Raw genomic sequence first — 52,535 nt, forward strand, 5'->3', positions numbered from 1 at the left:
GGCACATGGGTGCCCGTGGTCGCGACGGCCTCGATCGCGGCGAACTTCGCCGGTTCGTTCCGGTAAACCTCGCGCGCGGCGATGTCGCCGACGAAGATCTGCAGCGGGGTGACCAGCGCCGCGACGGTCAGCGGGATCGCCAGGCCGAGCCGGTGGTAACGATCGCGGCGGCCGCGCAGCATCCCGGCGGCGTACACGCCGGCGACGACGAACCCGGCGACCATGTACGCGGCCAGCAGCATGTGGATGGCCTCGAACCCGAATGCCCCGTTGAAGATCACCTCCAGCGGGCGGACCTCCACGATCTTGCCGTCCCGCATGGTGAATCCGCCCGGCTGGTTCATCCACGCGTTCGCCGCGACCACCGACAGGGTGCCGCCGATCCCGGACAGCACCACCGGCACACCGGTCCAGAAGTGCGGCCACGGTCGCATCCGCTGCCACCCGAAGACGTAGATGGCGACGAAGATCGCTTCCAGGAAGAAGAACAGACCCTCGATCGCGAACGGGATGCCGAACGCCGCACCGTAGGTGCCCATCAGACGCGGCCAGAGCAGCCCGAGCTCGAACGACAGCACCGTCCCGGACACCGCGCCGACGGCGAACAGCACCGCCGCCACCTGCGACCAGCGGCGGGCCAGCAGCAGCGCGGTCTGGTCGTTCCGACGAATGCCCCGGGCGTTCGCGATCAGCATCAGGAAGGTGAAGGCCACCCCGAACGGCACCAGGATGATGTGGAAGCCGAGGGTGAAGGCCATCTGCTCGCGCGCCGGCAGCAGCTGCGCCGGATCGGCCGGCGCCAGACTGGCGCCGACCGTCAGCAGTGACAATCCGGGCACAGCCGATGTTAACCGGTCAGGGCGACCGGAAACGTACCGATCGGGTGAAGGGGCGGGCAGGGCGCAGGGTAACGGGCGCCGCCGCAGGCGGCCGCAGTGGCACCGACGGCAGTGACTAGTCAGCGACGTGGATGACGATCTTGCCGCGGCGTTTGGCCGTCTCGAGCGCCTCGTAACCTGAGCGGGTCTCAGTGAGTGGCAGCACGCGGTCCAGCACCGGCCTCAACCGGCCGTCATCGACGAGTTCGGCGATGGAACGCAACGCGTTCCGGTCGGGCTCGACGATGAAGTAGACGCCGCGGACGCCGTGCCGGGCTGCTTCCTGCTCATCGGGTGGGGTGACGAGGGTGACCAGGACACCGCCCGGTTTCAGGACCGACCAGGACCGCGACTGCGTGGCCCCTCCGACAAGGTCAACCACCACGTCCACGTCGCGTACGTGATCCTCGAAGCGGTCGTGCGCATAGTCGATGACCTGCTCGGCGCCCAGACCTTTGACGAATTCCAGGTCGGCCGCCGCCGCCGTGGCGCTGACGTGAGCACCGAGACCGGCGGCGAGTTGCACCACGTAGCTCCCCACGCCGCCGGCGCCGCCCTGCACCAGCACGTGCTGGCCGGCCTGCAGATCGGCATGGTCCACCAGTGCCTGCCAGGCACTCAGCGCGGCCAGGGGGAGTGCAGCGGCGTGGTCGTGGTCAATGGTGGCGGGTTTGGCCGTCACGACGGCCGCGGGCAGGGCGACGTACTCGGCGGCCGCACCGTCGCTGGTGAAAGGGATCAACCCGTAGACGGCCGTCCCCTCGGCGGGGCTGTCCACCCCCGCGCCGCGCGCCGCGACGACGCCGGAGAACTCGTGCGACGGGATGATCGGGGTGCGCTCAGGCCCTGACCCGTCCGAGCTGTGCGTCCACGTCTGCGGCCAGGTGAGTTCAGTGGGGGTCATGGACGCAGCCTTCACGGCCACCAACACCTCACCGGGCCCCGGCTCAGGCCGCGGCGCCTCCTCGTACACGAGTTGCTCCGGACCGCCTCTGGTGTGAGCCCTCACGGCGTGCATCGTGCTCATCCTGCTCCCTCCCGACGGCATTTCGGTCAGCCCGCCGGCCGTCCCTGGGGAGAAACTGCAGGCCGACTCCCGCATTATCTGGCGGTTCGGCAGCGCGCCTGTGGGACTTCCGTAACCCTTGCCCCTTCGGTTCAGAAGCGCCTGCATCGGGGCTCCCGGGCAGCAGCACGCGGCGGTCGTGTGGCGGAGACCGTCGACATCAACCGTCGCCGCCGACGCGCTCCGAGGCGTCGCCCGGAGTCGCGAGTCGCTCGCGGTTGGCTGCACGTTCCGCTGACGGGGGCGTCGCCGGCCACCGCAACCACCGCCGCCTCAGTGCTGCTGCTCTTCGCCATGCTGGATGGGCGCAACGCCGTGGGCAAGCCTTCGGCGCTGTTCACGCCCGACAGCGACCGATGCTTGGCTCCTATGATTCGCGGGTCTGCGGCGCGCCACCCGTGGTCTCAGCGCCGGCTCGTCTCAGCGCCGACTCGGCAGCAGCACGATCGGAGTAGCCGGGGTGTCGGGCGTCGATCAGATCGGCATAGGCGGTCGTTCGCGAGAGGTAGTCGACCACGAAGGGGCAGATTGCGGTGATTGTGCCCTCGCGGGCGCGGATCTCGTCAAGTACTCGCCGCACCATCGTGCCCGCCACGCCCTGATGTTGATGGCTCGACTCGACCTCGGTGTGCCGGAGGGCGTACCGGTTGGGCCTCAGATGGGTGTAGTAGAGCCAGCCGACTAGCTCGCCGTCGCGGAAGAGCTCAAAGCGGCCCTGAGCGAGGCTGTCGATCAACCTCTCGGCTACCTGTGCCTGTCCTTCACTGCTCATCGGCTTACCCTTCCGAGTGTAGTTTCGCCGCGCGATCAGGTCGGCCCGCGGGCTTGCTGCCGACCACGTGCAGCCGAATTCGCCGGTTGCCCTGGTGGACATCAGGAGTTCCTGTCGATCGCCTTGGCCAACTCACCATGCTGGCTGTTCCTGGCCGTGCCGATGTCCGGGTTGCGTGCAGCGAGGACAGTGAGCAGGGCGGCGACGAGGGCAAGTGCGCCGTATCCGAGGACGATCTGCGGTAGCGCGAAGGTGTTCGAGAGTTCCCCGGAGATGAGGCTCGGGAAGGCGGCGCCGCTGTAGCAGAGGACGTAGATCGCGCTGAAGATCGGTGCCCGGTCGGCCAGGGTGCTGCCGTGCAGCAGGCCGCGGGTGGCGGCGCTGATGGCGATGCCTTGACCGGCCCCGGCGACGACGGTTGCGGCGATGAACAACGCCAGCTTGCCGATGACGATCGCGGTGATGATGCCGATCCACCCGGCCAGGAAGATGACCATGCCGATACGTTGGGCCGCCGCGGATGTGAAACGGCCGCCGAGGGGAGCGCCGAGAACGCTGGGGGCCATGTAGGCGGCGAACACCAGTCCGAGGATGAGCGGGCTGTGAGTGTGGAGCTGATCGTCGACCAGCGCGGGCACGAAAGCCTGGTAGAAGGCCCCGGTCGCCCAGGTGGCCAGGAACACCGCTGCCGCGACGGGGAGCAGATGCCGGACCGGGGCCGGTACACGGACCTGCGGTAACAGTGATCGCCAAGCGCCCGGCGTCGGCTCTGCGGTTTCCGGGCTGATGACGATGAGTGCCGCGGACAGTACGAGGAGGCCGGCGCACACCAGGTAGATGAGGTCGCGTGGCCAGGGACCGAACTGGACCAGCGCGCCGGAGGCGATGGCACCGAGGGTGAGGCCGAGCATGGGTCCCTGGCTGGAGGCGACGGCGGCCAACCAGTGCGGTCTGGTGGGTGCGGCGTCGACGATGTAGGAGGTGAGGCTGCTGCTGGCCAGGCCGGCACCGACCCCCATCAGTAGCCGACCGGCCAGCAGGGTGCCGATGTCGTGCACGTTCAGCAGCAGCAGACAGCCCAGCAGGAGCAGGCCGAGGCTGGCGATCGCGGTGCGCCGCCGGCCCAGATGACTGGACAGTCGCCCCAGCACCAACAGTGCCGCGATCGTGCCGACGGCGGTGGTGACGACGGCCATCGAGATGCCGGCGTTGGTGAACCCGTCCTCAGCCCGGTAGACGTTGAACAGGGGGATCGGCGCGGCCGACGCGGCAAACGTGGCCACCAGGGAGACCACCGCAGATAAGAAGGCCAGCCGGTGCGTCCCGCCCCGGCGAGCCTGGTTGATCGCTGGTGCCATGTGCTGCATCGATACGTGCCTTCCTTGGTCTGAACCGGCCCCAGAGTTTCTGGAGGCCCACGTAGCTGACGTTGATCCAGGAGGGCTCGAATGCTGCCGCCGAGTCCTTATGGGCGAACGCGGATGACCGTCTTCCCCTTGGTCCGCTCGGTCGGGTTGAGTGCGGCGACGGCGTCGTCGAGGGCCGCCACGGTGCCGATGTTCGTCCGTACGCGTCCGTCCCGGACCCGGCGGGCGATCTCGCCCAGCTGGGCGCGGTCGGACACGACAACGAAGTCGATCGCCAGGCCGTCAGCGGGCCGCGCCTGCGGCGGTCCCGTGACGGTCACCAGCGTTCCTCCGGCTCGAACCAGACCCGTGGACCGCTTCTGGATGTCGCCGCCGATGACGTCGAAGACCAGATCGACTCCACCGACGTCTTCCAGGGTGTCGTTGTCGAGGTCGACGAACTCGTGCGCGCCGAAGTCGACTGCGGTCTGCCGGCCGCTGGCACGTCCGGTGCCGATGACGTAGGCGCCGGCCTGACGGGCGAGTTGCGTCGCCATCGAACCGACTGCGCCGGCCGCGCCGTGCACCAGGACGCTCTGACCCTCCAGGAGGTGGCCGTGCTCGAACAGCCCCTGCCACGCGGTCAGGCCCGCCATGACGACGCCAGCGCCGACCGTGAAGTCGACATCGCCGGGCAGCGGCGCGAGGTTGCGTGCCTCGACGACGACGTACTCCGCCAGTGTGCCGTCGCGAGTCCAGTCCGTCAGGCCGAACACCCGTTGTCCCACCGACAACCCCGTCGTTCCGTAGCTGAGAGCGGTGACTACCCCGGCCACCTCGTGGCCGGGAATCGAGGGCGTCCGGTCCCGGCCCAGGCGATCGATCCAGGTCGAGGGCCACTCCAGCTCATTCCCGGTGAACCCCGACGCATGAACGGCAACGACGACGTCGCCATAGTTCGCGCCCTCAAGACTGGCGAGCCTCGCCGTGTCCGGCTCGGGCCGCTCCACGAGCCTCATCCCCGCCGTTCCCGCGGCCCGGTCCGTCACCACGATGGCTTTCATCTGACTACCTCTCTGAGAAACAGTCCTCGTCCATCCGCGCCCTCACGGACGGACCCAGATGATCTTCTTGCCCCAGGCCTTCGGTCGCGTTGAAGGCGGTGACGACATCGTCGGGGGCTGCGACGAGCTCCGTGGCCACGCGACTGCGCCGGTAGGTGGGGTCCACCCAGGTCGTCAGCATCAGGGCAAGTGCGTGTGACCCTGGGTTGCTCCCGGGTGCTCGCGGTCAACGAGGTCGGCGTATTCGGGGTTGTGCTCGATGAAGGTGCGCACGATCGGGCACCTGATGGTGATCGTCTTGCCGTGCACACGCACGTGGTCCAGGACGCGTCGGATCAGCTCGGTGGCGATGCCCTGTTTGCGGAAATCGGGGATCACCGAGGTGGCCAGAAGCACGAGTCGGTCGTCTCCGGCGACGTTGTAGGTCAGCCCGGCAACCTCTCGATCCCCGACGATGGCGGCGTAGATGCCGAGTTCCTCGTCGTTGACGACTTGAAGGTCACACGCGGGGGCGTGGGGCTCGCCGCTCACCTCGTCGACGAGGACAGCCTGGTCCTGGTTGAGGGTGCCTTTCTCGTCGGAGTGCCCGACCTCGGCGGAGTGCGCGAATGCGTAGCGGGACGGCTCGGCAGCGTCGGTCATGGGGGATGCGCCGTCGTTGATGGTCATCAGATCACTCCCGGGTCGTGGCGGTAGTCGTAATCGCCCAGCCGCATGTCGTCGACGGGAGGCGAAGGCCATCGACGCACTTTTCGCTCCTGAGCCCTCACGAGCGAACGCGGATGATCGTCTTTCCCTTGGCCCGCTCGGTCGGGTTGAAGGCGGCAACAGCGTCGTCGAGGGCCGCGACGGTGCCGATGTTCGTCCGCAGCCGACCATCCCTGATCCGCTGGACGAGCTCACGCAGTTGCGCCCGATCGGCCTCGACAACGAAATCAACCGTGAGGCCGTCCGCCGGCTGCGCTTCGGGCGGGCCGGCAATGGTCACCAGCGTTCCTCCGGCTCGGACCAGGCCCGCAGAACGCTTCTGGATGTCGCCGCCGATCACGTCAAAAACCAGATCGACGCCGGCGACGTCTTCCAGGGTGTCGTTGTCGAGGTCGACGAACTCCTGCGCGCCGAAGTCGAGCGCGGTCTGGCGGTCGGCGGCACGTCCGGTGCCGACGACGTGGCCGCCGGCCTCTTTGGCGAGCTGGGTCACCATCGAGCCGACTCCACCGGCCGCACCATGTACGAGGACGCTCTGCCCCGCCTGGAAGCGGCCGTGCACGAACAGTCCCTGCCACGCGGTCAGCCCTGAGATCGGCAGGCTCGCGCCCACCGTGAAGTCGACATCGCCGGGCAGCGGCGCGAGGTTGCGCGCCTCGACGGCGGCGTACTCCGCCAGGGTGCCGTCGCGGTTCCAGTCCGTGAGGCCGAACACCCGCTGTCCCACCGACAGTCCCGTCGTGCCATACCCGAGAGCGCTGACCACTCCGGCCAGCTCGTGCCCAGGGATCGACGGCGTCCGGTCCCGGCCAAGCCGATCTGTCCAGGTCGAGGGCCACGTCAGCTCACCCGGAGTGGATCCCGACGCATGAACCTGAACAACGACGTCGTTCAGCGCCGGTTTCGGCTCAGGCCGCTCCACCAGCCTCATCCCGGCCGTTCCCGCTGCCTGGTCCGTCACCACGATCGCTTTCATGGGAACTGTCTCCTCAGTCATGTGTCTCTTCGGTGCAGATGCAGCAGGCAGGGAAAGCCCGTTGGGCATCTGATGCCAGGGGTTACCGGACGCAGCCGGCCGGTCCGGACAGCGCCGGCCTGCCACGTGCATCGATGGATGCGTGCCGCTCGCGACGGACACGAAGGATCGTCTTCCCAGTCGGACGGCCCGAACGTAGCCGCGTAAAAACTGGTCTGTCAAGTCCAGTTATGAAGCCAGGCGGATGCTACAGTCGAAGCGAAACAACCCAGTTCACGAGCTACGACTGCGACATCCGGCTGACCGCTTGCCTCCTGCCATCAGGACTCCGTAGTCCAATAAGCGGGGGAAGGGTCGAGGGATTATGACCGGCGCATAAGGCGCGTTTAACCTGATTCCTCAGCTTCGCGCAAGAAAGGGGCGGGAAGAGAGCTGTGCGCCAGCGGGCCCTGGCGAACGCCCGGTACGGCGAATACCGCACCCTGTTCAGCGGTGACACCATCGACAAGTAGGGAGACGACGTGACCACCGAAAAGGCGATCCTCGCCGGCGGCTGCTTCTGGGGGATGGAGGAGTTGTTCCGCCGTCAGCCCGGCGTCGTTTCCACGCGCGTCGGCTACAGCGGCGGCGACGTCCCGAACGCCACCTACCGCAACCACGGAACCCACGCGGAGTCCATCGAGGTCGTCTACGACACCGAGAAGACCGACTTCCGCGCGCTGCTCGAGTTCTTCTTCCAGATCCACGACCCCTCGACGAAGAACCGCCAGGGCAACGACATCGGCACCAGCTACCGCTCGGCGATCTTCTACACCAGTGACGAGCAGAAGCGGGTCGCCGAGGACACGATCGCCGACGTCGACGCCTCGGGCCTGTGGCCCGGCAAGGTCGTCACCGAGGTCACCCCGGCAGGCGACTTCTGGGAGGCTGAGCCCGAACACCAGAACTACCTGCAGACCTACCCCGACGGTTACACCTGCCACTTCCCCCGCCCCGGGTGGAAGCTGCCGAAGCGGGCGACGGCCTGACACCTCCGGCGCGCGGACCCCGGGTCCGCGCGCCGACCCGGGCCGAGGCATCAGTGACAGGATGAGCGGATGCCGTGCCGGGTCGCCGGAGTGGTGGCGCCGGCACGGCCAGGACCGAATAGTCCCGGAAGGCTCGCCCGCCGACGATCTCCGGGCCCTTGCGCCCGGTCAGCCAAGCCTCCCGCGCACGTGTTCGTCATTCACCATGCCGTGAACGCCGCATGCGCCGAATGGACTCCAAGGTTCCGTTTTCCAGGGGGTCATCTGGCTCGCTGGATACACTTCACCGATGAGCGACGAGCAGGTGGCTGCGCCGACGAATCGGCGGAGGATCAGCCAACGGGGCATCGCGACCCGAGAGCGGATCCTCGAGGCGGCGAACCGGCTGATGTTCGTGCGCGGAGTGAACGCGACGACCCTTGACGACATCCGCGAGGCGAGCCAGACCAGCAAGTCTCAGCTCTACCACCACTTCGCCGACAAGCAGGAGCTCGTGCGGGCGTTGGTCAAATATCGAGGCGCGCTCGTGCTTCAGCGCGAGCGCGGAGGGCTCGAACGACTGAGATCGTTCTCGGGGCTCGTCCGGTGGCGCAACGCGTTGGTCAAGGCCAACTCGCTGAACAACGGCAGATACGGGTGTGGCCTCGGGTCGATGGCGGTCGAGCTGTCCGATCAAGATGAGCAGGCTCGATCGATGCTGCTGGAGACGTTCGCGGCATGGGAGAAGCTGATCAGTGACGGTCTGCACCGCATGCGGGACAGCGGTGCACTGCGCCCGGACGCCGACCCGGAGAAGCTGGCCACGGGGTTGATGGCAGCTTTGCAGGGCGGCTACCTGCTGGCGAACGCCGCGCACAACGTCGCGCCCATGGAAGTGGCGCTGGACATGGCGCTGGAACACATCAAGTCGTACCTCTCGGAGCCGTCCGGCGAACCGACCCGCTGACAGCGCTCCACCACGCCCGACGAGCGTCGACTGGTCAGGCGCCGGCCGGGCCGGGGGGCGCTGTGACGGGGGCGCTGTGACGAGGGAGCGCGGCTTGCAGGATCGGTGACCAGCGAGCTGCGACTGTGAATCGCTGAGCCTCGATGTATCTCATGTTGTCCGGATTCAAGTCCGCCCGGGTCGCAGGAGGCGACGACGATCGCCACCCTGCTGCGTGAACGACGACAAATCCTAGCCGTAACGGACGCGTTGGTCCATCCAACGGTTTGGCGTTGACCCGGGTTCAGCTGGAAGCGTCCCGGCCTGGCAGCCTCCCAGTGCAGCTTAACCACGCCGCAGGTGATGGTTGTCGAGGGCTGAGTGGTTTTGGGAGCGAGCGATCAATTGGACTATCTAGTCCGCAAGAGGCTAGCCTGCTGCTGCTGGACCCGAGTACCTGGACCGTCATCACCAGGATCTACAGGAAGGCGCGGCTGATGGAAATCGATCAGGATCGTGTCGTCGCATCCGCCCGAGCTGTCCTTCCGGCCACCGAGCGCCGGCGCACGGACATGACCACCCGCGGCTTCACGTTCGTCGCCGATGAACCGCACAACGGCGCAGTCGGCGACGGCCCGACGCCGACGGAGTACCTGTTGATGGCGCTCGCGTCGTGCACTGCCCAGACACTGCGGCAGTACGTTGACTACAAGTTCGACACCGCCGGTGACATCACCGTCGAGATCGACTACCACGAACCCCAGCAGGAAGGCGCGGAGCGTTACCTGCAGCGCACGATCACGCTGAGCGAAGAACCCGACCCCGACGACTTGAAGGTGATGCATGACATTGCCGAGAGGTCTCCGGTGACCCTGCTCATTCAGTTCGCATGGAGCGTGAGGACCGAGTTCGTCGGGCGGCGCTGAAATCAGGCCGCGTGCTGCTTGGCGATCAGGCCTAGCAGCACGCGGCCGACCGCATCCTGAAGTGCATCGGTGAGCCCCTTCGCTCGCCCGGCCGCCGGCCACAGCTCGAGCAGCGCGAGCAGTGCCGAACCGAGCGGTCGCGTGCCCGCATTGCGGCACGTGATCCAGTAATCCATGCTGGCCCGGCCAGCGCGCCGAAAGGTGACGTGTGACCGAAACCAAGATGAGCGGCCGAACGATCTGGAGGCGGAATCCGGCAGCGCCGCTGCAAGCCTTTCTGCGGACCGAGTCCGGCAGCGCCGGCGTGCTCGTGGCCGCCATCGTCGCCGCACTGCTCTGGGCCAACATCGACCTCGGCTCCTACGAAGCCCTCTGGCGCACCCAACTGTCCCTACGCCTCGGGCACCTCGAGCTCTCCCGCAACCTGCTCACCTGGATCAACAGCGGCTTGATGACGCTGTTCTTCCTGGTCGTCGGCCTTGAGACACGGCGAGAGTTCGACCTCGGCGACCTACGCGACCGGCGCCGTTTCCTGCTGCCCGCCGTGGCCGGCGTGATCGGCATGCTGATCCCGGTGCTGATCTTCCTGGTACTCAACCACGGCGGGCCGGCGCGCACGGCTGGGGCGTGGCTATGTCGACCGACACCGCCCTCGCGTTGGGCCTGCTGGCACTGCTCGGCCGCGGCGTGCCCGGCCAGGTCCGGATCTTCCTGCTCACCGTGTTCGTGGTCGACGACGTGATCGCACTCATCGTCATCGCCCTCGTCTACAGCGACGACATCAGGATGACGCCCATCGTGGTGGCCGTAGCGGCGTTCGCGGTCATGCTGGCCGTCCGCGCAGCCGGCGTCCGACGTGGCTCGGTGTACGTGCCGGTCGCCATCGTGATGTGGGGCGCGTTGTTGGTCAGCGGAGTGGACCCGGTGGTGGCCGGACTGGCCATCGGGCTGACCGCGTTCGCCTACTCTCCCGGCCGCGCCGAGCTCGAACAGGTCAGCGGGCTGTTCCGGTCGTTCCGCGAACAGCCGACGCCCAAGCTCGCACGTACGGCCTCGATCGGCCTCGCGAATACGCTGTCGCCCAACGACCGCCTTCAGCGCATTTACCACCCTTGGTCCAGCTACGTCATCGTGCCGCTGTTCGGCCTGGCCAACGCCGGCATCAGCATCGACCGTCCGTTCCTGGCCCAGGCGTTCGCGTCACCTGTCACCTGGGGCGTACTGCTCGGGTATGTCGTCGGCAAGCCGCTCGCCGTGATCGGCACCTCGGCCGGGCTCACCTGGGTCTCAGGCGGTCGCATCCGCCCGGCCGTGGGCTGGGCGGGCGTGCTCGGCAGCGGCACGATCGCCGGTGTCAGCTTCACGGTGTCGCTGCTGATCGCCAGCCTGGCCTTCACCGGCGACCAATTGGCCGAGGCCAAAGTCGGGGTGCTCAGCGCCGCGATCGTCTCCTCAGCGCTGACCTGGACCGCGTTCCGCGTCACCAACATGTTGCCCAGGGACAAGCGCTCCCGCGCGCTCTTCGGCGACATGACGGAACTGATCGACCTCATCCCAGACGTCGACGAGAAGCAGGACCACGTCCGCGGCCCAGCCGATGCATCGGTAACGCTCGTCCAGTACGGCGACTTCCAGTGCCCGTACTGCGGGAAGGCCGAGCCAGCGGTCCGGCAGTTGCTGGGCCACGCCGACCTGCGTTTCGTGTGGCGTCACCTGCCGCTGCCGGACGTGCACCCGCAAGCCCGGCTGGCCGCCGAGGCCGCCGAAGCAGCGGCCGCTCAGGGCAAGTTCTGGCAGATGCACGACCTGCTGCTTGACCACCAGGACAGGCTGAACATCACTGATCTCATCAAATACGCCGGCGACCTCGGCCTGGATCAGGAACGCTTCCACGACGATCTGACAAGCCACGCCCACGCCGGCCGCATCGAAAGCGACATCGACTCGGCCGACAACAGCGGAGTGTCCGGCACGCCGACGTTCTTCATCAACGGCCGCCGCCACTACGGCGCCTACGACATCACGACCTTGACCCACGCCGTTCGTATGGCCCGAGCCCGGGCCCGCCTCAGCCGCGAGGCGCCAGCGATCCGTGAGCGACCGGGCTCCGTTGACTCGACGGCACGCCGGTAGGTCCTCAGAACCTGCCGCGCGAACTCTCGCCTTGACCGAAGCGATCGGAGCGTCAAGGGGACCCGTGTTCGGCTGGTGAGTTGGTGCTGGGGTCACGGTCCAGGATTGCGCCGGTCCCGCCGGCTTGCTCATCGCGGTCGTCGCCCTCGTTTACACCTGCTGTCAGCGTAGCTTTGGGTCGAGGGCCTCGCGGACCGCCTCGCCGAGCATGACGAAGCTCAGCACGGCGGTGACGAGGAACGCGGCGGGGAAGAGCAGCAGGAACGGCGAGACGCGGATGTAGTTCTGGGCCTCGCTGATCATGATGCCCCAGGACACCACCGGGCTCTTCAGGCCGATGCCCAGGAAGGACAGGGTGGCCTCGGCGCCGATGAAGGAGCCGACCATGATCGTGCCGTAGACCAGCAGCGGGGCCAGGCAGTTCGGCAGCAGGTGCTTGAGGATGATGCGGCCGGTGCCGGCGCCCAGCGCGCGGGCCGCCAGGATGTAGTCGGCCTCCTTGGTGGCGAGCACCGAGGAGCGCATCAGCCGCATCACCACCGGCCACAGCAGCACCACCAGCGAAATGATGACCAGGCCCATGATCTGCCACTCGTTGTTGTCGCTGCCCGAGCCGTTGAACGTGGTCAGGATGACGATCGAGCCGAGCACGAACGGCAGGCCGAAGAAGATGTCCGCGATCCGGGAGAGCAGCGCGTCCACCCACCCACCGCGGTAGCCGGCGATGATGCCCATCGCCCCACCGATCAGCAGCGTGCACAGCGTCGACAGCACCGCCACCACGATCGAGGCGCGGGCGCCGTAGATCACCCGGGCGTACACGTCACGGCCCTGCACGTCGTAGCCGAACCAGGCGGACGCCGACGGCTCGACCCGGCTGCGGGCGAGGTCGCCGTTGACCGCGTCGCCGCTGGTGAACAGCGACGGAAACGCGGCCATCAGCAGGAACACCAGAATTAACGCCGCCGAGATCCAGAACAGCGGCTTGCGGCGCAGGTCCCGCCAGGCGTCACCGAGCAGGCCGCGCGGCTTCTGCTGCTTCTGCGCGCTCTCCGGCAGGCCCGCGTCGACGGGCGCGCCGGAGCCGGCCTCGGTCGGCATGGTCGCGGGCGGCGTCGAGACGATCGACGCGGTACTCGGGTCACTCATACCGGCACCTCGTTCCGCTCGGCGCGGGTGCGCGGCACCCGGCGCCCGGAGTCGACGTCGTAGAACACGGTATCGGCTACCCGTACGCTGGGTAACCCCAGGGGAGCGAATCCGGTCAAAGCGAACCTGCGCTGTCAGGCCCGCCGGCGTACGTGGCGGTGCCCGTCGCGGCGATCGGCGGCCGGGCGGGCAACACCTCGGCGAGGATGAGCCGTAGCAGCAGCGTCAGCAATTGGCTGATGCCGTCATCCGGGCGTGAGTTGCCATTCGCCGAAAACGGCGATCATGGTTTCGTGGCCGGCGTCGGCCCTCCGACCCTAACCCCCACCACTGGCGGGTAACGCCCCCTTCATCGCCGCCACCCCCACCCGCCCAGCGACACCCGGACGAGCAGGGCCCCACGCCTCCTGGTCGATGACCCACTGTCCTACGCGAAAAGGGTGTCTGGGGTGGGCGATAGTGTCATCGCCGTGAGCGTGCTCGACCGCCGCGCCCTCAACCGGGCGCTCCTAGCTCGCCAGCTCCTGCTGCAGCGGCACGACATGCCGGTCGCTGACGCCCTTGAGCATTTGGTGGGGTTGCAGGCGCAGGAACCCCTGGAGCCGTACGTCGGGTTGTGGAGCCGGCTGGCGGGCTTCCAGCCGCCGGCGCTGGTCGAGCTGCTGCTGAACCGCAGGGCGGTCCGCACACTGCTGATGCGCCGCACCCTCCATCTGGTGACCGCGGGCGACTGCCTCGCGCTGCGGCCCGTCCACCAGGCGATGCTGGTCTCACGCATGTGGTCGACGCTGCGCCGGGTGCTGCCCGGAGTCGACCTAGACGACCTCGCGAGACTCGGCCGGCCGCTGTTCGAGGAACGGCCGCGCATGCTGACCGAGGCGGCCCGCGCCATCGCCGACCGCTGGCCGGGAGTGGAGCCACGCTCGCTGGGTGACGCGCTCAGCACACTCGTGCCGCTCGTGCAGGTGCCGCCCCGCGGTGTCTGGGGCGAGCGCGGCGCAGCGCACAACATCACGATCGAGACGTGGCTGGGCCGCCCGCTGGAGGCGGAGTCGCCGGCCACCGTGGATGCACTGGTCCTGCGCTACCTCAACGCCTACGGCCCGGCGGCCAGCGCTGACATCCGCGCCTGGTCCGGCCTGAGCGGGCTGCGGGAGTCCGTCCAACGGTTGCGACCGTCGCTGCGGACGTTCCGCGACGAGCGCGGCCGCGAGTTGCTCGACGTTCCCGACGGCGCGCTGCCCGACCCGGAAACCCCGGTGCCGCCGCGTTTCCTGCCGGCGTTCGACAACGCGGTGCTCGGCTACGACGACCGCAGCCGCATCATCGACACCGAACATCGCGGTCTGAGTGTCTCGGGTGCCCGCTTCCTGCTGGTCGATGGACGGGTCGTGGGCACCTGGACGGTCACGGTCGACGACAGCCGGGCGACGTTGCAGATCACGCCGCTGCGCGCGCTCGCGGAGCACGAGCGCGACGCCGTCGTCGCCGAGGGCGAGAGTCTGCTGACCATGTTCCAGCCCGAGCCACAACGCGCCAACCACGTCGTGATCGCCGACGCCTGACGCAAGGTGTGGGCGCGGTAGCAGTCGGCCGGCGACATCGCCTCGCGCGTTCGGCTGATTGCGCAGGTCGTGACCCTGCACTATCTCCATTGCGCTGAGCGGACTTGCTTGCCGCTACCGGCCGCTGCCGAGTTCAGTCAGATCGACCGCGGCGACGAGCTGGGCGAGGGCGGCTTCGGCGGCGAGGTCCAGCGGAAGCAGTTCCCCGGTCCGTGCCCGGGAATTGAGCAGCAGTTCCCGGCTGGTGTCGTGCACGATCGCCGTGGCGTCGGCGCTCTGCCACCGCACCCCGTGCAACGCTTTGCGGTCAAACGTCGCGGCGAGCAGGCAGGACATCCGCGGCCGGCCGTAGGCGTCGTGGCCGTCCTGGCGCAGGACTGCCACGCGCGCGGTGGCGATGCCGGGCGCGACGGCCAGAGCCTCCCGTACGGTGACCAGGACCTGGCCGCAGACGAACTGTTTGTAGTAGGCGGAGCGGTCTCGCTGGGGCAGCTTGCGCAGCGTCAGGTTGCCGGCCTGCGTCGTGGCGGGCATCCGCTCGGGCACCACCTGCTCAACGCCGGGTACGAGCACGGCCAGGGAGACCTCGTCGGCGCTGACTCCAACGGGCGCACTGGGCGCCTCGTTGTCCTCGAAGGCCTCCTCCAGGGTTTCCAGCACGACCTCGGGCACGTTCGTGCAGAGTTGGTGCCACCGCTGGTCGAGGTAGTGCTGCCACCCCGCCTGCTGCTCGAGCCGGCTGGCCCACTGCCGTTGCATTTCCGCCTCGGTCCACTGCGCCGCCTGCTGCTTCGCCTGGGCCCGTCGGCTGCGCTCGAACAGCCCGATGCCGGCCAGCGCGTGGCTCTCGTAGTGCTTGCGGATGCCGTCCCGATCAGGTGGCGCTGGTGGTGGCGCGATCGGCCGGGCGGCGGCGGGGAAGTCCACCCGGTGCAGCTCGAGGATGCGTTGGAACGCGTGGGCGAGCCGCTGGGCTTCCTCGGCTCGCTGCGCCTGTGCCGCCTGGCGCTGCTGCGCGGCGAGCTGCCGCTGGTAGCCGGCCGCGGACGAGGACCGGCCGCCGGATCGGCGGCCGCCCCCGAGGGAGCTGTAGAAGCCGACCGGTCCGACGCCGCTGGAGAAGCCGGTACGGCCGCCGCCGACGTGGATCCGGGCGGCGCGCGGCCCGACACTGGTGCGGATCCCCCGGGAGGAGGCCCGGATACGCACGCCCGGTGCCAGCTTGATCGAGAACCCCATCCGCTGACCGTAGACCGGCACGACCCCGGGCCTGTTCATCCAGCGATCCGACGTTGGCTCGCCGGTCGGGCAGCTGGCCCGCCAGGTCGGCGTCGCGCTGGGTCAGAACGGTGACACATATTCGGATGATTAGGCCTCAACAAGTCCTTGCGTTTGCAAGCGCAGTGGGAGGGATGACGTACCAGCCGCAGGACCCGCGGCACGGGCAACGCTCCGCCCTACCAGCCGCGGATGGTTCCGGGGCGGCCAGAAGGGACGTCAGCTGATGCGCAGGCTCGCGATCAGGCCGTCGCGGAGGCGGAAGGTCATCGGGCCGGTGCCGTTGAAGCCGTTGCCCGAGACCTTGAGGGTGACGACGTAGCTGTCGGAGCCGGTGCCGGGCTGGATCTCGACGAGTTCGAAGTGCGACTGCACACCGATGTTGTCGGTGCGGTCCCAGGAGCGCACGCCGTCGCGGCCGTGGAACTCACGGCCCCAGTCGTTGAGGTACGCGTCGTCGGTGAACGCCGCGACGAAGGCATCCGAGTCCGCGCGGTTGGTGGCCTCGATGAAGGTCTGGATCGGGGCGGGGATGTCGGTGCTGGTCATGAGTGCATCTTCCGATGGTTCTGCGGCGCGGACGGTCGCACCGCGTGCGGGTTGACGGGCGCCGACGAGTGGGCTCTCGTCCTGGCCGGGTTGTCGACGGTGGAGGCCGTGTCGGGCGGGTAGGGTGCCACCGCTCGCATGCCGTGGCACTGGTGCTGAGCGTAGATCACCCATCCGGGTGCAGCGGGCGGAACGTGCACGAGCGCCGGTCAGCCCGAGCGTCGGCTCGCGGAGGACGGCTGCCATCCCAGGTTTCAGGACACCGCTTGACCCCATAATTCCTATCGACATTATAGGCAATGTGCCGAACGTAAACCTCACCACCCGGCGCGCGATCGACTTCATGCTCGTGAACAGCAGCCTCTGTGAGTTCACGCGGTGGATCTGACGTCCGACCGCGCTGCCTGCCGGTCCGCGCGTCCTTCGACGAAGCCTGCGGCTGCTTCCCGCCCTGCCGACGTGGCCAGCGGCCGAGGCAGGGGAGGCCTGCGGCACCGGGCACCGGCGATGCCGCCTCGGCCGCCGCTCACCGAGCGGCCGACGTGACTCTCGCGCCCCGGATTCCCCGCTCGGCAGCCGGTCGCAGCACCGGTCACCGCTGCGCCTGACCACGCCGGGTGACCGGCCTCTTCCCCCTGCCCGCGCCCATGAGGCACGGCGGCCTTCCCCTGCGCAATCGGAGGCGCTCATGAACGTGCTCGACCCGACCACCGTCTCGCGTCGAGGTCTCCTCGGCGGTGTCGCCGGTGTGGCCCTGGCCGGGCTGGCCCCGGCTCCGGCGCTCGCGGCCCGTCCACCGGAGCCGGCACCGCGGCACCGGCCGCCCAACGTGGTGTTCATCTCCATCGACGACCTCGGCTGGGACGAGCTCGGCAGCTACGGCAACACGTTCAACGAGACGCCGCGGATCGACCACCTGGCCCGGGAGGGCATGCGTTTCACCAGCGCCTACGCCGCCGCGCCGGTGTGCTCGCCGACCCGCGCCGCGCTGGTGACCGGTCTCTATCCGGTGCGGACGGGGATCACGGACTTCCTCCGGGGCGAGCCCGCGGCGAGCAGCAAGTACCTGTCACCGGACCTGCCGACCCTGCCCGACGTCCTGCGTCCCTTCGGCTACGCCACGGGACTGATCGGCAAATGGCACCTCACCGAGACCTACAGCGGGCCGTACGACGAGCGGCCCGGCAATCCCTACGCCCACGGGTTCGACGAGGTGATCGCCTCCGAACAGAAATACATCGCCGACGGCGACTACTTCCACCCGTACTTCTTCATGCCGGACCTGCCCGCGCGGGAGCCGGGCGAACACCTCACCGACCGGCTGGCGTCCGAGGCCGTCGACTTCATCACCCGGCACCGCCACGAGCCGTTCTTCCTCCACGTCTCCAACTACGCCGTACACACCGTCCTGGACGGGAAACCCGACCTGGTCGCCAAGTACCGGGCCAAGCCGGGCGCCGGCCAGGCCCCGAACCGGCCGGTGCTGGCCGCCATGCTGGAGAGCGTCGACCAGCAGGTGGGCCGGATCGCCGACACACTCGCAGACCTCGGCCTGGACCGCGACACGCTGCTGCTGATCACCTCCGACAACGGCGGCCCCTACGACGACGCGAACCAGCCGCTGCGCGGCGGCAAGGGCGACCTCTACGAGGGCGGCATCCGGGTCCCGCTGATCGCGTACTGGCCGGGCACGGTGGGCCCGGGGGAGGAGAACGCGACGCCCACCAGCACCATCGACGTGCTCCCGACCGTCCTGGACCTCGCCGGCGGGGACCCGCACGGACGGTTCGACGGCCGGAGCATCGCCCCCGTGCTCACCGGGACCGGCGCGGTGGAACGCGACGCCCTGTTCTGGGTCTACCCCCACTTCATCGGCCGGACCCACCCGCACGCCGCCGTCCGATCCGGCCAGTTCAAGCTGGTGCAGTACCTGCGCGACGGCCGCAGCGAGCTCTACCACCTGGTTCGTGACCCGGCGGAGACCACGGACCTGTCCGACCGCTACCCCCAGAAGGCCCGCCAGCTGCGGGGCCTGCTGGAGGCGCACATCGCCGAGAGCGCCCTGTTCCCCGCGCTGCCGACCCCCGAGCACTACCCGACGGTGGAGCTGGAGGAGTCGTTCGACGGCGACCTCGAACGCTGGAGCGTCCTGCCGGTCACCGCGTACGCCGCGCCGGCCGTCGTCAGCGGCGGCAGGGTCGCGGTGACGACGAACAGGATGACCCACCTGGTCCTCCGCTCCGACGTCGCACCGGGCTCCGACCGGGTGGCGGTCGTACTCGACACGGGTACCTTCGCCGACGCCGGCACCCAGGACACCGTCTTCGTCGGCCTCGCCAAGGACGCCGGCAACTACCTGCTGTTCCGCTACCACAACGGACTGCACCGCGCGGGCTGGGACCTGCGCGTCAACGGCTCCCTGATCACCGCGGGCGTCGAGCCGCTGGACGACCTGGACGGCACCGTGGACCTGACCGGTCCGGACGCCCGGTACGCGTTCGTGCTCCGCGGCCACGTGGCGACGGCGTACGTCGACCAGGGCAGCGGATGGGAGTTCCTGTTCAGCGCCGACACGGGCGGGGCGATCGACTTCAGCGATCCCGCCGTACGCGCCCAGTACCGCTACGCCGCGAGCATCCGCCTCGACAGCGGCACCATCACCCTCGACGGCCTGACCGCCCGCCGAGCCTGACCGCCTCCTCACGACAGGACGTCCCGATGTCATCGCTGCCCCGCAAACCGGGCGCCACCGCCGCCACCGCCGCCCTGGGCCGCACAGCTCTCACCGCCACCGGCACCGCCGCTGCTCCGCTCGGCGCCGCGACGGTCACCGGCGCATGACCTCCGAGCATCACCACTCCGCCGCGCCGAGTTGTTGCGCCCCCGCCGGCCTGCGCGAGACCGCGGCGACCGGCGCGCCGCTCCAGATCGGCCGCCGGCCGCGACAGCCGGATCCGATCGTCCGCGAGGCTGGTCGGTCGCGCTCCACGCGGGGCCAGGTCAGCCTCCCCGGCGGACGCTTCGCCATGGGTGACGCCTTCGGTGAGGGCTACCCGGACGACGGGGAAGGGCCGGTGCACGAGGTCACCGTCGGCGCCTTCGCGATCGACGCCACGACGGTCACCAACGCCGCCTTCGCGACCTTCGTCAAGGCCACCGGCTACGTCACCGAGGCCGAGGTGCTCGGCGTCTCCGCGGTCTTCCATCTCCAACTGAAGGCGGAACGTCCCGACATCCTCGGCGCGGCCGGCAGCACCCCCTGGTGGCTCGTGGTCCGCGGCGCCGACTGGCGCCATCCCTACGGGCCGGCCTCGTCGATAGCGGACCTGCAGAATCACCCGGTCGTCCAGGTGACCTGGAACGACGCCCGCGCGTACGCCGCCTGGGCGGGCAAGCGCCTGCCGACCGAAGCCGAGTGGGAGTACGCCGCCCGGGGCGGTCTCGAGAAGGCCCGGTTCCCCTGGGGCGACGAACTGCTCCCGCGCGGTCGGTGGAACTGCAACATCTGGCAGGGCGCGTTCCCCCGCCTCAACACCGCCGAAGACGGGTTCATCGGCACCGCACCCGTCAAGCAGTACGCCCCCAACGGCTACGGCCTCTACAACACGGTCGGAAACGTGTGGGAGTGGTGCGCGGACTGGTTCGCCGCCGACACCTACGCCCTACGCGCCGGCACCGCCGTCGTGGACCCCTGCGGGCCGCAGGAGCCGGACGCCGCAGGCCGGCGTGTGATGCGCGGCGGGTCCTTCCTGTGCCACGACTCCTACTGCTACCGGTACCGGGTCGCGGCCCGTTCCGGGAACACCCCCGACTCCGCAGCCTCCAACATCGGTTTCCGCTGCGCCTGAACCTACCGCCCGCACCTGTTTCCCTTGTGTTCCTTCAAACGGAGGCCATTTCATGATCACTCGCCGTCAGCTCCTGGCCGGCGCCGCCGCCGGCGTCGGAGCCGCCGCGCTCCCGTCGGTCGCTACAGCCGATCCGACGACCGCCGGCCGGCCCCGGCCGAACATCGTGCTCGTGCTCGCCGACGACCTCGGATACGGCGAGCTCGGCGCCTACGGGCAGCGCACCATCGCAACGCCGCGACTGGACCGGCTCGCGGCCGAGGGGCTGCGCTTCACGGACGCCTACTCCGCCGCGGCCGTCTGCGCGCCCTCCCGCTCCGCACTGCTGACCGGCCTGCACGCCGGTCACGGGCCGGTGCGCAACAACCCCGCGGGCGACCCCGACGCGATCGCCTTCACCGACGGCGACACCACGTTCGCCGAGGTACTGCGCGCCCGAGGCTACCGGACGGGCCTGTTCGGCAAGTGGGGCTTCGGCCCCGAGCGTGGCGACCAGCCGAGCCACCCCAACGCCCGAGGGTTCGACGAGTTCCTCGGCTACATCACGCACGGGCACGCGCACGACTACTACCCGTCGTACCTCTGGCAGAACGGGGAACGCCTCGAGCTGCCGGAGAACGCGGGGTCCAACACGAACACCTTCGCCCCCGATCTCTTCCAGGACCGGGCACTCGACTTCATCCGGGCCCACCGCTCCGAGCCGTTCCTGCTCGTGGTCACCCCGAACCTTCCCCACGCCCCGAGCGACGTCCCCACCCAGGAACCGTACGCCGCCGAGGACTGGCCCTCGGCGGACCGGGGCCACGCGGCCCAGGTCACCCGGGTCGACACGTACGTCGGCGCGCTGGTCGACGAGCTCGCCGCGCATGGACTGCTCGAATCCACGGTGGTCCTGTTCACCAGCGACAACGGTCCGCACGAGGAGGGTGGCTTCGACCCGGACCGGTTCGACGCGAACGGCCCCCTCACCGGCTACAAGCGCAACCTGTACGAGGGCGGCATCCGCATCCCCTTGATCGCGTGGGCCCCGGGCCGGATCCAGCCCGGCGTGACCGACCGGATCACGCAGCAGACCGACCTGCTCCCCACCCTTGCCGACCTCGCCGGCGTCCCCGGCCCGCGCGACATCGACGGCCGGTCGTTCAGCTCACTGCTCCAGCCGCGGCCGACCGCAGCCGCCGCGCAGCCGTACCTCTACTTCTGGCGACTCGACAACGGCAACACGAAGCGGGCCCGCGCCGTCGACGACGGCCGGCTGCAGCGAGCGGCCGAGGCGGTACGCGAGGGCAACTGGAAGGCGATCCGGTGGGCGCCGGGGGAGGACCGGACCGTCCCGGACGACCAGTGGCAGGTCGAGCTCTACGACCTGGACCGTGACCTCGGCGAGACGACCGACCTGGCCGCCGCCCGGCCCGAGGTCGTGAACCGGCTGGTCGGCCTCCTGCGACAGTCCTGGGTCGACGAGGTCACGCGGGAAGGCTACGGCGTCGAGCTGGACACTCCGGACCTGCTGCTGCCGGGCGTCACCTACGAACTCACCGCGACGCTCGCCAACGGTTCGGCGGTGCCCTGGACCGGCGCCCGGCTGGTACTCGCGGCACCCGCTGGGTGGACGGTCGAGCCGGCGACCAGCCAGGGGCTCGGACGCCTCGCGCCCGGAACCCGGGTGAGCACCACCTGGCGGGTCCGGGTGCCCGAGGAGACCACGACGGAACAGTGGCGGCTGACCGTGTCGGGTTACGCCGTCGCCCGCGACGCGCCGCTCACCTTCCGCGCCGAGCGCCGCTTCACCCCGCCGCCGGCTCCGCCGACCAGTGACTCGTACCTCAGCGATCTGCCCTGGATCACCGCCGTCAACGGCTGGGGCCCGGTGGAGCTGGACACCAGCAACGGCAAGCAGGCCGCCGGGGACGGCACCCCGATCTCCTTCGCCGGCACCGTCCACGCCAAGGGCCTCGGCGTCCACTCCTACTCCGAAGTCAGCTACCACCTCGGTGCCCGGGTGGCCCGGTTCACCTCGCTCGTGGGCATCGACGACTTCAGCGCCCGGCAGAGTTCGCGGGGCAACACGATCGCCGAGGTCTGGGCCGACGACCGACTCGTCCACACAACCGGCGTGCTCCGGGCGGCCACCGGACCCGAACCCGTGGACGTCGACGTCCGAGGGGCCCGGCTGCTGCGCCTGATCGTGCGCGCCGCCGACTCCGGCAACGGCTTCAACCACACGTCGTGGGCGGGCGCCTTCGTACGGCTGGGCTGACGGGCCGCTCCTCGCCCGCAGCGGTGAGGGCCCGGACTTGCAGCCGCCTTCCGGGCCCTCACCACGCACGCCACGTCGGCCAGTCCGCCGTGAGCAGGCTGACCGCCTCACACTTGTCGATCGATGGCATCACGGCCACCTCCAGGTGCAGAGGACCACCCGGGCAGTCGATCGACAAGGTGCCTAACCGCGAGCCTGGATAGAGGTACGTGCTGCGGCCTGGCGATAGCAGTTGGCCGGCGCGATCCGCATTCGCCGCCGAGCGGGGCGCCTCGTTCCGTGACGTCGCCGGGCGGACGGACGCCCGATCGTTCCGATGACCGGATGCAGGGGATGAACCGGACGGCTGGGCAACGGGGGGTCGTGCCGGTCTACGCTCGCGCGGTGAGGGTGGACGAGTTCTGGGCGCTGGTCGAGGCATCCGCTTACCCCGGAGCGACGCGGAGTGAGCGCGAGGTCTTCCTGCATGCCCGGCTGCGGCATGCCGCCCGGTCGGACCTGTTGGACTTCGTTCAGCACCTGTCTGCGACCCGGGAACCGGCCAACACCTTCCGGTTGTGGCGCGCGGCCGACATTCTCATGGGCGGGCACTGCGGCACGGACTCCTTCCACTATTTACAGATGTGGCTCGTCGGGCTCGGCCGGGAGGCGTACAGCGCTGCGATCGCCGACCCTGACAGCCTCAGCACGGTGCCGGAGGTACGCCGACTGGCTTCTCTGGCGAAGCCGTGGCAGGACGACGATTACCCGGATTGGGAGTCGCTGGAGTACGTGGCGTGCAAGGTGGGTGAAGCTCGCTCCGACATTGCTGGCGATGTTCGGGACCTAGTGAGTGAGGAGCGCGGAGTCCTTCTGCGGTTCGACCCGAACCCGGATGATGTCGAGTGGCTCCATCTGGACTCCGCCGAGGTGGCCCGCCGGTACCCCCGCCTCTGGGCGCTGTTCAGCGAGGCGAACCGGTGAGCTTGCACTATGAGTGGACGCTAGGACTCCGCCTTCGACCCGATGCGCCCGAGTCGTTCCTGGCCGAGTTGCGCTTCCACCTCGGGCTGACCGACCAGCTTCCCGACGACCCGGTCCTGGAGTACGACTGGCCGTGTCTGGTCGCCGACTCCGACGACGCGCTGCCCGGCGGTGGTATCCGGTCGTTGGTCGTCCAGCAGCCGCACCTGGGCCGGCCGGGCTCGCTGGGGCTGTTCGTACGGACGTTTGTCCTCGACGATGGCATGTACGAGCTGATGCAGAGCGTGCCGATGTGGCTGGCACCATGGTCGCTCACGCAGGGCTGGATTGGCGAAGCCCGCGAAGAGCTCGACCTGCACCCGTGGCTCTACTTCTACGTCCAGAACGGCCACGCGTACGTCGCGGAACCAGGCAAGACGATCGAGCCGCTGAGCGACGGCGCGCCGCCCTTCACGCTGCGACAGACCACGGACATACCCGAACCCCCGGGCGGAGCCGGGCCGCGACTGCTGGCCACCCGACGGACCTGATTCAGGACCGCGGGAGAGTGCGACGGGGACATTCGCGGTAGGCCTAGAGTGCTGCGAAGGGCCACCCCATCTGAAGCGGTGGTCAGTTGGCCTGCTCGGCAGGGAAGTCGTCGGCGAAGGCGGCGTCGGCGGCTGCCGGCGGCATGCAGTCGTGGTCGTGGGCCGAAGTGCCGACCGCGTGGAGCACGGGATCCGGTCCGTCGCTGGTGATGAAGGTGAAGTCGACGCGTTGCTGCAGGGTGCGCAGGCCGCGCTGTCCCGCGATCGGCTCGAGCCGTTCCCACTGACAGTCTGCGTCGGCCAGGGCGTCGGCCACCTGAGCGAAGGTCAGTCGTGCGGGCAGGGCGATGACCTCGCCGGGCTGAGCTTGGTTCGGCAGTTCGACCGTCCCTCGCCAGGTCTGGACCGTCACTGAGGTGATGATCCGGCAGCGGCATGCGACGAACTCGACGTCACCGTAGGAGTACAGGTGCGGCCACCTGTGGCGTTTGTGGATCCGCCCGATGTCCCACGGCATGCCGTAGGCAGCGACGACCTCCCGGAGACGGACGCCAGGATGAAGGAGGCCGAGCCGGCCAGTGGAGCCGAACGCTGCCAGGACGTCGAGCGCCTCCATGTCCTCAACCTCCGCGCGGTAACCGTCTTTTCGGCTCAGCAGCCACCCGACCGACCGGTTTGCATCACCTCAAGTATCTGGTGGGACGCGAGTGCCAAGCATGTCCCGTGACGGGTTGACACGGACCGCATGCAGTGCCGAAATCCGCTCTATCAGATCAGGGCGGCCCGCAAGCGGGCGTGTCGGCATCGGCCGGGCGGGCCGGGATCGCCTGACCTGTATCCTGCGCTCCTCCCGGCAAGAGAGCTGACGGCGTGGAGGAAGCGTGGGATACGAGCTGCACATCAGCCGAGCCGAGGAGTACTACGACAGCGAAGAGCACCCCATCACCCTGGACGAGTGGCTTTCCTACGCGGAGATCAACCCCATGCTCAGGGTGCGTGGATGGCTCGGCCGGGACGAGGACCGCCAGCCCGTCTACGAGCACCCCTGCACCGACGGAAGCATTGTCTCGTTGACCTGGTTCGAAGGTGCCATCGAGATCAAGGGCCATTTCGACGGCGACGCCTACCGGGAGTTCGGAGCCGTCGCCGAGGACCTGCTGGCCAATCTTCAAGGCGACCACGGCGAGCGCTACACGGCGAGCGGTGTACTTCCCCCCACCCGATAGCCGTAGGGCTCCATCCCACACCCCGGCCTTCCCTCGGAGATCAGCGGAACCGGTGCGCCGAACCCTCCTCGCTCAGGCATTGCGAGGGCTACGCGAGGACACGGTCGCCGGTCGCCTCGCGGTCCATTCCTGTGGGGCGGGCGGCGGCGCGGCGGTTAGGCTGTGCTGATGCAGGAGGCGGTGTCCCGGAGCGACCTCGATGGCTGACGCGGACGATGTCCGTCACCTGGCGCTGGCGCTGCCTCACGTGGTCGAGATCGACAGCGACGGCTTCGACTTCCGGGTCGCCAACAAAGGGTTCGTCTGGTCCTACCCCGAGCGCAGACCCGGTACGGCACGCCGCATCCGGACCGACATTGCGGTGCTGTACGTGGGCGACGAAGCGGAGAAGCAGGCGTTACTCCTCGGCGAGCCCGAGGTCTTCTTCACCACGCCCGCATATGACGGGTTGCCCCTGGTTATGCTGCGCCTGGCGCAGGTAAGCGTCGATCGGCTGAAGGAGCTCGTGACCGACGCGTGGCGCATGCGTGCCCCGGACTCACTCGTCGGTGACCTCGATGAGGGCATCGACTCGTTGAACCCAGAGCTGCGCAGAGGCGATTAGTAGGTCGAGAGTGAGCCACCGTGACGCGAAGCATGCTGATGGTCTCGCCCCGACCGCTGGGCAAGCGGTGTGGGCATGGGTGGGAGTGCGGCCGGCGGCAATTTGAGCCGCTGGCGGGTTGCACGGATGCGTTCGATGACTCGCTGCTGCAGAGCAGGCGCATCGTCGGCGAGGCCAGCTAGTTGCCGTGCGTGCTCGGCAAGGTCAAGCGCCCAGTCCGGGTCTAGGTTGCCGACGGTGATGCCGTGGAATGCTTGGCGTGCGGTGTCGGGATCACCGGCCAGAGCTGCTGCACTCCCGGTGTGGCAGGCATGCCACCAGGGCGACTCAGCGTGCCCGGTCGCCCGGGAGGCCAGTTGGTGAGCGGTGGCTGCAGGGTCGGGAAAGTGGCTGCGCAGTTGCTCGACCCTTTGTGCGGCAAAACGGGCGAGCATGTCCATGTCGCGGGTGAATTGGTCGGCGTTGACGAAGTCAAGGAAGCTTCTCCAGCCGGCTTCGCCGCTCGGGGGCTTGGTGACGAAGGTGGCGTCGTTGCACCAGTAGATGCGGCTGCCATCGTCGAATGACCAGTGGTTACGTTCCTGCCACAGCCACATCGCACCGACGTTGAGGTAGGTGCCGTGCGAGCGGGAAGGCCGGAACTCAACGACGATCAGCCACCAGCCTCGGTCGTCGAACCAGACGCGTGATGCGCCTCGCCGCCGCAGTCCAAGCGGCTGCAGATGCTGGCGTGCCGCCGCCGCGACCAGCTGAGTCGTTGCGGATTGTCCGCCTCGGCTGCCGATCGTCATCTGCCGTGGCGGTTCGGGTTCGCGGGCCTCTGTATCGGGCGGTGGGATTCCTGAAGTTTGCGCATCACGTCGAGTGGCCCGACAGCCATGCTTGACCGATCGATCGGCCCAGGTGACGTGAGTCGGCCTGCCTCGTAGGCGGCCAGCCGGCGCAGAATCTCCGCGCGGTCGTAGCTGGGAAAGCGGACCAGCAGGAGGCGTAGCTCGAACTGCGACTCGCGCTGCTGGTCGAAGGTCGCCCGGTCCATCGGCCGGGCGGACACGTCCCATGAGTCGGGTGCTGCCCAGTGCGTCATCCGCAGGTAGAAGGCGTCGCGAGGGCCGGCTTGGGCCAGGGCTGTCAGGAACGCCAGCCCGTCGTCGATCGGGAAGTCGATGTAGGCCCACCCCACCTGCGCGGCTATGACCGGGGCCATGTGCGGCAGTTGCTTCGGCCAGTCGGCGTTACTCTCGCCCGCATTCTGGCAACAAGTCCACGTCGTCAGCCCCAGACGCCAGATGACCTCGATAATCGGCGCAAGCTCCTCGTCGATGTCGGCGCTGAGGTCGCCCACGGTGACCCGGCGAACGGGGTGCAGGTTCTCGCTCACCCGCGCGATCCTACTGATCATGAATGCCTGTGTGGGCCGGCCGTCACGACACCTCGCACCCCAACCTTCCTCGACCCGGTGCAGGCACTGCGCTGCCGGAGACGGCGCGCTGCGGAGCGTGACCGGGCGCGTGCCGCTGGCACAGCTGAGCTGGTGCGGTGCTCACCGTGAGCTGCTCGCAGGTCACCTGTCCGCGCAGGACACGGCGGCTGGGTCACGCGCGGCTACCAGGGAATCGGGCCCTGCGCGTTGAAGAAGCCACCGGTCGGCCCATCCGGGTCCAGCGTCGCGTACCGCACCACCACCGCGGCCGCCTCAGCTGCGGTCCGGGTCGCACCGGGCGACATCGCCGTCAACGTGTAACCCGGATCGACCGCATTGATCTTGATCGCCGTCGGACGGAGCTCGACGGCGAACTGGACGGTCAGCGCGTTGACGGCCGACTTCGATGACGGATAGGCGGCCGCGTTCCACTCGTCCGGCCACTCGGAGCTGGTCAGACTCAGTGACGCGGACCCGGACGAGAGATTGACGATGCGGCCGGCCGGTGCCGTCCGCAGCAGCGGAAGCATCACGGTCGTCACCGTGAAGACGCCGAACACATTGGTCTCGTACGTGCGCCGAAACGCGTCGATCGACAACCGGCTGGGCCGGGTGTCGTCAATCGCGATGGCCGCGTTGTTGATCAGCGCATCCAGCCGCCCGTATCGACCACGGATCCACGCAGCGGCGGTCCGAACCGTCGCCTCGTCGGTGACGTCGAGCTCGACACTGTGGGCAGGCACACCGTCGCCAGCCAGCCGGTCCACCGCCGCCCTGCCCGATGCGCGATCGCGCGAGGCGACGATCGGTACGTATCCCAGCCGCCCGAGCTGCCGCACGACCTCGAAGCCGATACCCCGGTTCGCCCCGGTCACCAAGGCGATCGGGCTCTGGTCACCACGCACCCGGCCAGCGTAGCCAACACGTTTGGCGGCCATTTGCCCGCTCGAGCTGGGACCCGTTCGCCTCAAGCGCTGAGGAGGTCACATCTGTCGCTGCCTTCGCGGCCCTCGGCGAGTCCGATCCGGCGCCCGTCGGTTCCCAGGGTCGAGGACTGGAACATCGCTTGCCTGGGCACTCAGTCACGACCGCCGAGGCCGCCGCCCGGGGTCAGGACCGGCGTCCTCGACCAGCAGGTGTCCTACCACTGACAGCGTGGCCGAACGTATCGTGACGACTCAGAGATTCGGCTTGATCCCGTCCGCACGCCAATCGGTGCACTCGGCGGTCGGCCGCCAGCTCCTATGCTCTCCGCCGTGCCCCTCCTCAAGATCTCTTCACTTCTCGGACTGCCGAGCTACGACCTCGTCGACCACTACCCCGATCTCGCGCCGCTTCGGCGCGCGCTGCACGCCGAGGACTGGCCGGCCGTCGTCGCCTTCTTCGACCAGCTGCCGGAGCACGACGACCCGACAGTCGCCACCGCGATGGTCGCCGAGACGAAGGGCGTGGAGACGTTCCTGCGGAAGGCAGGGGGAGGACCGGCCGAATCCACCCTGGCCGGTACGTTGCTCGGCGCCCGGTTGGTGTGGCTGGCGTGGCAGGCCCGGGGGGCGGCGCGCGCCCGGTACACCAGCAACCGCCAGTTCGCGTCCTTCCACGAGATCCTCCGTGAGGCCGAGCGGGTGCTCGGCGAGGTGACAGCGGAGGAGCCGGGCAACATCGCCGCGTGGACGGCGCGGCTGCGCACCGCCCGAGGCCTCGGGTTGGGGCAGGCGGAGGCGAACCGGCGGTACGAGCGCGCCGCTAAGGCACGGCCCGATCCGTTCTACGCCCAGCTGACCCACGTCCAGCAGCTGTGCCCGAAGTGGGGCGGTTCGCTGGACCAGCTGCTCGGCTTCGCGCGGCGCTGCGCCGAGACCTCGCCGCCCGGATCCCTCAACGCGGCGGCCGTGGCCGAGGCCCACCTGGAGTTCGCGTACGAGTCGGGCATCGCCCACCTGCGTTCGCCGGCTGTGCTCGACGAGATCCGAGACGCCGTGGCCAGGTCGGTCGGGCACCCGGATTACCGGCCCGTGCACGGTTGGGTCCAGGCCGAGTGCAGCTTCTCGTACGTCCTCTGGCTCGCTGGCGACCTGTCCGGCGCCGCCGCCCGGCTGGCGGCGCTCGGCAACCGCATCACCATCTACCCCTGGGGCAGCCCCCGGGAGCTCAGGATCGTCCGGCGGAAGCTTCGTGGGGCCGGTGCGCGATGATCCGGCGTGAGGTCGACGGCGTACCCGCGCTGTTGGTCAAGGCGGGTGGGCCGGTACGCGCGGGTCTGGTGTTCCGGGAATGGGTTAGCTGCGCCGTGTCGGCCGCAGTTGCTGGACTGGATCAGCGGCAAGCCGTGGTGGTGGGGCGCCATGCCGGGGCACGTCGGCGTGGTCGGCGTTCTGCGCGGCGATCGGGGCGCGCTCGGCGCTGTACTGGGCCTGGTGGCGGCGCAACCGTAGAGCGGTGGATCTGTCCCACGGATGGGGTAACAACTCCCCGTGGAGCACGGCTTTTCGTCGCGACTACATCGCCGACGGCCAGCCGTACTACAACGTCGACGCCGATCCGTCGGGACAGCCGGACCGGGACCTGAACGAGCCGGACCGGATCGACCTGCTCAGGTACCGGTTCAGCGTCCGAACCGATCTCGGCGCCGATCAATGGCCGTTCGACGACACGTTTCTGGAGCGGGCACCCTGGAGGCGTCCGAGGTGCGCATCGAAGACGGCTGTGCGCACCGCTGGCCTGCTCGTCGCCGTGCGCGCCACCCGGCTGGCTCCGCACGGTGCGCCATCATGCCCCGGGTGCCCGGGAGTCGGGGACACGTCGCGCCGTGAGCGGACAGGCCTGGCCAGGGCCTGGTCTCACGCTGATGGGCCAATGAACTCGCTCAGATAAGGGAGAGACTGCAAGGGTGACCAGCGGATGGATGCGGAGGCAGATCAACGAGTTCTTGGCGTTGAAGGATCAGGTCGTCCGGTCCTGGAGTGGCGTGGAGATGGCGGTGCGTGGCGGCGACGGGCCGGCCCCCGAGTTCGCCGGCCAGGACGTGCCCTGCCGGCATTTGTCGGCTCTGCACGCACGGACCGACACTGGCGACACGGTCACCATCGCCACCTATCAGGACGATTGCCTGTTCGGACTGAGGATCGAGCTGAGCGCCGGGCCTGGCGGCGATGACGATAGCCATGGTTATCGGCGCCGAGCCCTGCCAGAGCTGCCCACGGGCCTGATCCGAGCGGTGTCGATTGACCTGGACGGTGATGTTCTCGCCGAAGTCGGGCTGGAGGTCGACGGCCGCCATCTGCTGTTGGTGGCTGGCGAAGCGGATGAGGACTTCGAAGGCCGGCTCGTATGGCGTCGCCTGGACGAGTCCGTGCTCGCGTTCACGGACCCGAACACGGTCGAACAGTTGCAGTGGGCATCCCCTCGTCGGCGGCTACAACGAATCACCTGAGGGTCGCGGGCGGGGCTTCGTCCCCTGCCACGGCCTGCCTAACGCGGTTGCCGCCGACGCGCCCGACGATCGTGCGGACGGGATGACTCAATCGGCGGCGAGCCGGACGTAACCGTCCGTGCCGACGGCCTCGACGTCCCAACGGTGGCCGAAGGCGGCAATGCCGCGGATCTTGATCCGGCCGACCTCTGGCGGCACTACCGGGTCGGCCACCAGTTGGCCGTCGACCGGGTGGAGTCCGAGCATGGCCCGGGTCAGATTCAGCGGTGCGCCGGACGCCCAGGCCTGTGGGCTGCACGCGGTCGGGTAGGGGATGGCGAAGAGGGTCCGCTCCCGCTCGAAGCCGGCTATCGCCTCGGGCAGCCGGTCGCCGAACTGGGCGGCGGTGTCGAGCAGGGCGAGGGCCACCTGGTTGGCCTCGTCGCGGAAGCCGTAGCGGGACAGGCCCAGCACGCTGATGGAGGTGTCGTGCGGCCAGACGGTGCCGAGGTGGTAGCCGAGCGCGTTGTACGGTGCGTCACCCCTGGACAGGGTTCGGATCCCCCAACCGCTGAACATGTCCTCGGAGAGCAGTTGCCGGGCGAGCGCGGGGGCGCGTTCCTGCGGGACGATGCCGCTCCACAGCAGGTGCCCCAGGTTGGACGTCATCGAGTCGATCTTGTTCTTGTCGCCATCGAGACCCACGGCGTAGTAGCCGCCCCGTTCGGCAATCCAGAAGTCCCGGTTGAACGACTCGCGCAACCGGTGCGCGTCGGTGCGCAGCCGGTCGGCGAGCGCCGGGTCGGCCAAAGGCCCGTCGGCGAGTTCGGCCAAGCGAAGTTTGGCGTCGTACGTGTAGCCCTGAATCTCGCAGGTGGCGATCGGCAGCACCGGTAGTCGGCCGTCGGCGAAGCGCACCCCGTCCCAGGAGTCCCGCCAGCACTGGTTGCCCAGCCCCTCCGGCGAGCGGGTGGCGTATTCCACGTAGCCGTCGCCGTCCCGGTCGCCGTACCGGTCGATCCAGTTCAACGCCGCCAACGCGTTGCCCCGCAGCGACCGGACCAGGTTGTCGTCGCGGGTCCAGCGCCAGTACTCCGACAGCAGGATCAGCCAGAGTTGGGTGGCGTCGGCGGTGCCGTAGTAGGGGTCGTACGGCATGAGTCCCTGCTGGGTCAGCTCGCCGAAGCGCACCTCGTGCAGGATCTTGCCGGGCTCCTCGTCGGTGAAGTCCTCGCACTGCCGGCCCTGATGACGAGCGAGCGCGAGGAGTGTGCCCTTCGCCAGCCGTGGCCCGAACGTGAGCGCCTGGTACGCGGTGATCAGGGTGTCCCGTCCGAAGAGGGTGAGGAACCACGGCATGCCGGCGGCCGGCAGGCTGATCCGCTCCTGCCCGAGCGTCATCTCCATCCGCAGCGCGGACATGTCCGAGCGGGTCTGCGCGACGGCCCGCTCCAGCACCTGGTGGTCGCTGCTCAGCTCGGCCGCGCCGGCCAGCCACCGGGCCGCCGGATCCTCCACGCGATGATGGAAGATGTCGGCGATGTCGCCCCGGACCGCCTCGGTGACCCCGAACCCGGGCGAGACCGGCACGTTGAGCTCGACCCGCCAGAACTCGCGTGGAGCGAGGTCGATCGTCCAGACGAGGTGGTCGCCCTCCAGTCGCTCCGGTGCGGGGGTCGACCGGATCGAGGTCTGCGCGGTGAACCCGTCCTGCTCGTAGTGGAAGAGCAACAGGGAGCCGTCGGGCGCGTGGCCGCGGTGGATCCGCTCCGAGCGGTCGCGGATGGTGGTCTTCATCTCGAGGATGTCGGCGAAGTCGTTGCCCACCTCCAGGCGCAACTCGAACCGGACCCGTTCCGGCGCGAAGGAGACAAGCTCGATCCGCTCGTGCAACCCCTCACCCAGGTAACGCAGCCGCCGAACGGCGAGACTGTTCGCCGGCAGATCGGGCAGTGCGGGATTGGTCAGGAAGAACTGCGCCGAGTAGTGGTCCACCACGCTTGAGCGCAGCTCGAGCAGGCGTAGGCCGTCGATGGTGAGCACCCACTGGTTGAGCAGGCGGGTGTCCCGGTGGACCAGCCCGCCGATGGTGCCGGCCGGCACGTCTCCGACCGGATCCGAGTACATGAAGGTGGCACCGCTGACCAGGGAGATCGGGTTCGGGCCCAGCTCCGGTGGGAGGGCCCGCGCCTGCGAGCCGGGGCGGGTCGGGTCCTGCGGCTTGTCCGGCGTCGGATTGGCCGGGGTCGGTCGCAGCTGTGCCATAAGCCGAGGCTAGAGCGCCGGCGAGCAGGCGCCCTCGCCCGATCCGGGTGAAAACCGCCGTCAAATACCGACATCACACATTCAAGGGGTGCGACTCGGTATGCCAACCCCATCGAGCGAGAATGCTGCAGTGACCGGCGGTGAGCGAGGACAGGCGATGACACAGGTGGACACGGGGGAGACCGGGCAGGGCGCCGCCGGCCGCCGGGACACCGGCACCGGGACCTGGCTCCCGCGCATCCGCCGGGCGATACGCGCCGCCTCCCGCCCGGGCCCCTGGAAGCGCGGCCGGGTGCTCGCGGCGCTGGCGCTGCTGCCCGGGCTGCTCATGCTGCTGCACGCGCAGATCCCGAACCGGATCGGGAACCTCGGCAGCCTGGTGGAGACGTTCCTGCCGTGGTTCGGTCTGTTCATCCCCGTACTGCTGATCGGGGCGCTGTGGCGCCGCTCCGCCTCCGCGGTGGCCGCGCTGCTGCTGCCGGCCATCGTGTGGCTGAACCTCTTCGGCGGGCTGCTCGGCGACAAGTCCCACCCGGGCGGCGACCTCACCGTGGCCGAGCACAACGTCGGCGCCGGCAATCCCGACCCGGCCGGCACCGCCCGCGACCTGGCCACCTCCGGGGCCGACGTGCTGGCCCTGGTGGAGCTGACCCCGCAGGACCTGGGTACGTACGAGAACGAGCTGGCGAAGGCGTACCCCTACCACACGGTGCAGGGCACGGTCGGGCTGTGGAGCAAGCTGCCGCTGTCGGACAGCCAGCCGGTCGACACCAAGATGGACTACGGGCCGCTGGCGGCCACCAAGCCGGCCGACGTCAAGATGTCCTACAACCGGGGACTGCGCACCACGGTGGCCACGGACCGGGGCCCGCTGGCGGTGTACGTGGCCCACCTGGGGTCGGCGCGGGTGAACCCCAGGGCGGGCTTCTGGACGGCCCATCGGGACAGGAACGCACAGGCGCTGGGCGAGGCCATCGCCGCCGAGCAGAACGAGCGGGTGGTGCTGCTCGGCGACCTGAACGGCACCATGGACGACCGCGCGTTCGCCAGCATCACCTCGCAGCTGCGCCCCGTCCAGGACGCGGCAGGAAACGGCTTCGGCTTCACCTGGCCGGCGCAGTTCCCGGTGGTGCGGATCGACCAGATCCTGGTCAGAGGCGTGCAGCCGAGGAGCTCGTGGCTGCTGCCGGCCACCGGCAGCGATCATCTGCCGGTGGCCGCCGGAATCAGTTGGTGAACACCACGTAGAGGCCGGCGCTCCGCCTGCTGCCGGCAGGGCTCAGAGCCATGGTGGTGGGCCCTCGAAGGCGAGGGTGTGAACGTCGAACAGGACCGCCTCCTCCACGCCCAGCAACGGCCCGCCCAGGCGGGCCGCCCAGGTCAGGAACGGCCCGGGTTCAGGTCCCGCCACACCCAGGCCCTGGGTGTATTCCGCGTGCGCCGCCAGCGAGGCGATGCCGCGCCGCAACGGTTCACCGGTGACATCCACACCGTGCGTGGGGCGTTCGGCGCCGCCGAAGCAGACGTAGCGCACACCGCCCCAGGGCGGCAGCCCCTCGTCCACCAGTTCCGGGAAGATCCACCGGTTGCCCGCGTCGCGGGCGGCGTCCAGCGTCGCCAGCCCCACTGCCCGGTGGTCGGCCTGGTTGGTCATACCACCTACCATGCGGACGGTGAACGCGCCCGAGACGATCACGTCGGGCCGGTGGCGGCGGATCGCCCGCACGATGTCGCGGCGCAGGTCCGGACCGTACTCGACGACGCCGTCGCGGTGGTCGAGGAACTCCACGACGTGTACGCCGACCTCGCGGGCCCCGGCGCGCTCCTCCTGCTCGCGCAGCGGCCCGGCCTGGTCCGGATGCATCGCGTCGATGCCCGCCTCGCCCCGGGTGGCCAGCAGGTAGGTGACCTGCTTGCCCTGAGCGGTCCAGCGGGCGATCGCCGAGGCCGCACCGTACTCGAGGTCGTCGGGGTGTGCGGCCACCGCGAGACAGCGGTCCCAGTCCTCCGGCAGTGCCGGCAGAAGCTCGTCCACGGTCCAGACGGTAGCGGCGTCTTCGTCCGTCCGGCACCGCCGTGTCGGCAACACTGACATCCACCGGCCGGCGATACTGACGGGGTGGACCCCAGCCGGCTCCACCCGCAGGCGCGGGCGGCGATGCGAGTCCAGCAACGTGTCCCGCTCACCCGGGCCAACCTGCCGGCGGCACGGCTCAGCATGGTCCAGGCGACTCCCGCCGAGGTGGGCGACGGACCGGCGATCCGGTCCGTGACGACCGTCGACGCCGGCGGCGTGCCCGCCCGCCTCTACCGCGACGGAGCTGACGACGCGCTGCCGGTGGTCCTCTACGCGCACGGCGGAGGCTGGGTGATGGGCAGCGTGGACACCCACGACGGGTTCTGCCGGCACCTGGCGGCCGCGTCCGGCTGGGCCGTTCTCTCCGTGGACCACCGGCTCGCCCCCGAGCACCCGTACCCGGCCCCGGTGGACGACCTGGTCCGTGCGCTCACCTGGCTGCGCGGGCCGGAAGCGCCGCGGCACGGCCTCGACCCGCGCCGGACAGCCGTGGCCGGTGACTCCTCGGGAGGGCACCTGGCGGCGGTGACCGCCCGGCGTGCCCGCGACGCCGGGATCCGGCTCGCGGGACAGCTCCTCGTCTGCCCGGTCATCGACCCCGCGGCGGACTACCCGGCGCTGGACGAGTACGGCCTGGACCGGGAGGAGATGCGGTTCTTCTGGGACGCGTTCGCCCCGCCCGGCGTGGACCGGACGCAGCCGGATCTGGACCCCCTGCGGGCCGACCTCGCCGGCCTGCCGCCCGCCGTGGTGATCACCGCCGAGCTCGACCTGTTGTCCGCCGAGGGGGAACGGTACGCCGGCGCGCTGCTCGCGGCGGGCGTCCCCGTCACCGCGGTCCGGTACCAGGGGCTCATCCACAACTTCCCGCGGAAGCTGGCCCTGTTCGACGCCGCCCACGTCGCCCTGGCCCAGCTGGCCGCTGCGCTGCACCGCTGGTCAGAGGAGGAAGCATGAGCGCCACCGGACGGCACGGCCCCGTGAAGGCCGGCATCACCGTGTCCCTGGACGGCTACATCACCGGCCCCGACGATCACGCGGGCCAGGGGCTCGGCATCGGCGGCGAGCGGCTGCACTACTGGGTGATGGGCGGCCCGTGGACCTACGAGACGGAACGCGAGCCCGGCGCCGGCATGACCGACGCCGACCGGGCGTACTTCGACGCGCTGCTCGACGGGACGAGCGCCGGCCTGTGCGGCCGGGGCATGTACGACAGCGCCGGCGCCTGGGGCGGCCGGAACCCGTTTGGCGGCACCATGGTCGTGCTCACCCACCGCACCGCGGACCAGCCCGACCCGAGCACCGGTTTCCTCATGGTCGACGGGTTCGAGGAGGCGCTGGCGGCCGCCCGGCGGGCGGCCGGCGACGGCGGAGTCGCCATCGGCGGGGGAGCCGACATCATCCGGCAGGCGCTCACGGCGGGGGTGGTCGACGAGCTCGGCATCACCACCGCCCCGGTCGTCCTCGGCCGGGGCAAGCGGCTCTTCGAGGGCTTCGACCGCGATGTCGACCTCACGATCCTCTCGGTCCACCACTCGCCGTACGCGGTCCATGTGCGGTACGCCGTCGTGCGGTGAGCCCGACCTGACCGTTCGCCGTTCGTCAGGCACCGCTCGTCGCAGTGGACCGACCGTTCCCGGCCACTGTGCCGTCGCTCAACTCGCGGGCATGACCAGCGAGAACTACAGTCGGCTGGAGCACCACCGGATAGATCGCCACACATATCACGGTGAGGAGCGAGTCGATGGCCAACCCTGCCGGCATCGAGGTCACCGGGCCGATGCACCCCCGGTACGACGAGATCCTCACCCCCGAGGCGCTGGGCTTCCTCGCCGACCTGCACCGCGCCTTCGACGCCCGCCGCCGGGAGCTGCTCGACCGGCGCACGCGGCGCGAGGCCGAGCTCGCCGCCGGCGCGCTGTTCGACTTCCTCCCCGAGACCCGGGAGATCCGCGAGTCCGACTGGCGGGTCGCCGACCCCGCGCCGGGCCTGGTCGACCGCCGGGTGGAGATCACCGGCCCGACCGACGCCAAGATGACCATCAACGCGCTCAACTCCGGGGCGAAGGTGTGGCTGGCCGACCACGAGGACGCCAACACCCCGCTCTGGGAGAACGTCATCGCGGGCCAGCTCAACCTGCGCGACGCGATCGACCGCAAGCTCGACTTCACCTCGCCGGACGGCAAGCAGTACGCCCTGCACGACGGTGAGCTGGCCACCATCGTGGTCCGGCCGCGCGGCTGGCACCTCACGGAGAAGCACATCCTCGTCGACGGGGAGCGCACCTCCGGCAGCCTCGTCGACTTCGGCCTCTACTTCTTCCACTGCGCCCGCCGGCAGCTCGACCGCGGCGCCGGCCCCTACTTCTACCTGCCCAAGATGGAGAGCCACCTCGAGGCGCGACTGTGGAACGACGCCTTCCTGCTCGCCCAGGAGCGCCTCGGCATCCCGCGTGGCACCATCCGGGCCACCGTGCTGATCGAGACGTTCCCGGCCGCGTTCGAGATGGACGAGATCCTCTACGAGCTGCGCGAGCACTCCGCCGGGCTGAACGCCGGCCGGTGGGACTACATGTTCAGCGTGATCAAGAAGTTCCGCACCCGGGGCGCCGACTTCCTGCTGCCCGACCGGAACTCGGTGACCATGACGGTGCCGTTCATGCGCGCGTACACCGAACTGCTGGCGCGGACCTGCCACCGGCGCGGGGCGCACGCCATCGGCGGGATGGCCGCGTTCATCCCCAGCCGCCGCGACCCCCAGGTCAACGAGACGGCGCTGGCGAAGGTCCGCGACGACAAGACGCGAGAGGCGGGCGACGGGTTCGACGGCTCCTGGGTCGCCCACCCCGACCTGGTGCCGATCTGCCGGGAGGTCTTCGACCAGGTCCTCGGTGACCGGCCGAACCAGCTCGACCGCACCCGCGACGAGGTACGGGTGACCGCCGCCGAACTGCTCGACGTCCGGTCCACCCCCGGGCAGCACACCGAGGGCGGGCTGCGCAACGCCGTCAGCGTCGGCGTGCAGTACCTGGCCACCTGGCTGCGTGGCTCCGGCGCCGTGGCCATCTACAACCTCATGGAGGACGCCGCCACCGCGGAGATCTCCCGCAGCCAGGTGTGGCAGTGGCTGCACAACGACGTCACCCTCGACGACACCGGCGAGCGGGTCACCCGGGAGCTGATCGAACGGATCGCCGACGAGGAGATCGGGAAACTGCCCGGCGCGCCCGGTGACTACGCCGAGGCCCGGGCGCTGTTCATGGAGGTCGCCGTCGCCGACGACTTCGCCGACTTCCTGACCGTGCCCGCGTACGAACGGATGCCCTGACCGACGACCGACGCGACGGTGGAGGTGGCGATGAGCACGACCACGACGGACCTCGACGCTCTCGCCGCCACCCTGCGAGCCGCCATCGGCGCCGACCGCGTGATCAGCGACCGGCAGCAACTGCGCACCTACGAGTGCGACGGGCTGGCCCAGTACAAGGTGATCCCCGCGCTGGTGGCGCTCCCGGCGGACGCGGAACAGTGCGCCGCCGTCGTGCGGGCCTGCGTCGCCGCGGGTACGCCGTTCGTGGCCCGCGGCTCCGGCACCGGGCTCTCCGGCGGCGCCCTGCCCCACGCCGACGGCGTCCTCGTGGTCACCTCGCAGATGCGGGACATCCTGGAGGTCGCACCGGACGACGAGCGGGCGGTGGTGCAGCCCGGCGTCATCAACCTGGCCATCACCCGGGCCACCAGCCCGTACGGCTACTACTACGCGCCGGACCCGTCCAGCCAGCAGATCTGCTCCATCGGGGGCAACGTCGCGGAGAACTCGGGCGGCGCCCACTGCCTGAAGTACGGCTTCACCACCAACCACGTCCTCGGCGTCGAGCTGGTCACCCCGGACGGCGACCGGGTACGCCTCGGCGGACGCGCCCCCGACGCCCCCGGCTACGACCTGCTCGGCGCGTTCGTCGGCTCCGAGGGCACCCTCGGCATCGCCACCGAGGTGACCGTCCGGCTGACCCGGCTGCCCGAGTCGGTGCGCACCCTGCTCGCCGCGTTCGAGACGACCGACCAGGCCGGAGCGGCGACCTCGGCGATCATCGCGGCCGGGGTGGTGCCGGCGGCGGTCGAGATGATGGACGCCCTGGCCATCGAGGCGGCCGAGGCGGCGGTGCACTGTGGCTACCCGCCCGGCGCCGGCGCGGTGCTGATCGTCGAGCTGGACGGGCCTGAACCGGAGGTCGCCGCCCAGTTCGCGCAGGTCGAGAGCCTGTGCCGGGAGAACCGGGCGTTCGAGATCCGGATCGCCGCCGACGACGCCGAGCGGGCGCTGTTCTGGAAGGGGCGCAAGTCCGCGTTCGCCGCCGTCGGGCGGATCAGCCCGGACTACATCGTCCAGGACGGGGTGATCCCGCGGACCGCCCTGCCGGAGGTGCTGCGCCGCATCGGCGAGCTCTCCGCCGAGCGCGGCATCCGGGTGGCCAACGTCTTCCACGCCGGCGACGGCAACCTGCACCCGCTGGTCCTCTTCGACGCGGCCGTCGACGGCGAGACCGTCCGCGCCGAGGAGGTCTCCGGCGCCATCCTCGACCTCTGCATCACCCACGGCGGCTCGATCACCGGGGAGCACGGCGTGGGCATGGACAAGGCGAAGTACATGCCCCGCATGTTCACCGACGACGACCTGGACACCATGCAGCTGCTGCGCTGCGCGTTCGACCCCGACGGGCTGGCCAACCCCGGCAAGGTCTTCCCGACCCCCCGCCTCTGCGGCGAGGTGCCGGGCCGACGCAAGGGGGTCCACCCGGCGCAGGAGGCCGGCCTGGCGGAGGTCTTCTGATGCCCGCCGACCCGACCCTCGACCAGCTCCGCGCCGCCGCCGACGTCGTCCGCACCGCCGGCCAGCACGACACCATGGCCGGGGCGCCGGCCCGCTACGTCGCCGCGCCCCGCGACACCGGCCAGGCCGCCCACCTGCTGCGCGCGGCAGCCGCGCTCGACCTGGCCGTCACGTTCCGCGGCGGCGGCACCAAACAGGACTGGGGGAGTCCACCCCGCCGACTCGACCTGATCCTCGACACCACCGCCCTGACCGGGGTCGTCGAGCACGCCGCCGGCGACCTGATCACCGTGGTCCGCGCCGGCACCCGCCTCGACGAGCTGCCGGCCACCCTGGCCGGCGCCGGGCAGCAACTCGCCCTCGACGCACCGCTGCCCGGCGGCACCGTCGGCGGCGCCGTCGCCACCAACACCAGCGGCCCGCGCCGCATGCTCTACGGCACCGTCCGCGACCTGCTCATCGGCGTCACCCTGGTGCGCGCCGACGGGGTGGTGGCGCACGCCGGCGGCAAGGTGGTCAAGAACGTCGCCGGCTACGACCTCGGCAAGCTGGTCACCGGCGCGTACGGCACGCTGGGGCTCATCACCGAGTGCGCGTTCCGGCTGCACCCGCTGCCCGCCACCGCCGCATACGTCTCCCGCACCGTGGACGACCCGGCCGAGGCCGGCCGACTGGCCGGCACGGTACGGGCGGCCCAGCTCGTACCCACCGCACTGGAGGTGGACGCCCCGGCCGGCGAGCGAGCGACGATCACCGTGCTGCTGGAGGGCACCCCGGCCGGGGTGACCGCCCGGGCCGCCGCGGCCCGCCGGCTGCTCGGCGCCGACGCCACCGACGCCGACCAGCCGCCCGAAGGCTGGGCACGCTACCCGTGGCGGGACGGGGACGTCGGCCTGAAGCTGACCGCCCCGCTCTCCGGCGTACCCCGGCTGCTGGGCGACGCCCGCGCGGCGGCCGACCGGCACGACCTGCCGCTGGCGCTGCGCGGTTCGGCCGGCGTCGGTGTCCTCCACGCCGGCCTGCCCGGCGCATCCGACCCGCAGCGGGTCGCCGGCCTCGTGGACGCGCTCCGCGCGACGACCGCCGCCCTCGGCGGGCACACGGTGGTGCTCACCGCACCCGCGCCCGTGCGGGACCGGATCGACCTGTGGGGACCGGTCCCCGGCCTGGAGCTGATGCGCCGGGTCAAGCGGCGCTTCGATCCGGACGCCCGGCTGGCGCCCGGCCGATTCGTGGGAGGGATCTGATGAGCATCCCCCAGCAGCCCGGCCCGACCCCGGTCACCTCACCCGGCGGGAGCCAGCCGGCCAGCGGACCCCGGGACGTGCTCGGCGCGGCCGCCCAGCCGCCCGGCGTCGGCGCCTTCGACGAGCACCACCCGCCGTCCGCCGAGCTCGTCGGGGACTGCGTCCACTGCGGCTTCTGCCTGCCCACCTGCCCGACCTACGTGCTGTGGGGCGAGGAGATGGACTCGCCGCGCGGGCGGATCTACCTGATGAAGCAGGGCTTGGAGGGCGAGCCGCTCACCGACTCCATGGTCACCCACTTCGACCGCTGCCTCGGCTGCATGTCCTGCGTGACCGCCTGCCCCTCCGGCGTCCAGTACGACCACCTCATCGAGGCCACCCGCCAGCAGGTCGAACGCCGGCACCGCCGCGGCCCCCGGGACCGGGCGCTGCGGGCGGCGATCTTCGCGCTCTTCCCGTACCGGAGGCGGCTGCGGCTGCTGCGCGGGCCGCTGCGGGCGTACCAGGCCACCGGCCTGCCCCGGCTGGTCCGCCGCAGCGGCCTGCTGCGCCGGCTGGCACCCACCCTGACGACGGTCGAGTCGCTGGCCCCCCGGCTGGGCCGGGCCGCCCGCCCGCCGCAGCGGGTGCCCGCCGTCGGCACCCGGCGGGCCGTGGTCGGCATGCTCACCGGCTGCGTGCAGGGCGCCTTCTTTCCCGAGGTGAACGCCGCCACCGCCCGGGTGCTCGCCGCCGAGGGCTGCGAGGTGGTGATCCTGCCCGACCGGCAGGGCTGCTGCGGGGCGCTCAGCACGCACAACGGACGGGAGGAGGAGGCGCGCCGCTTCGCCCGCCGGATGGTCGACACGTTCGCCGCCGCCGGCATCGACTACTTCGTGGTCAACGCGGCCGGCTGCGGCTCCACCCTGAAGGAGTACGGCGAGCTGCTCCGCGACGACCCCCGGTACGCGGCGCCCGCCGCCGACTTCGCCGGCAGGGTCCGCGATCTCTCCGAGGTGCTGGTCGAGCTCGGCCCGGTCGCCACCCGGCGCCCGCTACCGGTGACGGTCGCCTACCACGACGCCTGCCACCTGGCCCACGCCCAGGGCGTCCGCGCGCAGCCCCGCCGGCTGCTGCGTGACATCCCCGGTCTGGAACTGCGGGAGATCGCCGATCCGGAGATCTGCTGCGGCTCGGCGGGCATCTGGAACATCCTCCACCCCGGGCCGGCCGCCGAACTCGGCGACCGCAAGGCCCGCACCGTACTGGCCACCGGGGCGGGGCTGCTCGTCACCGCCAACCCCGGCTGCCTCATGCAGGTCGCCGCCTCGGTGACCCGCGCCGGCGGCGACATCGCGCTGGCACACACCGCCCAGGTCCTCGACGCCTCGATCCGCGGACGAGGGGCCGAGGAGTTGCTGCACCGCCGAACCCCGTCCTGACGGCGGGATCCACCGTCACCGCTGACCCCCGTCCCCCCACAGCGTCGAGGTGACCCATGTTCGACCAGTTCACAGTCGTCACCGACCCCGTCGGTGACTCCGTCGCGCTCTCGGCCATCTTCGCGGTCCTACCCCTGCTCACCCTCTTCGTCCTGCTCGGCGTCATGAAGGTCAAGGCCTGGCTGGCCGGGGTGATCTCCCTCGTGGTCGCCCTGATCGTGGCCGTCGCCGTCTACGCCATGCCGGTCGGGCAGGCCGTGCTCTCGGCCACCGAGGGCGCCGCCTTCGGCTTCTTCCCGATCCTCTGGATCGTCATCAACGCGATCTGGGTCTACAACCTCACCGTCGAGAGCGGCCATTTCGACGTGCTGCGCCGTTCCTTCGAACGGGTCAGCCCGGACATGCGCATCCAGGCGATCATCATCGCGTTCTGCTTCGGTGCGCTGCTGGAGGCCCTCGCGGGCTTCGGCACGCCGGTGGCGATCACCGTGGTGATGCTGATGGCGCTCGGGTTCCGCCCGATCCACGCCGCCTCGGTGTCGCTGCTGGCCAACACCGCGCCGGTGGCCTTCGGCGCGCTCGCCACCCCGATCGTCACGCTGGCCAGCGTCAGCAGCGGCGCCAACCCCGACCCCCGGCTCACCGTCGACACCCTCGGCGCGATGGTCGGCCGGCAGACCCCGATCCTCGCGGTGGTCGTACCGCTGATGCTGGTGGCCCTTGTCGACGGGCGGCGCGGCATCCGCCAGACCTGGCCCGCCGCGCTGGTCGCCGGGGTCAGCTTCGGCCTGGCGCAGTTCGTCGCGGCCAACTACATCTCGGTGCCGCTGACCGACATCGTCGCCGCCCTGGTCTCGGCCGCCGCCGTGGTGCTGCTGGTCCGCGTCTGGCGCCCGGTCACCCCCGCCGACCTCGGCCGCGAACCGGAGACCGCCGCCGTGCCGGCCGCCCGCGGGGCGGTCGACGCGGAACTGGCCGGCGCCGGCACGGTCCGCGCCGCCACGGGCACCCGCTCCGACACGACCAGCACCGCCGCACCCGGACTGGGCGGGTCCGGCAGGGAGACCCCGCCGGGTGATCCGCGCATCGACGAGACCGCTCCCGTCGGCCGGCACCGCGGCGACGACGACCCGGAGCCGCGGCCCACCGACCAGGTACGCGCCGCCACGGCCGGCGGCCGGCGGATCGCGGACACCCCGGCCGAGGTCGCCCGGGCGTACGCGCCCTACCTGATCATCATCGCGATCTTCTCCGTCGCCAACCTCGGTGCGGTGAAGACGGCCCTGGCGAAGGAACCCTGGACCGTGAAGTTCGCCTGGCCGGGGCTGGACATCCTGGGCGGCAACGGCAAGCCGCTGTCCTCGGTGACGTTCACCTTCAACTGGCTGCCCGCGGCGGGCACCCTGATGATCCTCGCCGGCATCCTGACGGCGCTGGTGCTGCGGGTCTCGGCGGGCCGGGCGCTGCGCGCGTACGGCCGCACCTACGTCGAGCTGCGCTACGCGATCGTCACGGTGATGGCGGTGCTCGCCCTGGCGTACGTGATGAACCAGTCCGGCCAGACCAACACCCTCGGCGCGTTCCTCGCCGCGGCCGGCGGGGCGTTCGTCTTCCTGTCGGCGATCCTCGGCTGGATCGGCGTCGCCGTGACCGGCTCGGACACCTCCGCCAACGCGCTGTTCGGCGCGTTGCAGGTGCAGACCGCGGCCCGGGCCGGGCTGGACCCGCTGCTGCTGGCCGCGGCCAACTCGTCCGGCGGGGTGCTGGGCAAGATGATCAGCCCGCAGAACCTGGCGATCGCCGCCGCCGCGGTCGGGATGGCCGGCCGGGAGGGGGAGATCTTCCGGAAGGTGTTCGGCTGGAGCCTCGTGCTGCTGCTGTTCATGTGCGTGCTGGTCGCGCTCCAGGGCTCCCCGGTCCTGAGCTGGATGGTGCCCTGACCGCAGGTCCGGCCGCCCGGGCGCCACGGATCACGTGGCGCCCGGGCTCGTTCGGCTCCGGCTCGCCCTACGGCTGCCGCGACGGCGGTCACCTGCCCAGCAGGCGCACCGCTGTCGACGACACCGCGGCCAGCTCGGGCTGCGCGGGCAGGAAGACCGTGGGCACACCCAGCGACTGGTTCATCGCGGCGAGCCGGTACTCGGCCTGAAGGTCGGTGGTGTTGCGCACGCCGCGGACGATCACCCCTACTTCGTGGCGACGGCAGTAGGCGGAGGTCAACCCGCTCCAGGCCACAACGGTGACGGAGGTCCACTCGACCGGCAGGATGGCCCGGACAGCGGCCGCTCGCTCCTCCTCGTCGGCTCCCGGTTGCTTCATGCTGTTGACCGCGACGAGCACGACCACCTCGTCGAAGAGGGCGCGTGCCCGGTCCACCACATTCCGATGGCCGGGGGTGAAGGGATCGAAGCTGCCGGGGTAGACGGCCCGCACGCGTACGCGACCGGGGGTGCGTGCCGTCGAATGCGGCCCTGCCGATGGTCCGGGAGTCACGGCCGGAAGACCCCAACGAGATCCCTCATGGCCCGACTGTAGGTACCGGCTGTCGGATTCGCTGGCCCCCGGGTCTGGGCGATATGTCACAGCGCCGTGGTTAATCGATGTCGCCCGGGAAGTCGGACCGCTACGAAGATCGCGTGCCCTTTCTCGCACTCTTCGCCGCCGTCCTCCTGCTCGGCATCGCGGACTCGATGGTCAATTCCTACATCGTGCTCTTCGGCGCCGATGTGGCGGGACTGACGCCCCTTCAGATCGGCGTGTGGGCCTCGGTGTTCGCTGTCGGCGGGATCACGATCGGGTGGTGGCTGGGACGGTCGTTCGACCACCGGCCCGCACGAACGTACGCGATCGGCGTGATCCTGTCGGGCTCGGCGGGCTATCTGCTGCTGCCGCGGGTGTCGAGCTTCCTGGTGCTGCTCCTCATGGCGGCAACGGTGCTCGGGGTGTCGGCGGCGGCCTTTCCGCAGCTGTTCGCCCTGGCCCGGGCCGTGCTGGGGGAGGGTGTCGCCGGGCAGCGTTCCGCGCCGCTGCTGCGCTCAGCCTGGTCCCTGGCGTGGGCCGGCGGGCCGTTGCTGGGCGCGCTCGTGCTGTCCCGGGGCGGCTATGCCTGGCTGATGTGGACGGCTGCCGGGGTGTTTCTCGCGTCGGCGCTGACCGTTCTCGCGGTGCCGCGGCCCGGGCCGGTCGTGGCTGCGAGCCCGTCGCCGGGCGGTACCCCGGTCCTGCTCACCGTGAGTGTCACCCTGTTCTTCACCGCGATGTTCGCGGGCGGTGTGGCGCTGCCGTTGTTCGTCACGCGTGCCCTGCATCAGCAGCCCGCGTCGGTCGGCGTGCTCTTCAGTGTGTGCGCCGCCGTCGAGGTGGTGGCCACGCTGGGGCTGGCCGTCGTCCCCGCCCGGTTCAGCCAGCGGGCGGTGATCCTCGGCGGCTTCGGCTTCTTCGTCTGCTACCACGCCCTGACGGTCGTGTCCTCGGACCTGCTGCTGCTCGTGCTCGGGCAGGTCTTCCGTGGCGTCGGGATCGCGATCGTCGGGGCCGCCGGCATCCGCTACTTCCAGGACCTCCTCGCCCCGGCGACCGGTCGCGCCACCACGCTCTTCGCCAACGCGTCCACCGCCGGCCTCCTGGTCTCCGGGATCCTGACCGGCCTGGCGGTCGAGCACGTCGGCTATCGGACGACGCTGCTCCTCTGCGGGGTGACGGCTGCGCTGGGTGGGGTGGCCTTCACCCTCGGTTCCGCCAGGCCGGCCGCCGGCACGGGTGGACCAGGCTCGGTGAGCGTCGGAGGTCACGCTCACTCGCGGCGTGGGAGCGGGTAGCGTCGGCGGAGCACAACGATGCTCGTGGCCGCCGGCCTGGTTGGTGCTGTTCCGCGGCGGGGTGGTCACGACGGACCGGGGGAGCGCATGCAGACTCGTACGGATCTCATCGAGGACCTGATGGGGCGGTTCCCGCACATCCCGCGGGAGGCGGTCATCAAGGAGGACCTCCTGCGTGGCGGCATGGCCTTCGACGACTCGGCGCTGTCCGACAACGAGAACGGCGACGTCAAACCGAAGTCGTACTTCATCTTCTCCTTCGACCATCGGACCCTGCCGGAGTTGGGCACGGCGGCTCTGCGCCGGCCACCGGAGGAGATCGTGCTCACCGGCGGCCCGTACGGGTTGCGGCGCACCGTCGTGTCGGTGCGCGTCAATCCCGACTCGCCGTACCGCGTGAAGGACGACGGGAGCGGCGCCCTGCAGCTGTTCCTCGACGACCGGCCGATCGCGTACGTCGGTCTGCCACCGATGCCGGAGTACTACCGGCACCGCCTCGCCAACGGCAAGTCGGTCATGGAGGTCGCGCCCACGATCCAATGGGGCTACCTGGTCTACCTGACCGTGTTCCGGGTGTGCCAGTACTTCGGCGCCAAGGAGGAGTGCCAGTACTGCGACATCAACCACAACTGGCGCCAGCACAAGGCGGCCGGCCGGCCGTACACCGGGGTCAAGCCGGTCGACGAGGTGCTGGAGGCGATGGAGATCATCGACCGGTACGACACGGCCGGGGCCTCGCGGGCGTACACCCTCACCGGCGGCAGCGTCACCTCGAAGGTCGACGGGCTGGCCGAGGCGGATTTCTACGGCCGCTACGCCAAGGCCATCGAGGAGCGGTTCCCGGGCCGGTGGATCGGCAAGGTCGTCGCCCAGGCGCTGCCGAAGGACGACGTGCAGCGCTTCCACGACTACGGCATCCGCATCTACCACCCGAACTACGAGGTGTGGGACAAGCGGCTCTTCGAGCTCTACTGCCCGGGTAAGGAGCGGTACGTGGGGCGCGAGGAGTGGCATCGCCGGATCCTCGACTCCGCCGACGTCTTCGGGCCGCGCAACGTGATCCCGAACTTCGTCGCCGGGGTCGAGATGGCCGCGCCGTACGGGTTCGCGACGGTTGACGAGGCGATCGATTCGACCGCCGAGGGCCTGGAGTATTTCATGTCCCGCGGCATCACCCCGCGGTTCACCACCTGGTGCCCGGAGCCGACGACGCCGCTGGGCCGCACCAACCCGCAGGGCGCCCCGCTGGAGTACCACATCCGCCTGCTGGAGGTCTACCGGGCGACGATGGAGGCAAACGGGCTGTCCAGCCCGCCGGGCTACGGCCCGCCCGGCGCCGGCAACGCGGTCTTCTCGGTCAGCTCCTTCATGGACAGCCTGCCGGCCGAGGAAAGCCCGGCAGCCACCCCCGCATAGCCGGATCGGTGTGAACGCGACCGGGGCGCTAGCCCGCGCCCCGGTCAGCCCTGGGAATCCGCAACGGGTTGTGGACCGGTGGCGGCGTCAGCTGCTGGCGGTGACCGATGACCGCAAGCGCCGCAGAGCCTCCGCTCGCACTCCGGCCAGCACCGGCTCGACGGTCAGTCCGGCAGACCGGACGGAAACCTGACGCGGCATCGATTCGGTCGCCGCGCGGATGTGCTCGATCAGCGCCGGGCCCCACGAGCCGCCGACGACGACCTCCTGCGGGTCGGCGAGCGCGACCACGGCGGCGACGACCCCGCTGACGGCCGTGCCGATGGCCTCGTGCGTGGCTGCCGGGCTGTCGAGCAGCCGCTCGGTGTCGATCGCCGTGGATCCGCTGCGGCGCAGACCCAGCTCTTCGAAGAGCTCGATGAACCGGACCGCCCGGCCGCCCGGCCCGGCAGTCACCAGATGGGCGATCTCACCGGTCAGGCCGGCGCGCCCGCGCCGGACCAGGCCGTCGTTGACGATCGCACATCCGAGACCCTCGCCCAGATAGAGGTACGCGAAGTCGCGTAGCCGCTCGGCGCCGACACTGTCCCGCTCCGCCACGGCCGCCCAGTTCACGTCGTTGTCGACCAGGACCGGTCCGTCGGCGTACGGCGCAAGGACGGCGACCGGGTCCAGCTCGCCGACCAGGAAGGGCGCGTCGGGCAGTTGCACGAGCCGGCCGGTGGCCCGGTCCACCGGGTCGGCCGCGCCGACGACGGCCAAGCGGGCCGGCTGCCCGACGGCGGCGGCCACCTCCGCGGCCGCGGCCCGCACCGCCGACGAGACCTGGCTCGGCCGGGCAGGCCGGTCGATCGGGCGGACCGCGCGGGCCACGGTGTCGCCGTAGACGTCCACGCACTCCGCCACCACGCCTTCCGGCGCGATGGTGACCGCCAGCGCCGACCCCACGGTCGGGGCGAGCGCATAGTACGAACCCACCCGGCCGCGGCCCCGCCCGCCCAGCGTGCGTTCCCCGGTGTCGGCCACCAGCCCGCGCTCGGTCAGCCGGCGCACGCTCTCACCTGCGGTCGGCTTGGAGATGCCGATCTCGACGGCGAGTTCGGCTCGCGTGAGCCGGCGGTGTCGCATCAGCGCCCGCAGCACGTGCTCGTCGGTCAGCGACCGGACCAGATCCACGGACGGCTTGGCGGATTCCACGCCCCGATTCTAGTCAGGGACCTTGCCTTGTAGCGAGGAGAGCGCCTACAGTCGGTTCAAGTAAGCAAGGCTGACTTGAAAGGAACCGCCGTGTCGACGACTGCCGCGCTGCCGCACTGGGAGGAGACGCCGACCGACCTCGAGGCCGCGACCCGCGAGATCAAAAAGGCACTGCGGGAGCGGATCGCCGCCTCCGGCCGGACGGTCGAGGAGGTCTTCGCGGTCGTCGAGCAGCGCGTTCAGGCCGCGGTCGACGACATCTCCGCGGCCCGCCGCCGGGGCGAGACGATCTGGCCGGTCATCGAGTACGCCGACATCGCCGACGGCACCGTCCCGGACGAGCAGGTCGCCCTGCTGCGACGCCGCGGCTGCCTGGTCGTGCGCGGCCACTTCGACCGTGATCAGGCCCTGGCCTGGGACCGGGACATCGTCGACTACGTCGAAGGCAACCACTTCTTCGAGAACTACCGCGGTCCCGGCGACGACTTCTTCGGCAGCGTGGGCTCCAAGCCCGAGATCTACCCGATCTACTGGTCGTCCGCACAGATGCAGGCGCGGCAGAGCGAGCGCATGGCCACCGTCCAGGCGTTCCTCAACCGCCGGTGGAAGCACGAGTCCGACGGCGTGCAGTGGTTCGACCCCGACCGCGACTCGCTCTACCCCGACCGCATCCGCCGTCGCCCCGAGGGCGCCGACTCGGCCGGCCTCGGCACCCACCTCGACCCCGGCACGCTCGACCTCTGGATGACCCAGGCATACCAGAAGGCGTTCCGGCACCTGTTCGACGGCTGCGTCGAGCAGTACGACCCGTGGGACGCGGCCCATCGCACCACCGGACCCCAGTACCCCGGGTCGACCATGTGCTCGGCCTTCCGCACCTTCCAGGGGTGGACCGCCCTGTCCGACATGGACCACGACCAGGGGGTCCTGCACACCGTGCCGATCCCCGAGGCGATGGCCTACCTGATGCTGCGCCCGCTGCTGAGCGACGTGCCCGACGACGACATGTGCGGCGTAACCGTCAACCAGGTCTTCCCGGCCGGCCACAAGTGGCACGCCCCGCTCATGGAGGCCCTCGCCGGCATCCCCGACGTCCGGGCCGGCGACTCCGTCTGGTGGCACTGCGACATGATCCACAGCGTGGCCCCGGTCGAGAACCAGCGGGGCTGGGGCAACGTCATGTACATCCCCGCCGCGCCCTGGTGCCCGCGCAACGAGCAGTACGCGGCGAAGGTGCGGGAGGCGTTCCTGACCGGGTCCAGCCCGAGCGACTTCCCGGCCGAGCACTACGAGCGCGACTGGCCCAACCGCTTCCGCCTCGAGGACCTCAACGAGATCGGCCGCCGCGGTCTCGGCCTCGACTGACAGCAACGCGCACGTGGTGCGCCGCGTTGGTGTCCGTGGCTCGGGTATCGGGTCAGAATGATGTGTGATCCGTCGAGTGGCAGCAGTCGATGTCCGGCTCCTCGATCGCGCCACGGGCAGGTTCGGGGCGGTGCCGGACGGCGGCCAGGCGTTTCTCCGCAGTCCGGGTGCTCTGGCCTTCGTGGCCTTCGATGGTGAGGAGATCGTCGGGTGGTGCTGGGGCTACCACCTGATCCGACCGGACACCTCCTCGATGCTCTACCTCCATCGACTGGAGGTGACGCAGGAGCACCGTCGGCGGGGGATCGGTGCGGCACTGCTCCGCGCGTTCATGTCGGCCGGCGTGCAGGCCGGCGCCAGCAGGATGTTCTTGACGACGGGCGAGGCCAACAGCCCCGCCCGGGCGCTGTACGAGTCGTTGGGCGGTGGTCTGGCCGCTCAAGGTCCCACGGTCAGCTACTGGTTCCGATTGAAGCCGGATGCGGCGCCACCAGCCTCTCCTGTTCCGGGCGCGGGAGCCGTTCCGAGCCCTGAATGGCGAGCCTTGCTGCTCACCGGGGTCGCCGGGGTGGGAAAGTCGACCGTGGCGGACGCGGTCGGACGAGCACTGACCGACGCCGGCCACGTCACGGCCGTCGTTGACACAGACCTGTTGGCTCAGTTCGGGCCGCCCCCGTCCGTCGGCCCTGCGGGCGGACGAGTGTATGACGAGCTGAAGTACGTCAACCTGGCCTCGGTGTGGGCGAACTTCAGGGCTGCCGGGGCGCGGTTCGTCGTTGTTGCCGCCGCCGTCGACAGCGTGGCCCAGCGGGAACGGTACAAGGAGAGCCTCGCGGGCTGTGACCTCACTGTGGTCAGGTTGATCGCTGACAGCGACACCGTTCGCGACCGGCTGCGGCGACGGGACACAGGCCCGAAGCTCGAACGGCACCTGACGGCGCTGGCCCGGCCTCGGCCCTCGCCGGCCACGACCGCCGTCGGGGACCTCACGATCACGAACGACCGCACCCCCGCTGAGATCGCCGCGGAAACTCTTGCCCGAGTGGGGTGGCCGGATCAGCTCAGCCGACGCCTCACCGACCGCGCCTCGACGCCATGATCACGCGTGCGCTCGGTGCGGCAGACCTGAACCCGGTGGAGACCATGCTCTCAGGCTGCGCGGCGCAGCCGCCCGAGCATGCCGGCGAGGTCCTGGACGAACAGTTCATGGCGGAAGTAGTGCCCGCCCGGGACCTCCCGCCATTCGTGCGGGATTCCGGCCTGCCCGAGCGCCGCCCGGAACTCGCGCTGGCCGGCCAGGACCTGGGTTTCGTTGACGGTGTCGAACCAGTTGACCGGATCGGGTGACGTACCGGCGGCCAGGAAGATCCGCTTGTGGTGGTAGCTGTCGATGCGCTGCAGCGGGTTGTCGGCGCGGACCCGTGCCTCGTCCCACTGTGGTGCGCCGTAGACGGTGCCGCCGCCGAGATCCATCGCCGCGGAGGTGGCGTTGGCCCAGTGCACGACGAGGCCGAAGTCGCGGCGCAGGCTGGCCGGACCGGAGTGGGAGCTCACCGAGCAGAAGTGGCCGTAGTACTTCGCGGCGTACTTGAGGGCGCCGAAGCCGCCCATCGAGAAGCCGGCCACGGCGCGACCGTCGTATTCGGCGTACGTGCGGAAGTTGGCCTCGATCCAGGGCAGCAGCTGGGCGATGTGGAAGGTCTCCCAGTTGCGGGGGCCGGTGTTGCTGCTGACCGGGTTGGAGTACCAGCCGGTGGAGGCGTCCGGCATGACGACGATGAGCTCCCTGCCGGCGGTCAGGTCGATGATGTTGTCCTGCAGGTGGAACGTGCGGAAGTCCGCGTTGCCGCCGTGCAGCAGGTACAGCACCGGATAGCGCTTGCCGCTGGTTTGGTACCCGTCGGGCAGCAGGACGTTGACCGCGGGATCCCACTGGATCGCGTCGGTGGCGAAGCGGTAGTACTGCAGGCGGCCGCCGTTCTCGTTGCGATCCACGATGCGCAGGCCGTGACCGTCGCTGGCGGCGCCCGCCATGGACGGCCCGGAGAGGGCGCCGGCGAGTGCCCCGGCCGCGGCGAATCCCGCCGAGCCGGTCAGGAGACGACGACGGCTCACCTGTCGGCCGCCGTTGCGAACCTCGTGCATGGGTCCTCCCGTGTGCCGAGGGCGGTGGATTCAGAGGGTGGTTTCGCCGGGTAGGCCGAAGTAGTCGTGCCATTTGGTGCTGGGGGCGAAGGTGGTGCCGGTGGACAGTGCGACGTAGACGTCG

46 protein-coding genes and 1 pseudogene (1 of these 47 only partly in view) are annotated in these 52,535 nt (G+C 70.3%); 27 read left to right on the forward strand and 20 right to left on the reverse strand.

Translation table 11 applies throughout. The features are described 5' to 3' along the window. The 7 genes from GA0070214_RS11785 to GA0070214_RS11815 form a co-directional block, all read right to left on the reverse strand. Nucleotides 1-839, reverse strand: partial view of a cytochrome ubiquinol oxidase subunit I gene (locus tag GA0070214_RS11785; RefSeq protein WP_208602727.1) — the 5' portion only. Its footprint begins 589 nt before the window's first position; only the first 839 of its 1,428 coding nucleotides appear in the window; its start codon is at nucleotides 837-839; its stop codon lies beyond the left edge, outside the window. A 115-nt stretch (nucleotides 840-954) separates the two neighbouring features. After that, nucleotides 955-2,052, reverse strand: coding sequence for an NADP-dependent oxidoreductase (locus GA0070214_RS11790; protein ID WP_341845068.1), 1,098 nt, complete (start codon nucleotides 2,050-2,052; stop codon nucleotides 955-957). Nucleotides 2,053-2,311: 259 nt separating this feature from the next. Further along, a complete protein-coding gene (locus GA0070214_RS11795) occupies nucleotides 2,312-2,716 on the reverse strand; it encodes a GNAT family N-acetyltransferase (protein WP_167364255.1) in 405 nt (134 codons plus the stop codon). A gap of 101 nt (nucleotides 2,717-2,817) precedes the next feature. Then, the gene (locus tag GA0070214_RS11800) at nucleotides 2,818-4,083 is read right to left on the reverse strand and encodes an MFS transporter (RefSeq protein ID WP_091261993.1); all 1,266 of its coding nucleotides are present in this window, start codon (nucleotides 4,081-4,083) and stop codon (nucleotides 2,818-2,820) included. A gap of 98 nt (nucleotides 4,084-4,181) precedes the next feature. Then, nucleotides 4,182-5,126, reverse strand: coding sequence for an NADP-dependent oxidoreductase (locus GA0070214_RS11805; RefSeq protein WP_091261994.1), 945 nt, complete (start codon nucleotides 5,124-5,126; stop codon nucleotides 4,182-4,184). A gap of 180 nt (nucleotides 5,127-5,306) precedes the next feature. Further along, nucleotides 5,307-5,795: a GNAT family N-acetyltransferase gene (locus GA0070214_RS11810; protein ID WP_208602729.1), complete on the reverse strand. Its 489-nt coding sequence runs from the start codon at nucleotides 5,793-5,795 to the stop codon at nucleotides 5,307-5,309. 97 nt (nucleotides 5,796-5,892) lie between these two features. Next, nucleotides 5,893-6,810 carry an NADP-dependent oxidoreductase gene (locus GA0070214_RS11815; RefSeq protein ID WP_091261995.1) on the reverse strand — a complete coding sequence of 306 codons (918 nt, stop codon included), beginning with the start codon at nucleotides 6,808-6,810 and terminating at the stop codon, nucleotides 5,893-5,895. 521 nt (nucleotides 6,811-7,331) lie between these two features. Between GA0070214_RS11815 and msrA the strand changes: the two genes are divergently transcribed. The 3 genes from msrA to GA0070214_RS11830 all read left to right on the forward strand — a co-directional run bounded on the left by msrA (nucleotide 7,332) and on the right by GA0070214_RS11830 (nucleotide 9,689). Beyond that, the gene (msrA, locus tag GA0070214_RS11820) at nucleotides 7,332-7,838 is read left to right on the forward strand and encodes a peptide-methionine (S)-S-oxide reductase MsrA (protein ID WP_091261996.1); all 507 of its coding nucleotides are present in this window, start codon (nucleotides 7,332-7,334) and stop codon (nucleotides 7,836-7,838) included. Nucleotides 7,839-8,127: 289 nt separating this feature from the next. Then, nucleotides 8,128-8,784, forward strand: coding sequence for a TetR/AcrR family transcriptional regulator (locus tag GA0070214_RS11825; protein WP_091261997.1), 657 nt, complete (start codon nucleotides 8,128-8,130; stop codon nucleotides 8,782-8,784). Between the two features lie 476 nt (nucleotides 8,785-9,260). Beyond that, nucleotides 9,261-9,689: an OsmC family protein gene (locus GA0070214_RS11830; RefSeq protein WP_091261998.1), complete on the forward strand. Its 429-nt coding sequence runs from the start codon at nucleotides 9,261-9,263 to the stop codon at nucleotides 9,687-9,689. A gap of 2 nt (nucleotides 9,690-9,691) precedes the next feature. Here the strand turns inward: GA0070214_RS11830 and GA0070214_RS31820 are convergent, their stop codons facing one another. After that, nucleotides 9,692-9,865, reverse strand: a complete 174-nt coding sequence (locus tag GA0070214_RS31820) for a hypothetical protein (protein WP_167364256.1) — start codon at nucleotides 9,863-9,865, stop codon at nucleotides 9,692-9,694. Between the two features lie 47 nt (nucleotides 9,866-9,912). Between GA0070214_RS31820 and nhaA the strand changes: the two are divergent. Then, a pseudogene (gene nhaA, locus GA0070214_RS33015) lies at nucleotides 9,913-11,822 on the forward strand (Na+/H+ antiporter NhaA). Nucleotides 11,823-11,984: 162 nt separating this feature from the next. Here the strand turns inward: nhaA and GA0070214_RS11840 are convergent. Next, on the reverse strand, nucleotides 11,985-12,971 hold the full coding sequence (locus GA0070214_RS11840) for an ABC transporter permease (protein ID WP_091261999.1): 987 nt from the start codon (nucleotides 12,969-12,971) through the stop codon (nucleotides 11,985-11,987). Between the two features lie 470 nt (nucleotides 12,972-13,441). Here GA0070214_RS11840 and GA0070214_RS11845 point away from each other — a divergent pair, with 470 nt between their 5' ends. Beyond that, on the forward strand, nucleotides 13,442-14,536 hold the full coding sequence (locus GA0070214_RS11845) for a winged helix DNA-binding domain-containing protein (protein ID WP_091262000.1): 1,095 nt from the start codon (nucleotides 13,442-13,444) through the stop codon (nucleotides 14,534-14,536). A 114-nt stretch (nucleotides 14,537-14,650) separates the two neighbouring features. On the opposite strand, the gene GA0070214_RS11850 is transcribed toward GA0070214_RS11845, so the two are convergent. Next, nucleotides 14,651-15,775 (reverse strand): DUF4236 domain-containing protein, encoded by a 1,125-nt coding sequence (locus tag GA0070214_RS11850; RefSeq protein ID WP_139141844.1) that lies wholly within the window; start codon nucleotides 15,773-15,775, stop codon nucleotides 14,651-14,653. Between the two features lie 258 nt (nucleotides 15,776-16,033). Next, nucleotides 16,034-16,363, reverse strand: a complete 330-nt coding sequence (locus tag GA0070214_RS11855) for a nuclear transport factor 2 family protein (RefSeq protein WP_091262002.1) — start codon at nucleotides 16,361-16,363, stop codon at nucleotides 16,034-16,036. A gap of 688 nt (nucleotides 16,364-17,051) precedes the next feature. Here GA0070214_RS11855 and GA0070214_RS11860 point away from each other — a divergent pair. The 6 genes from GA0070214_RS11860 (at nucleotide 17,052) to GA0070214_RS11880 (ending at nucleotide 23,964) form a co-directional block, all read left to right on the forward strand. Continuing rightward, nucleotides 17,052-19,055, forward strand: a complete 2,004-nt coding sequence (locus GA0070214_RS11860; protein WP_091262003.1) for a sulfatase — start codon at nucleotides 17,052-17,054, stop codon at nucleotides 19,053-19,055. A gap of 26 nt (nucleotides 19,056-19,081) precedes the next feature. Next, nucleotides 19,082-19,204: a hypothetical protein gene (locus tag GA0070214_RS32780; RefSeq protein WP_279615651.1), complete on the forward strand. Its 123-nt coding sequence runs from the start codon at nucleotides 19,082-19,084 to the stop codon at nucleotides 19,202-19,204. Continuing rightward, entirely contained in the window at nucleotides 19,201-20,211 is a 1,011-nt protein-coding gene (locus GA0070214_RS11865; protein ID WP_091262004.1) for a formylglycine-generating enzyme family protein, read from the forward strand. Before GA0070214_RS32780 ends, GA0070214_RS11865 begins: the two co-directional genes overlap by 4 nt. Before the next feature lie 52 nt (nucleotides 20,212-20,263). Beyond that, on the forward strand, nucleotides 20,264-22,471 hold the full coding sequence (locus tag GA0070214_RS11870) for a sulfatase family protein (RefSeq protein WP_091262005.1): 2,208 nt from the start codon (nucleotides 20,264-20,266) through the stop codon (nucleotides 22,469-22,471). 384 nt (nucleotides 22,472-22,855) lie between these two features. Further along, nucleotides 22,856-23,434, forward strand: a complete 579-nt coding sequence (locus GA0070214_RS11875; RefSeq protein WP_167364257.1) for a DUF4240 domain-containing protein — start codon at nucleotides 22,856-22,858, stop codon at nucleotides 23,432-23,434. Continuing rightward, nucleotides 23,431-23,964, forward strand: coding sequence for a hypothetical protein (locus GA0070214_RS11880; RefSeq protein ID WP_091262007.1), 534 nt, complete (start codon nucleotides 23,431-23,433; stop codon nucleotides 23,962-23,964). The genes GA0070214_RS11875 and GA0070214_RS11880 overlap by 4 nt, the downstream gene beginning before the upstream one ends. Nucleotides 23,965-24,046: 82 nt before the next feature. Here the strand turns inward: GA0070214_RS11880 and GA0070214_RS11885 are convergent, their stop codons facing one another. Further along, nucleotides 24,047-24,580 carry a hypothetical protein gene (locus GA0070214_RS11885; RefSeq protein ID WP_091262008.1) on the reverse strand — a complete coding sequence of 178 codons (534 nt, stop codon included), beginning with the start codon at nucleotides 24,578-24,580 and terminating at the stop codon, nucleotides 24,047-24,049. 265 nt (nucleotides 24,581-24,845) lie between these two features. On the opposite strand from GA0070214_RS11885, the gene GA0070214_RS11890 reads away from it, so the two are divergent. Together GA0070214_RS11890 and GA0070214_RS11895 are read left to right on the forward strand one after the other, a co-directional pair. Further along, nucleotides 24,846-25,190 (forward strand): hypothetical protein, encoded by a 345-nt coding sequence (locus GA0070214_RS11890; RefSeq protein WP_091262009.1) that lies wholly within the window; start codon nucleotides 24,846-24,848, stop codon nucleotides 25,188-25,190. A gap of 199 nt (nucleotides 25,191-25,389) precedes the next feature. Next, nucleotides 25,390-25,794 carry an MmcQ/YjbR family DNA-binding protein gene (locus GA0070214_RS11895; protein WP_091262010.1) on the forward strand — a complete coding sequence of 135 codons (405 nt, stop codon included), beginning with the start codon at nucleotides 25,390-25,392 and terminating at the stop codon, nucleotides 25,792-25,794. Here GA0070214_RS11895 and GA0070214_RS31495 read toward each other — a convergent pair. The 3 genes from GA0070214_RS31495 to GA0070214_RS11905 all read right to left on the reverse strand — a co-directional run bounded on the left by GA0070214_RS31495 (nucleotide 25,791) and on the right by GA0070214_RS11905 (nucleotide 28,122). Next, nucleotides 25,791-26,585: a hypothetical protein gene (locus GA0070214_RS31495; RefSeq protein ID WP_139141845.1), complete on the reverse strand. Its 795-nt coding sequence runs from the start codon at nucleotides 26,583-26,585 to the stop codon at nucleotides 25,791-25,793. The two genes, GA0070214_RS11895 and GA0070214_RS31495, sit on opposite strands and share 4 nt — an antisense overlap. Then, nucleotides 26,582-27,175: a hypothetical protein gene (locus tag GA0070214_RS11900; protein WP_139141846.1), complete on the reverse strand. Its 594-nt coding sequence runs from the start codon at nucleotides 27,173-27,175 to the stop codon at nucleotides 26,582-26,584. Before GA0070214_RS11900 ends, GA0070214_RS31495 begins: the two co-directional genes overlap by 4 nt. A gap of 224 nt (nucleotides 27,176-27,399) precedes the next feature. After that, nucleotides 27,400-28,122, reverse strand: coding sequence for an SDR family NAD(P)-dependent oxidoreductase (locus tag GA0070214_RS11905; RefSeq protein WP_244167672.1), 723 nt, complete (start codon nucleotides 28,120-28,122; stop codon nucleotides 27,400-27,402). A gap of 351 nt (nucleotides 28,123-28,473) precedes the next feature. Here GA0070214_RS11905 and GA0070214_RS11910 point away from each other — a divergent pair, with 351 nt between their 5' ends. Together GA0070214_RS11910 and GA0070214_RS11915 are read left to right on the forward strand one after the other, a co-directional pair. Next, complete coding sequence (locus tag GA0070214_RS11910; protein WP_139141847.1) at nucleotides 28,474-29,412, forward strand: hypothetical protein; 939 nt, start codon at nucleotides 28,474-28,476, stop codon at nucleotides 29,410-29,412. A 695-nt stretch (nucleotides 29,413-30,107) separates the two neighbouring features. Beyond that, complete coding sequence (locus GA0070214_RS11915; RefSeq protein WP_139141848.1) at nucleotides 30,108-30,650, forward strand: hypothetical protein; 543 nt, start codon at nucleotides 30,108-30,110, stop codon at nucleotides 30,648-30,650. Between the two features lie 87 nt (nucleotides 30,651-30,737). Here GA0070214_RS11915 and GA0070214_RS11920 read toward each other — a convergent pair whose 3' ends face one another. Then, on the reverse strand, nucleotides 30,738-32,894 hold the full coding sequence (locus GA0070214_RS11920) for an amylo-alpha-1,6-glucosidase (RefSeq protein WP_091262015.1): 2,157 nt from the start codon (nucleotides 32,892-32,894) through the stop codon (nucleotides 30,738-30,740). Nucleotides 32,895-33,051: 157 nt separating this feature from the next. Between GA0070214_RS11920 and GA0070214_RS11925 the strand changes: the two genes are divergently transcribed. After that, nucleotides 33,052-34,131 carry an endonuclease/exonuclease/phosphatase family protein gene (locus tag GA0070214_RS11925; RefSeq protein WP_091262016.1) on the forward strand — a complete coding sequence of 360 codons (1,080 nt, stop codon included), beginning with the start codon at nucleotides 33,052-33,054 and terminating at the stop codon, nucleotides 34,129-34,131. 42 nt (nucleotides 34,132-34,173) lie between these two features. Here GA0070214_RS11925 and GA0070214_RS11930 read toward each other — a convergent pair whose 3' ends face one another. Continuing rightward, nucleotides 34,174-34,929, reverse strand: a complete 756-nt coding sequence (locus GA0070214_RS11930) for a PIG-L deacetylase family protein (RefSeq protein ID WP_244167673.1) — start codon at nucleotides 34,927-34,929, stop codon at nucleotides 34,174-34,176. Nucleotides 34,930-35,013: 84 nt separating this feature from the next. Between GA0070214_RS11930 and GA0070214_RS11935 the strand changes: the two genes are divergently transcribed. From GA0070214_RS11935 to GA0070214_RS11965, 7 genes are all read left to right on the forward strand, one after another. Further along, the gene (locus GA0070214_RS11935; RefSeq protein WP_244167674.1) at nucleotides 35,014-35,928 is read left to right on the forward strand and encodes an alpha/beta hydrolase; all 915 of its coding nucleotides are present in this window, start codon (nucleotides 35,014-35,016) and stop codon (nucleotides 35,926-35,928) included. Further along, nucleotides 35,925-36,548: a dihydrofolate reductase family protein gene (locus GA0070214_RS11940; RefSeq protein WP_091262017.1), complete on the forward strand. Its 624-nt coding sequence runs from the start codon at nucleotides 35,925-35,927 to the stop codon at nucleotides 36,546-36,548. The genes GA0070214_RS11935 and GA0070214_RS11940 overlap by 4 nt, the downstream gene beginning before the upstream one ends. A gap of 167 nt (nucleotides 36,549-36,715) precedes the next feature. Next, entirely contained in the window at nucleotides 36,716-38,299 is a 1,584-nt protein-coding gene (gene aceB / locus GA0070214_RS11945) for a malate synthase A (protein ID WP_091262018.1), read from the forward strand. A gap of 30 nt (nucleotides 38,300-38,329) precedes the next feature. Continuing rightward, on the forward strand, nucleotides 38,330-39,802 hold the full coding sequence (locus tag GA0070214_RS11950) for an FAD-linked oxidase C-terminal domain-containing protein (protein ID WP_091262156.1): 1,473 nt from the start codon (nucleotides 38,330-38,332) through the stop codon (nucleotides 39,800-39,802). Beyond that, nucleotides 39,802-41,049 carry an FAD-binding oxidoreductase gene (locus tag GA0070214_RS11955; protein ID WP_091262019.1) on the forward strand — a complete coding sequence of 416 codons (1,248 nt, stop codon included), beginning with the start codon at nucleotides 39,802-39,804 and terminating at the stop codon, nucleotides 41,047-41,049. The genes GA0070214_RS11950 and GA0070214_RS11955 overlap by 1 nt, the downstream gene beginning before the upstream one ends. Further along, nucleotides 41,049-42,470, forward strand: coding sequence for a (Fe-S)-binding protein (locus tag GA0070214_RS11960; protein ID WP_091262020.1), 1,422 nt, complete (start codon nucleotides 41,049-41,051; stop codon nucleotides 42,468-42,470). The genes GA0070214_RS11955 and GA0070214_RS11960 overlap by 1 nt, the downstream gene beginning before the upstream one ends. A 56-nt stretch (nucleotides 42,471-42,526) precedes the next feature. Then, nucleotides 42,527-44,410 carry an L-lactate permease gene (locus GA0070214_RS11965; RefSeq protein WP_091262021.1) on the forward strand — a complete coding sequence of 628 codons (1,884 nt, stop codon included), beginning with the start codon at nucleotides 42,527-42,529 and terminating at the stop codon, nucleotides 44,408-44,410. Between the two features lie 88 nt (nucleotides 44,411-44,498). Here GA0070214_RS11965 and coaD read toward each other — a convergent pair whose 3' ends face one another. Beyond that, nucleotides 44,499-44,903, reverse strand: a complete 405-nt coding sequence (gene coaD, locus GA0070214_RS11970) for a pantetheine-phosphate adenylyltransferase (protein WP_244167675.1) — start codon at nucleotides 44,901-44,903, stop codon at nucleotides 44,499-44,501. A 203-nt stretch (nucleotides 44,904-45,106) separates the two neighbouring features. Between coaD and GA0070214_RS11975 the strand changes: the two genes are divergently transcribed. Beyond that, nucleotides 45,107-46,288 carry an MFS transporter gene (locus GA0070214_RS11975; RefSeq protein WP_091262024.1) on the forward strand — a complete coding sequence of 394 codons (1,182 nt, stop codon included), beginning with the start codon at nucleotides 45,107-45,109 and terminating at the stop codon, nucleotides 46,286-46,288. An 87-nt stretch (nucleotides 46,289-46,375) separates the two neighbouring features. Beyond that, nucleotides 46,376-47,704 (forward strand): radical SAM protein, encoded by a 1,329-nt coding sequence (locus GA0070214_RS11980; protein WP_091262025.1) that lies wholly within the window; start codon nucleotides 46,376-46,378, stop codon nucleotides 47,702-47,704. Between the two features lie 87 nt (nucleotides 47,705-47,791). Here GA0070214_RS11980 and GA0070214_RS11985 read toward each other — a convergent pair whose 3' ends face one another. Next, nucleotides 47,792-48,901 carry an ROK family transcriptional regulator gene (locus GA0070214_RS11985; RefSeq protein ID WP_091262028.1) on the reverse strand — a complete coding sequence of 370 codons (1,110 nt, stop codon included), beginning with the start codon at nucleotides 48,899-48,901 and terminating at the stop codon, nucleotides 47,792-47,794. A gap of 90 nt (nucleotides 48,902-48,991) precedes the next feature. On the opposite strand from GA0070214_RS11985, the gene GA0070214_RS11990 reads away from it, so the two are divergent. Both GA0070214_RS11990 and GA0070214_RS11995 read left to right on the forward strand, forming a co-directional pair. Then, nucleotides 48,992-50,266: a DUF1479 domain-containing protein gene (locus GA0070214_RS11990; protein ID WP_244167676.1), complete on the forward strand. Its 1,275-nt coding sequence runs from the start codon at nucleotides 48,992-48,994 to the stop codon at nucleotides 50,264-50,266. A gap of 76 nt (nucleotides 50,267-50,342) precedes the next feature. Beyond that, on the forward strand, nucleotides 50,343-51,365 hold the full coding sequence (locus GA0070214_RS11995) for a GNAT family N-acetyltransferase (RefSeq protein WP_208602730.1): 1,023 nt from the start codon (nucleotides 50,343-50,345) through the stop codon (nucleotides 51,363-51,365). 50 nt (nucleotides 51,366-51,415) lie between these two features. On the opposite strand, the gene GA0070214_RS12000 is transcribed toward GA0070214_RS11995, so the two are convergent. Then, on the reverse strand, nucleotides 51,416-52,411 hold the full coding sequence (locus GA0070214_RS12000; RefSeq protein WP_091262034.1) for an alpha/beta hydrolase: 996 nt from the start codon (nucleotides 52,409-52,411) through the stop codon (nucleotides 51,416-51,418). Nucleotides 52,412-52,535 lie beyond the last annotated feature (124 nt).

Origin of the sequence: Micromonospora chaiyaphumensis, from assembly GCF_900091435.1 — a bacterium.
GTDB lineage: Bacteria > Actinomycetota > Actinomycetes > Mycobacteriales > Micromonosporaceae > Micromonospora > Micromonospora chaiyaphumensis.

Coding starts and splice junctions, on each gene's coding strand:
- GA0070214_RS11895 (WP_091262010.1), top strand. CDS start 25,390: ATGGCTGACGCGGACGATGTCCGTCACCTGGCGCTGGCGCTGCCTCAC.
- GA0070214_RS11940 (WP_091262017.1), top strand. CDS start 35,925: ATGAGCGCCACCGGACGGCACGGCCCCGTGAAGGCCGGCATCACCGTG.
- GA0070214_RS11870 (WP_091262005.1), top strand. CDS start 20,264: ATGATCACTCGCCGTCAGCTCCTGGCCGGCGCCGCCGCCGGCGTCGGA.
- GA0070214_RS11815 (WP_091261995.1), bottom strand. CDS start 6,810: ATGAAAGCGATCGTGGTGACGGACCAGGCAGCGGGAACGGCCGGGATG.
- GA0070214_RS32780 (WP_279615651.1), top strand. CDS start 19,082: ATGTCATCGCTGCCCCGCAAACCGGGCGCCACCGCCGCCACCGCCGCC.
- GA0070214_RS11855 (WP_091262002.1), bottom strand. CDS start 16,363: ATGACCAGCACCGACATCCCCGCCCCGATCCAGACCTTCATCGAGGCC.
- GA0070214_RS11850 (WP_139141844.1), bottom strand. CDS start 15,775: ATGGGGTTCTCGATCAAGCTGGCACCGGGCGTGCGTATCCGGGCCTCC.
- GA0070214_RS11805 (WP_091261994.1), bottom strand. CDS start 5,126: ATGAAAGCCATCGTGGTGACGGACCGGGCCGCGGGAACGGCGGGGATG.
- GA0070214_RS11810 (WP_208602729.1), bottom strand. CDS start 5,795: ATGACCATCAACGACGGCGCATCCCCCATGACCGACGCTGCCGAGCCG.
- GA0070214_RS11800 (WP_091261993.1), bottom strand. CDS start 4,083: ATGCAGCACATGGCACCAGCGATCAACCAGGCTCGCCGGGGCGGGACG.
- GA0070214_RS11830 (WP_091261998.1), top strand. CDS start 9,261: ATGGAAATCGATCAGGATCGTGTCGTCGCATCCGCCCGAGCTGTCCTT.
- GA0070214_RS11950 (WP_091262156.1), top strand. CDS start 38,330: ATGAGCACGACCACGACGGACCTCGACGCTCTCGCCGCCACCCTGCGA.
- GA0070214_RS31820 (WP_167364256.1), bottom strand. CDS start 9,865: ATGGATTACTGGATCACGTGCCGCAATGCGGGCACGCGACCGCTCGGT.
- GA0070214_RS11955 (WP_091262019.1), top strand. CDS start 39,802: ATGCCCGCCGACCCGACCCTCGACCAGCTCCGCGCCGCCGCCGACGTC.
- GA0070214_RS11965 (WP_091262021.1), top strand. CDS start 42,527: ATGTTCGACCAGTTCACAGTCGTCACCGACCCCGTCGGTGACTCCGTC.
- GA0070214_RS11840 (WP_091261999.1), bottom strand. CDS start 12,971: ATGAGTGACCCGAGTACCGCGTCGATCGTCTCGACGCCGCCCGCGACC.
- GA0070214_RS11825 (WP_091261997.1), top strand. CDS start 8,128: ATGAGCGACGAGCAGGTGGCTGCGCCGACGAATCGGCGGAGGATCAGC.
- GA0070214_RS11960 (WP_091262020.1), top strand. CDS start 41,049: ATGAGCATCCCCCAGCAGCCCGGCCCGACCCCGGTCACCTCACCCGGC.
- GA0070214_RS11790 (WP_341845068.1), bottom strand. CDS start 2,052: ATGCAGGCGCTTCTGAACCGAAGGGGCAAGGGTTACGGAAGTCCCACA.
- GA0070214_RS11925 (WP_091262016.1), top strand. CDS start 33,052: ATGACACAGGTGGACACGGGGGAGACCGGGCAGGGCGCCGCCGGCCGC.
- GA0070214_RS31495 (WP_139141845.1), bottom strand. CDS start 26,585: ATGACGATCGGCAGCCGAGGCGGACAATCCGCAACGACTCAGCTGGTC.
- GA0070214_RS11865 (WP_091262004.1), top strand. CDS start 19,201: ATGACCTCCGAGCATCACCACTCCGCCGCGCCGAGTTGTTGCGCCCCC.
- GA0070214_RS11980 (WP_091262025.1), top strand. CDS start 46,376: ATGCAGACTCGTACGGATCTCATCGAGGACCTGATGGGGCGGTTCCCG.
- GA0070214_RS11795 (WP_167364255.1), bottom strand. CDS start 2,716: ATGAGCAGTGAAGGACAGGCACAGGTAGCCGAGAGGTTGATCGACAGC.
- GA0070214_RS11885 (WP_091262008.1), bottom strand. CDS start 24,580: ATGGAGGCGCTCGACGTCCTGGCAGCGTTCGGCTCCACTGGCCGGCTC.
- GA0070214_RS12000 (WP_091262034.1), bottom strand. CDS start 52,411: ATGCACGAGGTTCGCAACGGCGGCCGACAGGTGAGCCGTCGTCGTCTC.
- aceB (WP_091262018.1), top strand. CDS start 36,716: ATGGCCAACCCTGCCGGCATCGAGGTCACCGGGCCGATGCACCCCCGG.
- GA0070214_RS11860 (WP_091262003.1), top strand. CDS start 17,052: ATGAACGTGCTCGACCCGACCACCGTCTCGCGTCGAGGTCTCCTCGGC.
- GA0070214_RS11920 (WP_091262015.1), bottom strand. CDS start 32,894: ATGGCACAGCTGCGACCGACCCCGGCCAATCCGACGCCGGACAAGCCG.